This window comes from Mycobacterium sp. (assembly GCF_032162105.1).
Taxonomy (GTDB): Bacteria; Actinomycetota; Actinomycetes; order Mycobacteriales; family Mycobacteriaceae; genus Mycobacterium.
Map to the genome: position 1 here is coordinate 1 of NZ_JAVRPS010000253.1, position 42,805 is coordinate 42,805.

The window sequence follows — 42,805 nt, forward strand, 5'->3', positions numbered from 1 at the left end:
GCGCGTGCCCGGTTGCTCGTCAGTCGACGTCGCGGGCCAATAGGTCATCCCAGGTGTCGCGGCGCACGACGAGTCGGGCGGATCCGTCGAGCGCGAAGACGACCGGCACCCGGCGCGCGCCGTTGTACTGATTGGACATCGTGTAGCAGTACGCGCCGGTGACCGGGACGGCCAGCAGGTCGCCGACGGCAGGATCTCGCAGGGCGACGCCGTCGACCAGCTGATCGCCGGACTCGCAGTGCCTGCCGACGACGCTGACCATCTCCCCGCCACCGACCCGGTCGACGAGCGTCGCCTCGAACCGCTGCCCGGTGAGCGACACCTCGAGGTTGTCGCCCATGCCGCCGTCCACCGCCACGTGCGTGACGATTCCCCGCTTGACCGTGGTGACGCGATACACCGTGCACGCGCTGTTGGCGCCCATGCTGCGGCCCGGCTCGACGATGATGCGCGCACCGTCGGGCAACAGCGCTTTCGCCTGGGTCACCATCGCGTCGGCGTAGTCGTCGAGGCTGGGCGGATTCTCGTCGTAGGTATAGCGCGCCCCGAGCCCGCCGCCGAGGTCGTAGACGTCGAAGGTGCCGAGCTTTGCGATGGGTTCCACGGCCTGCGCGAGCTGTTCGACGTTGAGCAGCTGCGATCCGACGTGGGTGTGCACGCCGTCGAGCCGCAACTTGGCACTGCGTTCGATGCGGCCGATCGCGTCGCGGGCATCGTCGGGCATGAGCCCGAACTTGGAGCCGGCGTGGCCCGTCGCCTGGGACGCGTGCGTGGCGGCCTCGACGCCGGGAATCACCCGCACCAGACAGGGCTGTCGAGAACCCGCGGGCACGATGCGCTCGAGGCGGTCGATGTCGTCGAAGTTGTCGACGACGATCAGCCCGACGCCGTGCCGCACGGCCAGCTCGAGCTCCTCGTCGGTCTTGGCGTTACCGTGCAGCACCAGTCGGGCCGGATCGGCGCCTGCCTTCAGCGCGCTCAGGATCTCGCCGCCGCCCGCGACGTCGAGGTGCAGGCCTTCCTCGACCATGACGCGCTGAACCGCCGTGCAGGGGAACGACTTCGACGCGAACGCCACGTCCGCCCGCGGCCAGCGGCTGCGGAACGCGGTCAGGTAGTCGCGGGCCCGCTGCCGCAGCGCGTCCTCGGACACCACGATCGCGGGGGTGCCGAACTTCTCGGCCACCTCATCGAGGCGGCACCCACCGACGGCAAGCGTGCCGTCGCTCTCGATGGCCGTTCCTGGCGGGAAGAGACCGAGCAGTTCGTCGGCGGTCACGTCGGTGTGAATGCTCACCGCCTCAGCGTGCCACTGGTGCGTGCGCTGCGAAGAAGCTGACTGGCCTGTTAGTCTGTCTGTAATGATCCCTACAGATGCTCGGCCGACGAAGAAGCAGCAGCAGGGCGAACAGTCCCGCGAGCTGATCCTCGACGCCACCGAACGGCTGATGGCCACCCGCGGATACGCCGCGACGTCGATCAGCGACATCCGCAAGGCGTGCGGGTTGCCGCCGAGCTCCATCTACTGGCACTTCGGCTCGAAGGAGGGCGTGCTCGCGGCCGTGATGGAACGCGGGGCGCAGCGGTTCTTCGCCGCGATTCCGACATCGGAGGACGCCGACGGACAGTTGGCCGTGCTTTCGCGGTTGCAAGCCCAGCACCCGGGCTTCCTACGGCTGTTCTACATCCTGTCGCTGGAGCGCAGCGACGATCCGGCCGTCGCCGAGATGGTGCGCCGCGTCCGCGACACGGCATTGACCCGCTTTCGCGACGTGATCAGCCATCTCCTTCCGCGCGATGCTCCCGCTGGCAAGGCCGACCGTGTGGTCCACGAGTTGACCGCGTTCGCCGTCGCGCTGTCAGACGGCGTCTTCTTCGCCGATCACCTCGAACCCGAGGCGACGGACGTGGACCGGATGTACCGGCGACTGCTTCAGGGGTTGACCGCGCTCATCCCCGTGCTTCTGGAGGAGCAATGACCATGAAGACCGCCATCATCACGGGTGCAGGCGCCGGACTTGGCCTGGAGTGCGCACGCGCACTGTTGGACACCGATCCGTCCTGGCACGTCGTCCTCGCGGTACGCAATCCCCCGCGCGGTGCGGACGCGGTGACGCTTCTTGGCGCACCTGATCGGTGCACCGTGATCGAGGTGGACCTGGCCTCCTTGGCATCGGTGCGCACTTTCGTGCAGAACGTGCGGGCCGCGACGGAGCTTCCGCCGATTCAGGCGATCGTGTGCAACGCTGGCGTGCAGGTGATTTCGGGCACCCAGGCGACGGTCGACGGGTTCGAGATGACGTTCGGCGTGAACCACCTCGGCCACTTCGCGATGGTGCAGGGATTGCTCGACACCCCGTTGGCATCCCCGGCGCGAATCGTCGTCGTCAGCAGCGGCACGCACGACCCGAGCAAGTTCACCGGCATGCCGAACGCGCGCTACACCACTGCGGCCGACCTGGCCCAGCCCACGGCCGGGCCGGACGAATCCTCCGTCGATGCCGGTCGACGTCGCTACACGACGTCGAAGTTGTGCAACGTTCTGTTCGCCTACGAACTCGACCGCCGCCTCGACCACGGGCGGCATGGCATCACCGTGACGGCGTTCGACCCCGGCCTGATGCCCGGATCCGGACTGGCCCGCGACTATCCTCCGCTGCAGCAGCTGGCGTGGCGATATCTGCTGCCGGCCTTGCGATTTCTGCCAGGGGTGCGCAGCACGCGAACCTCCGGCCGTTACTTGGCCGCGCTGGCGGCGGATCCTCGATTCGACGGCGTGACGGGAACGTACTTCGCCGGCCCCAAGCCCATCCGCTCGTCGGCCGACTCCTACGACGGCGACAAGGCGCGCGACCTCTGGGAGACCAGCGAACGGCTGCTGACACCCGTCCCGTAGCGGCCGGTACCGTCGGTGCCCATGGCGCTCGGACGGCTCGGTGACGCTGCCAGCGCGACAAGAGACCGTCGGGCCCGCGTGGCGGCCGCCGCACTGTTTCTGACCAACGGGGCGATCTTCGCCAACATGCTGCCCCGATTCCCCGAGATCAAGACCGACCTGGGGCTGTCGAACGCGGCATACGGAGCGGCGATCGCCGCGTTCTCCGCAGGCGCGCTGGTCTCCGGGCTCACCGCAGGCGCATTGATCCGCCGATTCAACTCCTCCCGTGTCGGTGTGATCGCCACACTCGGCATCGCGTCGTTCGTCTTCGTCGCTGCGATCGCCCCGTCGCCGGTGCTGTTCGCCGGTGCGCTGTTCATCGCGGGAGCGGCGGACTCGGTCACCGACGTCGCACAGAACGCGCACGGTCTTCGCGTGCAGCGCAACTACGGCCGGTCCATCATCAACTCGCTGCACGCGGTCTGGTCGGTCGGCGCCATCGTCGGCGGGCTGATGGGCGCGGCCGCCATCGCGCTGCACGTCCCGCGCGGCGTGCACCTGGCGTTCTCGGGTGCCGTCTTCAGTGTGGTCGTCCTGATCGCGTACCCGTTTCTCCTCCGCGGCCCGGACCACGACGATCACCCCGCGGCGCGGACGGCGGGCGCAGGAAAGATCGGACTCGGCGTCTATGCAGTGTTGGCCGCGCTGGTGGGTATCGCGATCGCGGGCGCAGCCATCGAGGACGCAGGAAGCTCGTGGGCGACGGTGTATCTGCGGGACAGCCTGAGCGCGCCTGCCGCGATCGCCGCATTCGGCTACATCGCACTGGTCAGTTTTCAGTTCATCGGGCGGTTGTTCGGCGACCGCCTGGTGGACCGGTTCGGCGAACGTGCGGTGGCCCGAGCCGGCGGACTGATCGCCGCCGCGGGCATGGGCGCCGCGCTGGCGTTCCCGAGCGTCCCTGCGACCATCGCCGGATTCGCCGCGGCAGGATTCGGCAGCGCCACCCTGATCCCGGCGGCCATGCACGGGGCCGACCGGTTGCCCGGCATGCGGCCGGGTACGGGACTGACCATCGTGACGTGGTTGTGCCGGGTCGGATTCCTGATGTCCCCGATCATCGTCGGGGTCGTCGCCGACGCCACCAGCCTGCGCGTCGGGCTGCTCATCGTTTCCGTCGCCGGTCTGGCGGTGGTGGCCCTTGCCGGGGTGCTCAGTGCACCGCACCGGTCATTTCGATGGTCAGTACGCCGCCCACGATGAGGGCGATACCAGCCCCCATCACCCAGGTGAGCGGTTCGGAGAACAGGAATCGGGCGATGACGGCGACGAGCGCGACGCCGCACGCCGTCCAGACGCCGTACGCGACGCCGACGGGCATGCCCAACGACAGCGAGATCCACAGCAGATAGAAGGACGCCAGGTAGCCGAGGACGACCGGAACGATCCAGGCTCTCTTTCGGAAGCCGTCCGACGCACGCAGGGACAGGGTCGCGACGACCTCGATGAGGATCGCGCCCGCCAGCGCCAGCCACATCACGGCGTCGTCTTGTTCGCGGCAGCCCGCTGCGACCCGAACTCGATGAGCAGGACTCCCGCGATGATCAGGCCGATGCCCATCACGATCGGCCAGGTGAAGGGGTCGCCGAAGATCATCGCGGCCAGTACGGCGGTGCCTGCCGTGCCGAGCGCACCCCAGATGCCGTAGGTGACCCCGATCGGCACGCCAGCGCGAAGCACCACGGTCAGCAGCACCAATGCGCCGACGTATCCGGCGACGACCACGACCAGCCAGGCCCAATGGTCTTGCGACGCCCGCAGAGACAGCGTCGCCGCCACCTCGATGGTGATGGCTGCGCTGAGCAGCGCCCACTTTCGCACGGGTCCAAAACTAGCCGACGGTGTTTGGTGCACCATCGGAGTCGTCGGTCAGTAGACGAGACCCAGCCGCGGTGGCCGGGTGCCCCGCAGGGTGTGGTTGCCGAGGTGGACGTACTTCCAGCGGGCGGGGTCGTGCAGAGAGTGAGTCCGCACGTTGCGCCAGTGCCGGTCCAGGTTGACCGACGTGTCGGTGCCGGACGCACCGGTCAACTCGAAGATGCCGCTGGCGATCTCGACGGCGAACTCCTGCGCCAGCGCCTTGGCCGCGGCCACCGTCAGCGTCGCCTCGGCGGCGGTGTCGCGGGACAACTCGGGTTGGGCCAGCGCCTCGTCGATGATGGATGCGCCACGGCCCAGCAGTGCCTCCAGCGCGTACAGCCGCGCGGTCAGCTCGCCGAAGCGGCGCACCACGTGCGGTTCCTGATCGGCACGCTCGATCCCGGCGTCGACCGCTTCCTGCCATGGCCTGGTCCTAGTGCGGACGAACTCCGCGCCGTCCTCGAGTGCGGCACGGGCGATTCCGATGTCGATGGCCGCGTGCAGCGCCTGGTCGTAAGCGCCGAGAACGGTTGGTGGTCCGGTGACCGGATCAGGAGCGGTGCCCTCCTCGATGACCAGCTCGCCGTCGACGACGACGCCGTCGAGGCGCACCTCGCCGCTGGCGGTTCCGCGTTGGCCGAACGCCGACCACTTGTCGAGATCCAGTGTGACACCGGGCTGATCGGGCCGGACGAACACAGTCGCGGTCTCGCCGTCCCCGCCGGCGACGATGGCCGCCACGGCGATCCAGGCGGCGCCGAGCGCCCCGGTGGCGTAGTACTTGGTGCCGTCCAGTACCCATGTGCCGTCACCGCGTGGGGTCAGCGTGGTGTTCCGCTGCAGCGCGGTCTTGGTGCCGCGCTCTGTGGTCGCGTTGCCGAGTTGGGCGCCGGCCAGGACGTCGCGGTAGATCCGCGGCGCCGGTTCGACGTTTCCGAGACCCGAGATGGCCTGGGTGATGACGAAGTGCGACAACAGCAGCTGGCCGACGGCACCGTCGCCCCGCGACAGCCTGCGCAGCACGTCGATCCTGGTGGATGCGGGCAGCCCGGGTCCGCCGTGTTCGGTGGGCACCGTGATGCTCAGCAGGCCGGCGTCGGCGACCTGGCGTAGTTGGGGGAGCAGCGGCGTGCCCGTCCGCTCTCGTTCGGCGCTACCGACGGCGAGGTCGGCGGCCACGGCGTCCGCGGCGTCGAGCGCGGCCCGCGGAGTGGTCAGCGCATGCGCTGCGGTGCTGATGTCGACGGTCATGTCGCGGCACGCTACGGACTGCTGGAGGCGGCGCCCAGAATTGCGACCACCGAGAATGATTGTCGGCGAGCAGGAGCCACGGGTGAAATCGCAGCTCAGAGGTTGTCGGAGGCCGCGCGTAGCCTGGTTCGAAAGGCGTTCGACGCCCGCCGGACCGATTGAAGGAGCACCACATGACGGATTCCCAGCGCACTCTCATCGCCGTTCTGCTCGACCGTTCGGGGTCGATGGAATCCGTCAAGTCCGACACCGAGGGCGGGTTCAACGCGTTCATCGACAGCCAGCGCGCCCAACCGGGTGCCGCGCGGGTGACGCTGGCGCAGTTCGACACTCAGTACGAGGTGGTCTACGCCAACCGGCCGATCGGCGACGTACCGCGGCTCGAGTTGCAACCCCGCGGTGGGACGGCCCTGTATGACGCGCTGGGCCGGTTGATCACCGACGTGGGAGCGGAGTTGGCCGCGCTGCCCGAGGACGAGCGGCCAGGCACGGTGGTCGTCGTGGTGCTCACCGACGGCCACGAGAACTCCAGCCACGAATGGACTCACGACGCCGTCGGCGCAGCGATCCGCAGGCAGGAGACCGAGTACGCCTGGGACTTCCTGTTCCTCGGCGCCAACATGGACGCCGTGCAGATCGGCACGGCGCTCGGCATCCAGGCCGACCGGTCGATGACCTGGGACACCAAGGGCGGCGGCGTGGTGAATGCGATGGCCTCGGCCGGTGCCTTCGTCAGCCGCAAGCGGGCCGCCGCGCCCGCGGGCACCGCGGTGGAGGGCTTCTCGGAAGCCGACCGTACGGCAGCCGGGGGTCGCGCGAACAAGTGACGGCCGAACAGAACACCGAACAGTTGGGCGGGCACCCCGTCATCGACATCGTTGACACCGAGCATGGCCCCGTGCGCGGCGTCGACGACGGAACGGTCAAGGTGTGGAAGGGAATTCGCTACGCCGCGCCGCCTGCGGGTGAGCTGCGCTGGCGAGCGCCGCAACCGCCCGAACCGTGGACCGAACCCGCCGACGCCACCCGGGTGGGGCCGGTATGTCCGCAACCGACCGATCCGCGGATCCCGATCGACCTTGGCGCTGCTCAGGGCGACGATTGCCTGACGCTGAACGTGTGGGCGTCGTCGGACACCTCACCAGGAGACGGCAAGCCCGTGATGGTGTGGGTGCACGGCGGTGCCTACATCCTTGGGTCGTCGGCGCAACCGCTGTACCACGGGCGGGTGCTCGCCTCGAGCGGCGACGTCGTGGTCGTCACGGTGAACTACCGGCTGGGTGCGCTGGGCTTCCTTGACCTGTCCCCGTTCTCGTCCTCGAAGGCGACGTTCGAGACCAATCTGGGTCTGCGCGACGTGCTGTTCGCGCTGCAGTGGATCCGCCAGAACGTGGCCGCCTTCGGTGGCGATCCCGGGCGGGTCACCCTCTTCGGCGAGTCGGCGGGCGCCGGCATGGTGACGACGCTGCTCGCCAGTCCGGCTGCTGCGGGCCTGTTCTCGGCCGCCATCGCGCAGAGCTCACCCGCGACGTCCATCTACGACGCCGCCCGATCGCGCGTGGTCGCCGAGCAGTTTCTCGCTGCACTGGGCGTCGACGACGCCGCCGGACTGGTCGCCGCCCCGACCGCCGCGGTGCTGGCCGCATCCAAGCTGGTGTTCGACGAGGTGCCGGTGCGTACTCCCGGCACGCTGGCCTTCGCGCCGATCGTCGACGGCGACGTGGTGCCCGACTATCCCGTCACGGTGGCGCGGGCAGGCCGTACCCACGCCGTCCCCTTGCTGATCGGTACGAACAAGCACGAGGCGGCGCTCTTCCGGTTCATGAAGTCACCGCTGCTGCCGATCACACCGCAGGCGATCAAGGCGATGTTCGCCGAGATCGCCTCCGAACAACCCGGCCTGCAACTGCCAAGCGAGGAGGAGCTGGGCGCCACCTACCGCGGCCGCGGTAAGACACCGGGCATGGGCGTGGCCCGCGACCTCGGTTTCCGGATGCCGTCGATCTGGATGGCCGAGGGGCATGCCGCCGTCGCCCCGGTCTACGTCTACCGGTTCGACTGGGCCACGCCGATGCTGCGACTGCTGCGACTCGGGGCGGCACACGCCACCGAACTGCCCTATGTGTGGGGAAACCTCGTGGCGGGGCCCAAGGACCCGACGTTCAAGCTCGGCGGGCTGAAGACGGGCACAGCGGTCTCGGAGCGGATGCGGGCCCGATGGCGGAACTTCGCGGTGTCCCGCGAACCGTCCGGACTCGTCGGTGATCCGGTCTGGCGGCCGTACCGGCGGGACGACCGGGCCACCCTGGTGATCGACAAGCAGGACGCGGTGGTGGACGACCCGGACCGCACCTTGCGGGCGGCGTGGGGTGACGACGTGCTCAGTTTCCGCTGAGCAGTTCGCTACGCTGCCCTGGGAGGTGTCGACGTGGACTGGGCGAAAACGTTGTCGGGGCTTGTCTCGGACGTGCTGCCGCCGCTGATGCACGACCCGGTGATGTTCGCCGTGCCCTTCTTCCTGGTGCTGCTGATCATCGAGTGGGCAGCGGCGCGCAAACTCCAGCACACCGAGGCCGAGCAGGCGCCCGCGGGGGCCTACCTGAGGCCCGACGCGTGGGCCAGCATCTGGATGGGCGTGGTGTCGATCGGCACCAGCGGGTTGCTGAACGGCATCGCGCTGGTGGGCTACGCCGCGTTGTACGTCTACGTGGCGCCGTGGCACCTGCCCGCCGCCGAGTGGTACACCTGGGTCACCGCCATCCTGGGCGTGGACCTGCTCTACTACCTCTATCACCGGATGGCCCACCGGGTACGCATCTTCTGGGCCACCCATCAGGCCCACCACTCCAGCCAGTACTTCAACTTCGCCACCGCGCTGAGGCAGAAGTGGAACATCAGCGGTGACGTGTTCCTGCGGGCGTTGTTGCCGCTGTTCGGCGTCCCGCCATGGATGGTCTTCCTAAGCTTCTCGATCAACCTCGTCTACCAGTTCTGGATTCACACCGAGCGCATCGGAAAGCTCTGGCGGCCAATCGAATTCATCTTCAACACGCCGTCGCATCACCGGGTGCACCACGGCAGGGACCAGCAGTACCTCGACAAGAACTACGGCGGAATCCTGATCGTGTGGGACCGGCTGTTCGGCAGCTTCGCCGCCGAGACGTCCCGGCCGCACTACGGGCTCACCAAGCAGGTCGACACCTACAACGTCTGGAAACTGCAGACCCACGAGTACGTCGCCATCGCCCACGACGTCCGGCACGCGTGCCGCTGGCGCGACCGCCTCGGCTACACGTTCGGCCCGCCAGGGTGGGCACCGCCGCAGAGCGTGCAGCCCGACATTCCGGCGCCGATGACCGCCGCCCAGTAGGTCATTCGCCGGACCGGCGGAAGACCGGTGCCGACGGCGCCGCGAGTACTTCGCCGGGAGCCACCGGGTCGCCTGCCAGCAGCAGGTCCCGGCCATCGGCCTCGAGTCGCGCGGCGCGGGCGACGGCGCACTCCGCAACTTGATTTGTCGCCGTCGTACTCGGCGAGGCCGTAGTGTCACGCGGTGTGAAAACGGTGTTCGACGGTTACGTGGATCCGGCGGTCGTTGAACGGTCGCTCGCCACAAGCACCTTCGGTTCGATGTGGCTCGACATGGAGCGGCCTGAGTACCCGCGACTAGCAGGCTCGATCACCTGCGACCTGCTCGTCGTCGGCGGCGGCTACACCGGGCTGTGGACCGCACTACATGCCGCGCAGCGCAATCCGGACCAGCGCATCGTCCTCATCGAGGCCGATCGCATCGGGTGGGCCGCATCTGGCCGCAACGGTGGTTTCGTCGACGCCAGCCTGACGCACGGCCTGGCCAACGGAAAGACGCGCTGGCCCAACGAGATCGACCGGCTGACCGAGATGGGCATGGAGAATCTCGACGGCATGCAGGACGAGATCGGGCGGCTCGGCCTCGACGTGGAATGGCAGCGCAACGGAATGCTCGCGGTGGCGACGGAACCGCACCAGGTGGAATGGCTGGAGCAAGCCGCCGAATCGGGGGAGGGCAGCTTCCTCGGCCGCGAGGACGTGCAGGGCCAGGTCCATTCGCCGACCTACCTGGCCGGCCTGTTCGAGGCCGACACGTGCGCGATCGTGCATCCCGCCAAGCTGGTGTTCGAACTCGCCCGCGCATGCCGGGAAGCCGGCGTGCGGATCTACGAGCACACCAACGCCACCTCCCTGGACTCCGGTGGCGCCGCGCTGCGCGTCGACACCGGCGGCGCCATCGTGACGACGCGCCAGGTCGTGCTCGCGACGAACGTCTTCACCTCGCTGCTGCGGCGCAACCGACTGCACACCGTGCCCGTCTACGACTACGTGCTGGCCACCGAACCGCTCACCGATGCGCAACTCGACCGAATTGGGTGGCAGGGCAGACAGGGAATCGGCGACTGCGCCAACCAGTTTCACTACTATCGGCGCACGCAGGACAACCGCATCGTGTGGGGTGGCTACGACGCCGTCTACCACTTCGGCCGCAAGGTCGACGCCTCATATGAGAACCGTCCCGCGACGTACCACCGGCTCGCCGAACACTTCTTCATCACCTTCCCGCAACTCGACGACGTCCGCTTCAGCCACCGATGGGCGGGCGCCATCGACACCAACACCCGGTTCTGCGCGCACTGGGGCCTGGCCCGTGACGGCAGGGTCGCCTACGCGAACGGCTTCACCGGACTCGGCGTTGGCGCGGCGCGATTTGCCGCCGACGTGTGCCTCGACCTGCTCACGGGCACGGACACGCCGCGTACCGAGCTCGAGATGGTCCGCAAGCGCCCTCTGCCGTTTCCGCCCGAGCCGTTGGCCAGCATCGGAATCCAGGCCACCCGGTGGTCCCTCGATCGTGCCGACCACACCGAAGGTCGCCGCAATGCTTTGCTGCGCACGCTGGACGCGCTCGGCCTCGGTTTCGACTCGTAGCCAAACGTAACCGATTGTTCGCCAACCGTTTTGCTCGTGCCCAGCCGAACCCGCCCACGAACCTCGGAGAGGTCGGTGGGCTCGCCACCGTCATTGAGCGGAAAGGGTAGACATCGTGGGAGACCGACGCCAAAAGGGCGAGAAGCTCGAGGTTGGGCAGTCGTTGACGTCCGACAACGGGGCATACGAGGTGATCCTCCAGGACGACGGCAATCTGGTGCTGTACGCCGGTGAGCAATCGGTGTGGTCGACGGGCACGAACGGCCAGAGTGTGGTCCGCGCCGAAGTGCAGGAAGACGGGAACTTCGTGCTGTACACGGCGGACAAGCCGGTGTGGCACAGCGATACCAAGGGCGCCAAGGACGTCCGGCTGGTCCTGCAGGACGACCGGAACCTCGTGCCCTACGGTTTCGACGGACCGGCCTGGTCATCCGAGACCCACACGGACGAAGCGCCACCACCGCCACCCGCGGCGGCCGAACCCGAAGTGGAGCTCGCGGCGGCCGAGGAGCCCGCACCGGCTCCCGAGGCAGCGCCCGCACCGCCGCCGCCACCGCCACCACCTGCAGTGAAGACGTACACGGTGGTATCCGGTGACACGTTGTGGGCCATCTCCGAGCGGTTCTACGGCGACGGCAACAGGTACCAGCAGATCGCCGATGCCAGCGGCGTGTCCAACCCCGATCTGATCCATCCCGGTCAGGTGTTGACGATTCCGTAGTCCGGTAAAGCAAATGCGGTCCGGCCCTTTCGGTCCGGGCCGCATTTGCTTGCGGGTAGGCTGGCATGGCCATCTACCTTCACGGATCGGAGAAGCCATGCGGCGGTGGTGTTTGCGTGTGCTCGCGGTGGCGGTCGCTCCGATCGCAACCGTGCTGTGTGCGCCTGCCGTCGCACCGATGACCGCGCAAGCCACCCCCGGTGTCCCGGTCTATCCGGGCATGGAGGTCCGTCAGGACATCAACCTGTGCACGTTGGGCTTCGTCGACATGGACACGCGCACGGCCTTCACCGCCGGTCACTGCCGTGGCAGCGGGCCGGTGCGGGACCGCGACGGAAACGTCATCGGCCAACAGACGCTGTTCCGGGACAACACGCCAAACGGTGCCACGGTCCCGACCGACCATCTGATCGCCGACTGGGAAGCGATTCAGCTCGCGCCCGAGGTCGTATTGAACAACGTCCTGCCCGGCGGACGTGTCCTCGTCGTCGATCCGACGGTGTTACCGCAACCGGGTCAGCGGGTATGCCACTTCGGCGTGGTGACCGGCGAAAGCTGTGGCACCGTAGACGCCGTCAACAACGGGTGGTTCACGATGGCCAATGGCGTGGTGAGCCAGAAGGGTGATTCGGGTGGCCCGGTCTATGTGCTCACCGACGACGGGCGCGCTGTCATCGTCGGGATGTTCAACAGCACGTGGGGTCAATTCCCTGCGGCGGTCTCCTGGCAGGCCACCGACCAACAGATCCGCGAAGAGGTCTTCACCCCCGCCTCGGGCACCACGCCGAACATCACCGCCAAACCTCCAGTCCTGCCCAACCCGCCGGCCTAGGCCGGCGGGTTGCGCCGGCCAGAAGTAGTCATGCCTGCTGCATCGGGACGGTGGTCCCGCCGACGGATCACGATCGTCGTGCTGGGGTCACTCGGCATCCTCGCCATGGTGGGGACCACGCTCGGCACCGTGGTGATGCCCTTCGTACTCAAGGACTCTGGTGGGCCACCATCGCGCTCGGCCACGCGGCCGTCCCCGACGGCGCCCCCGATCGTGATGAAGCCGTTGGCGGTCCGGCCGGTGTTCCAGGCGCTGGTGGCCACGCCGGAGGAGTGTCAGCTGCCACCGCCGCCTGCACCGGACCAACCTTCGCAGGCCTGCGACCTGGAGAGCACCGCCCGCTATGACTTGGGCCCGGTCGCGTTGCAGCTGAACATGACCGGAGCCAAGAGTGTCAAGCTGCCGATGAGCGAGTTCTACAGCGTCCAGCTCGCCATGGATCCCGGCTCAGGGGCGGCGTTCGGCGGCTACACCGCCGCCAACGTCGGAAAGCAGCTCGCGTTCGTCAGGGACGGCGTGGTTCTGGCCGCTCCCGCCATCGACCAACCCATCCAAGGGCAGTCACTTCAACTGTCCGGCAACATGACTCAGGCCACGGCCGAGAGGATCGTGCGCATGCTTCTCGACGGGTCCTGACGGACCGCGCTACCGGGACGTCAGCTCGAACACCGGGATCGACGGCGCGGCGGCACGGAGTTCGGCATCCGTCGACTCCGGGGTCAGACCGCCGACGTGGCCCTTGACCTCCCAATACCACCGCTGCAGATAGCGCTTCAGCAGTTCGGGCTTGGCGTCGTCGGCGAGTTCGGTGATGGCGACCTCGCGGCCGCGCCACCGGGGACCCATCTCTACCTCGCCCGCGGTCCGGGCGTTGCGCGCCCACTGCGTGTTGCCGCGCGGTGACACCAGGTAGTCGCGCCCGTCGATGGTGAGCAGGTTGACCACCACGCCGCGGCGCTTGCCCGTCTTGCGGCCGCGTACCCGCAGCGCCCGGGTGCCTGCGATGCCGATGCCCGCCTCGGCGAGCCAGCGGAAGAACCCGTTGGCGGCCTTGGCGGCGAGGTTCGGTTCGTCGTAGCGAATGGTCATCACGGTCTCCTTCAGGTCTTTTGAAATTGGAGAGCACTGCTCTCATTATCCAGGGTGACACCACGAGGCGGATAAATCAAGAGCAGTGATCTCGTTCTGTGCCACACTCGGGCGATGGGCAAGCGGCAGGAATCGCGTGAGCGCATCGAACGCGAGATCATCGCGATCGGCAGGCGCCACCTCGTCACCGAGGGAGCGGCCGGTCTCTCGGTGCGGGCCATTGCACGCGATCTGGGCATGGTGTCCTCGGCGGTGTACCGATACGTCGCAAGTCGCGACGACCTGCTGACCCTCCTGCTGATCGACGCCTACACCGAACTGGCGGATGCGGTCGATCGCGCGCACCAGTCGACATCCGGGTCCTGGGCCGATCAGGTCCTCGCGATCGCACGGGCCGCACGCCAGTGGGCGGTCGACCAGCCGGCCTGCTGGGCCCTGTTGTACGGCAGCCCGGTGCCCGGCTATCACGCTCCGGCCGAGCTGACGGTCGGACCCGGCACCCGAGTGGTCGGCGCCGTGTTCGGCGCAGTCGCGGCGGGAATAGACGCCGGCGACGTGCCGGTGCCGAACATCCAAGCGGCCCAACCGATGTCGGCCGACTTCGACGTGATCCGGGGTGAGTTCGCGTTCGCCGGCGACGACGCCACCGTGCTCAAGTGCTTCCTTCTGTGGGCGGCGCTGGTCGGTGCGATCAGCCTGGAGGTGTTCGGCCAGTACGGCGCCGACACCCTGACCGACCCCGCCGCGGTGTTCGAAGGCCAGATCGAGTTGCTGCTCACCACGTTCACGGGGACCGAGTTGCATCACCGTTGACTTATATAAGGCAGAACTGTAGTTTGGTTTCGTGCACGCGTTCGACGTCCTCGGCGATCCGGTACGCCGGCGCATCCTGGAGCTGCTGGCCGACGGCGAGCGGTCGGCGGGGGTCATCGGGGCCACCATCCAGGACGAGTTCGCGATCACCCAGCCTGCGGTGTCACAGCACTTGAAAGTGCTGCGCGACAATGGATTCGCGTCGGTGCGGCCAGACGGCCAGCGTCGGCTCTACGCGGTCGACGCCACCGCGCTGCGGGACGTCGACCGCTGGCTCGACGGCTTCCGGCGATTCTGGACCCCGCACTTGGACGCGCTGGCCACGGAAGTCGCACGCGGGAAACGACAACGAAGAAGCGAAGGAAGCAAACATGATTGACATCGACGTCGACCATCAGATCAACGCGGTGCAGCGCACTGTCGGGGCTCGCACGATCGACACGGGGGAGGCACACGTCGTCACCGTCAGTCAGTCCTACGACACCGACGCGGCCGACCTCTGGGATGCGGTCACGAACATCGAGCGCATACCCCGGTGGTTCTTGCCGATTTTGGGCGATTTGACGGTCGGTGGCTCCTACCAGCTGGAGGGCCAAGCCAACGGAACCATCCTGACGTGCGACCCTCCGAAGAACTTCACCGCGACCTGGGAGTGGGGCGGCAACATCAGCTGGATCGACGTCAGCATCGGTAGCGACGGCCCCGACCGGGCGCGATTGGTGATCGAGCACATCACCCACGGGGACGACGAGACCTGGCGCGAGTTCGGGCCGGGTGCCGTCGGAATGGGCTGGGACTCGATGGTGCTCGGGCTGGCCATCCACCTGGGTACCGGCGAATCCATCGACCCGTCGTTCGGCGAGCAGTGGACGGGCACCGAGGAGGGCCGTCGCTTCCTGACGCTGTCCGGCGAAGAGTGGTATGTCGCGAGCGTCGCAGCCGATGCCGACCCCGCGGAGGCGCGCGCGATGACTGATCGATGCATCAAGGCGTACCTGGGCGACGCATAAAACTAGAACACGTTCTAGCCAGGCGCGGACCCCGGCGATATCCTCGAACCGATGCCCGACCAGACGCCTGTCCAGATTGCCTGGGTGACACGGGACCTTGATGCCACCGAAAAAGCCCTGACCTCCTTGTTGGGCGCCAGGAAGTGGATCAGGATGCCCGGTGTTCACTTCAGCCCCGACGCGTGCACGTTTCGCGGTCGGCCCGCCGATTTCCTCGCCGACATCTCGCTGAGCTATGCCGGTGACACGCAACTCGAAGTCATCGCACCGGTGCGGGGCGAGAGCATCTACACCGAGTTTCTGGACAGCGCGGGTGCGGGATTGCACCACATCTGCGTGGAGGCGGAAACCACCGACGCGTTCGACGCGGCACTACGCGACGCCGAACGCCAGGGCGCGCCCGTCGTCCAACAGGGCGTGATGCCGGGTGGCATGCGGTTCGCGTACGTCTCCGCCGAGCAGGCCGGAGTGCCATACATCGAGATCGCGCACATACCGGATGAGATCCGGGCGTTCTTCGACTACGTGAAACAGGAGCAACGATGACGCAGATCCCCGAAACCGTCGACGCCGCAGGCGTGACGGACTGGTCCGACGACGTGGACGTCGTCGTAATCGGATTCGGCATCGCGGGTGGCTGCGCTGCAGTCAGCGCCGCCGCCGCCGGTGCCCGGGTCCTGGTGCTGGAACGCGCGGCCGCGGCCGGCGGTACGACGGCGATGGCGGGTGGGCACTTCTATCTCGGCGGCGGGACCGCCGTGCAGCGGGCCACCGGTCACGAGGACAGCGCCGAGGAGATGTACAAGTACCTCGTCGCGGTGTCCCGCGACCCCGAGCTCGACAAGATCCGGGCTTACGCTGACGGCAGCGTCGAGCACTTCAACTGGTTGGAGGACTTGGGCTTTCAGTTCGAGCGCAGCTACTACCCCGAGAAGGCGGTCATCCAGCCCAACACCGAGGGCCTGATGTTCACCGGAAACGAAAAGGTGTGGCCGTACAAGAACGAGGCCATACCGGCACCGCGCGGGCACAAGGTGCCGGTCCCCGGCGACACCGGCGGTGCGGGCATGGTGGTCGGCCTACTGCTCAAGCGCGCCACCGACCTCGGCGTGCAGATCCGTTACGAGACGGGTGCCTCCGCGCTGGTCGTCGGGGACGGATCGGTCGTCGGCGTCGGTTGGAAGCACTTCACCGACACCGGCGCGATCCGCGCGAAGGCAGTCGTGATCGCCGCGGGCGGCTTCGTGATGAACCCCGACATGGTTGCCGAGCTGACCCCCAAGCTGGCCGAGAAGCCGTTCGTGCTTGGCAACACCTATGACGACGGGCTGGGCATCCGGCTCGGCGAATCCGCCGGCGGGGCGACCAAGCACATGGACCAGATCTTCATCACCGCCCCGGTGTACCCGCCGTCGATCCTGCTCACCGGCATCATCGTCAACAAGCTCGGTCAGCGTTTCGTCACCGAAGACTCCTACCATTCCCGCACATCGGGTTTCGTGATGGATCAACCGGACAGCGCGGCATACCTCATCGTCGACGAAGCGCACATGGAGCGCCCGATGTTCCCGCTGATCAAGTTCATCGACGGTTGGGAGACCGTGGAGGAGATGGAATCAGCACTCGGCATTCCGCAGGGCAACCTGGTCGCGACGCTCAATCGCTACAACGAGTTCGCTACGCGGGGCGAGGATTCCGACTTCCACAAGCAACCGGAATTCCTTGCGCCACAAGACACCGGGCCGTGGGCGGCGTTCGACCTCTCGCTGGGACACGCGATGTACTCGGGCTTCACCGTCGGTGGGCTGTCCACCACAGTCGACGGCCAGGTGCGCCGCGAGGACGGGTCGGTGATTCCCGGCCTGTACGCGGCGGGTGCCTGCGCGTCCAACATCGCCCAGGACGGCAAGGGCTACGCCAGCGGGACCCAGCTGGGCGAGGGGTCGTTCTTCGGGCGGCGGGCGGGCGCGCACGCCGCGGGCCTCATCTAGGCCGGCACCGGTGTCTCGGTGACCGGGCCGAGCCGCCAGCCGCCGCCGCCGAGCAGTTCCAGTCGCCTGCGGTGATGGTGCTCGACCGTGCTGCGGTGACTGACGCTGACCACCACGCAGTCGGGCACGGTGGCCCGCAGCACCCGGTACAGCGCGAACTCCTGACCCTCGTCGAGTGCGGAGGTCGACTCGTCGAGGAACACCGCGCGCGGCTTGGCGAGCAGCACCCGTGCAAACGCGATCCGCTGCTGCTCACCTGGCGAGAGCACCTTGGCCCAGTCGGCGACTTCGTCAAGACGGCTTGCGAGATGCCCCAGCGCCACCGCGTCGAGAGCGGTTTGGATTGCGGCGTCGTCGAAGTCGCCTGCGGGAACGGGATACGAGACGACCGAACGCAGGTCGCCCAGCGGAACGTAGGGCATCTGGGACAAGAACATGGTGTCGCCGTCCGGGCGTCGCAACGTGCCCGACGTGAACGGCCAGAGCTGGGCCAGGCTGCGCAGTAGCGTGGTCTTGCCGGTGCCCGATCCGCCGGTGATCACCATCGAGTCACCTCGGTCCAGCCGCACGTTCAGCGGGTCGACCAGCCGCGTCCCTGACGGTGACCGCACCTCGACGTCGTCGAGCTCGACCGAACCGTCGGTGCTCGGTAGGGCCGTCAATGCCGGTAGCGCTCTTGCTGTTTCGTTGGCAGTGATCAGCCCGTCTAGGCGGATGATGGCCGCCCGGTAGCTGGCGAACGAGTCGTAGACGGCTCGAAAGAACGACAGCGAGCCGTGTACCTGTAGGAACGCGCTCGACGACTGGGTGATGTCGCCGAGCTGAATTTGTACTGCGAACAACCGTGGGGCCTGAACGATCGTCGGCAGCGGGTCGACGATCTGGGACACCGACCTGTTCCAGCCGAGGAACGCCACCCCCGTCGCACGAAGGCTCGGTAGTTGGCGATGACGGCCGCGAATCTCGTCATCAGCTGGCCACGTTCGGCGCCCTCACCGCGGTAGAACCCGACGGCCTCACCCGCATCGCGCAGCCGCACCAGCGCGTAACGGAACGCGGCGTTGGTGAGCTCGTTGCGGAAGGACAGCCGGATCAGCGGGCGGCCGATCCAGAACGCGACGACCGTCGTGAAGAAGACATATACGAGTGCCATCCAGAACAGCGCCTTCGGCACGGTGATGCCGACGATCGTGAGCGGGCCGGCGAGACGCCACAGAATCGGGGTGAACGACACCACCGAGACGATCGACGTGACCGACCCGAACATCAGCGTTTGGGCGGTTCCGACTGTTGGGGTGTTCGTTTCCGGTCCCGTGCCCGTGGTGAAGATATCGATGTCCTGCTGGATGCGCTGATCCGCATTGTCGATCGGATCGTCGATGAACCGCCCTCGGTAGTAGGCATCACCGTCGAGCCAGTCCCCGGTGAGCCGGTGAGTGAGCCACACTCGCCACCGGATGATGAACCGCTGCATCAGGTAGAGGTCGAGCACGGTGCGGACGATGTCAACAGCTATCAGTGCAACCAAGATCAGGATCGACCACCAAAAGCTGCCTATGGCTGAGTCTTTCGCCGCACCCTCGCCCTCGAATGCGGCCTGGAGTGCCGAGAATTGGTCGTTGGACTGATAGCTGAAGAGCACGCTCAGGCGGACGTCGATCATCACCGACAGCAGCAGCACACCCAGCCACAGCCACACCGGAATGCTGTCGCGGCCCTTGAAGTAGTCACCGGTGACCCGCCAGAACTGCCTGCCCCACGCGGTGAACCGGGCGATGAGCATCAGAGCGAAGACCGTGCACGCCGCGCTGATCGCCCAGGCCTTGGCCACCCAGAACAGCGAACCGACGATCTCGGTGCCCCAGTCCAGCGACGGGGTGAACAGCTCCATCCCGGGGAAGTTACCCGGGCGGGGTTAGACCAGAGCCGGTTCCGGTTTGTCGTCGCCCCCAACCTGGCCAAGTCGCCATTCGCCGTCGCCGAACAACTCCAGTTCGTGGGTGTGATGCTGCTCGACGGTGGAGCGGTGGCTGACGCTGACCAAGATCGTTTCCGGCAGCTCCGTGCGCACCAGCTGGTAGAGCAGGAACTCCAGGCCCTCGTCGAGCGCGGACGTGGCCTCGTCGAGGAATGCCACCTTGGGTTTGGTCAGCAGGATGCGAGCGAACGCGATCCGCTGTTGCTCGCCGGGGGAGAGCACCTTGGCCCAGTCCAGCACCTCTTCGAGTCGCCCGATGAGGTGTGGAAGCGCCACCTTCTGTAGCATCCTGCGCAGAGTGTCGTCGTCGATCGAACCTTCCTCACCCGGGTACGTCACCACGGCGCGGAGATCGCCAAGCGGCACGTAGGGGAGCTGGGACAGGAACATCGTCTCGTTGGGCCCGCACGGGCGCGTCAGCGTGCCAGACGTGAACGGCCACAGCTCCGCGAGACTACGCAGCAGGGTGGTCTTGCCGCTGCCGGACGGGCCGGTGATCACCAGGGTGTCGCCGATCTCCAGGCGCATGTCGAGCGGCTTGATCAGCTGCTTTCCGTCGGGCGTGCGGACCTCGACGTCCTCGAGTTCCACCGTGCCGTCGACACATGCCGCGGTCGTCACGGTGGGCAGCGCCCTACCCTCTTCGTTGGCGATGACAAGGCCGTGCAGACGGATGATCGCGGCCCGATAGCCGGCGAACTGGTCGTAGGCGTTCCGGAAGAACGACAGCCCGGTCTGGATGTTGCCGAAGGCCGTTGCCGACTGACTCATGTCGCCGAGCTTGATCTCGCCTGCGAAGAATCGCGGAAACTGCAGGAGGTAGGGGAGCGGCACGATGATCTGACTGAGTGACAGGTTCCAGCCGTAGAAGCCGACCATCCGGTTCACGTACTTCTTGTAGTTGGCGACCACGGGCGCGAAACGTTGCCGCAGCCCGGTGCGTTCGGCGATCTCACCCCGGTAGAAGGCCACTGCCTCCGACGCGTCGCGCAGCCGCACCAGCGCGTAGCGGAACACGGCGTTGAACTTCTCGTTGTTGAATGCGAGCCAGATGATCGGCTTGCCGATCCAGAACGCGATGACGGTGGCGAACACGACGTAGGCCAGCCCGATCCAGAACAGCGCCTTGGGGATCGTGATGCCGAACATCGTCAGCGGTCCCGAAAGGTTCCACAGGATCATGGCGAAGGAGAAGATCGATGCGAGCGCGGATACCGCGCCGAACACGAGCGTGTTGCCCGCGGTGTTGTTCGGCGTGTTGGGGAGTGGTCCGATTCCCGCCGTGAAGATGTCGATGTCGGTCTGGATCCGCTGGTCCGGGTTGTCGATGGTGTCGTCGATGAAGCGGGCCCGGTAGTAGGCCTTGCCGTCGAGCCAGTCGCCGGTGAGCCGATCGGTCAGCCACGCCCGCCAAGCCAGCATGAACCGCTGCGTCAGGAACAGATCCAGCATCACCTCTGCGACGTAGACGGTCACCACGACGGCGAAGACGATCATCGAGAGCCAGAAGCCGGCCTTGCCGGACTCCTTCACCGCAGCATCGCCGCCGCCCACACCCGAGGCGATCACCTGGAAGCTGGTGAACAGGTCGCTGCCGTAATAGCTGAGCAGCACGTCGATCCGCACGCCGATCATCACCAACACCAACAGTCCCGCCAGCCAAAGCCAGACCCTGACGCTCTGCCGACCGGTGAAGTACGCGCCGGTGATCTGCCAGAACTGCCTGCCCCACGTGGTGAAGCGGCAGATGAGAACCAGGATCACCACGGTGACGACCGCGGCGATGGCCCACGCCACGGCGACCCAGATCAGCGACGCGAGCCACTCGTTGCCCCAGTCCCGCGTCGGGGTGAACATTTCCATGCGGGCAAGGTACCCCGACAAGCTGCTGCCAGCCTTGCGGAGGTATCAACTGGTAGGGGCGAGCCGATCGAGTCGCCATTCGCCATCGCCGAGCAGTTCGAGCTGTCGGTCGTGGTGCTGATCGACGGTGGCGCGGTGGCTGACGCTCACCACGATCGAGTCGGGAAGCTCTGCCCGGACGAGGCGGTAGAGCATCAACTCCAGCCCCTCGTCCATGGCGGAGGTGGACTCGTCGAGGAAGACCGCCTTGGGCTTGTTCAGCAGGATGCGTGCGAACGCGATGCGTTGCTGTTCGCCGACGGACAGCTCCTTGGCCCAGTCCTTGACTTCGTTGATGCGGATGACCAGATGCGGCAGTGCCACCTTGAGCAGCGCGCCCTGAACCAAGTCGTCGTCGACGGCGCCCTCCGAGGAAGGGTAGGACGCCACCGCCCTCAGATCGCCAAGCGGGAGGTATGGCAGCTGCGAGATGAACATCGTCTCCCGCGCGGTGATCGGGTAGCTGACGCCGCCGGACGTGTACGGCCACAGGCCCGCCACGCTCTGCAGCAGCAGGGTCTTTCCGCTGCCCGACGGACCCTTGATCACCAGGCCGTCACCGGGGTCGAGACGCAGGCAGAGCGCGTGGATGAGTCGCCTGCCGTCTGGTGTTCGCACGTCGACGTTCTCGACGTGCACCGTGTCGTCCGCCGAATCCTCGGCGAGCAGCCGAGGCATTGCTCGTCCACGTGTGTTGGCGTCGATCAACCCGTCGAGGCGGATGAGGGCCGCCCGGTAGCTTGCGAACGAGTCGTAGGCATTGCGAAAGAACGACAGCGCGTCGTGGATCGCATGGAAGGCGGTCGCGGACTGCATGACGTCCCCGAACGAGATCTGCTGCGCGAAGAGCCGCTGCGCTTGAACGATGTACGGCAGCGGATTGATCGCCTGACTCGCGGTGAGGTTCCAGCCAAGGAACATCACCATGCGGTTCAACCACATCCGGTAGTTCGCGATGACCGACGTCAGCCGGTGATCCAACAGCCGTCGTTCGACGTCCTCGCCGCGATAAAGGCCGATGGCACTGGCGCTGTCCTTCATCCGGATCATTGCGTAGCGGAAGCTGGCGTTGCGCAACTCATTCAGGTAGCTCAGTCGGATCAGCGGCCGGCCGATCCAGAATGCGATGATCGTCGCGGCCAGTACGTAGACGATCACTATCCAGAACAGCGCCTTGGGCAATGTCACGTCGAGGACCGTCAGCGGCCCGGACAGGTGCCAAAGGATCACGCCGAACGCGGCGACGCTCAACACGGACTCGACGGCGCCGAACAGCAAGGTGCTGCCCGAACCGTGGGCCGGCGTGTTCGGCTCGCCCATCACGGTGGTGACGATGTCGATGTCCTGCTGGATGCGCTGGTCGGGGTTGTCGATCGGTTCCTTGGCGAGTTGGCCTCGGTAGTACGCGTGTCCATCCATCCAGTCGCCGGTCAGCCTGCGGGTCAACCACACTCGCCAGCGGATGATGAATCGTTGCGTGATGTATAGGTCGAGCAGAAACCGAACGGCGGCCACCGTCGCAAGGATGGCGAAGATGCCCATCGACGTCCAAAACCCTTGGACGCCAGTCTGTTTCAGTTGGCTCTCCGGCGATCCGCTGCCCTCGAACGCGATCTGTAGCGCCGAGAACAGATCGTTGGCGTAGTAGCTTATCAAGACGCTGATCCGCACCGACAGCACCGCCGAGGCCAGCAGAACCGCCAACACCAGCCACACCGGCACACTCGCACGCCCGACGAAGTAACCCCCGCTGATGCGCCAGAACTGGCGTCCCCACCCGGTGAACCGGCGGAGCAGGACGAGCACCACCACCAGGCAGAGCGCTGCGATGCCGAATGCCTCGAGCACCCACAGCGTCGAGTTGCCGAGTTCGTTGTTCCAGTCGACTGACGGTTTGAATCTCTCCGAATCCATCCGACGAAACTCCTCTGCAGGCGTCGTCCGACGACACCGCTATGCGGCGAAGCTACCGCAGCGTCGTGCGGACGACGGAGAGGTTTGGTCACGCCGCGCGGGGCGGCACGGGCCGCGGTCGAAATGGGCGCCGATCAGGTCGTCTTGTTCACGGACCTGGCCAATCCGGTGCCGAATGCGATCTACCAGCGGATCGCGCTCTCGGCCGGTGTCCTCGGCCGCGTACCTTGAACAGGTGCCCAAGACTGCTCCCAAATCCAAGACCAGTGCGCCGAGCCGGCTGAGCAACCGGTTCTGGAAGCTGCTCGGCGCCAGCACCGACAAGGATCAAGCCCAGTCGATGGGGCAGGTCCGCGCCTCCGCCGAATTCGAGGAGAAGGCCGCAGGCCTCGACGATGAGCAGCTGCGCAAGGCCGCCAAACTACTCAACCTCGGCGAGCTGGCCGAGTCGTCCGACATCCCGCAATTCCTGGCGATCGCCCGAGAGGCGTCCGAACGCGCAACCACGCTGCGGCCGTTCGACGTTCAGCTGCTCGGCGCGCTGCGGATGCTGGCGGGTGACGTGGTCGAGATGGCGACCGGCGAGGGCAAGACGCTGGCCGGAGCGATCGCCGCGGCGGGCTATGCGTTGGCTGGCCGCAGCGTGCACGTCATCTCCGTCAACGACTACCTTGCCCGCCGCGACGCCGAATGGATGGGGCCGCTGCTGGAGGCCATGGGCCTGACCGTCGGCTGGATCACCGCCGACTCCACGCCCGGCGAGCGCCGCACCGCCTACGCCTGCGACGTCACCTACGCCTCGGTCAACGAGATCGGCTTCGACGTGCTGCGCGACCAGTTGGTCACCGACGTCGAGGACCTGGTGTCGCCGGATCCGGACGTCGCGTTGATCGACGAGGCCGACTCGGTGCTCGTCGACGAGGCACTGGTGCCGCTGGTGCTGGCGGGCACGACGCATCGTGAGCAGCCACGGGTGGAGGTCATCCGACTGGTCGGTGACCTGGTCGCGGTCAAGGACTACGACACCGACCCCGATCGCCGCAACGTACACCTCACCGAGGTGGGCGCCCGCAAGCTCGAGACCGCACTCGGTGGCATCGACCTGTACTCCGAGGAAAACGTCAGCACCACGCTGACCGAGGTCAACGTCGCCCTGCACGCTCACGTGCTGTTGCAGCGCGACGTGCACTACATCGTCAGGGACGACGCGGTGCAGCTGATCAACTCGTCCCGCGGCCGGATCGCGCAATTGCAGCGCTGGCCCGACGGGCTGCAGGCGGCCGTCGAGGCCAAGGAGGGCATCGAGACCACCGAGACCGGTGAAGTGCTCGACACCATCACCGTGCAGGCGTTGATCAACCGGTACCCCCGGGTGTGTGGGATGACCGGCACCGCGCTGGCCGCGGGTGAGCAGCTGCGCCAGTTCTACAAGCTGGGCGTCTCGCCGATCCCGCCGAACACGCCGAACGTTCGCGAGGACGAGACGGACCGCGTGTACATCACCGCCGCGGCCAAGAACGATGCCGTCATCGAGCACATCAAGTCGGTGCACGAGACCAACCAGCCCGTGCTGGTCGGCACCCGCGACGTCGCCGAATCCGAGGAACTCCACGAGCGACTCGTCAAGGCAGGCGTCCCCGCGGTCGTGCTGAACGCCAAGAACGACGCGGAGGAAGCTGCGGTGATCGCCGAGGCGGGCACCCTTGGCAAGGTCACGGTGTCCACCCAGATGGCAGGCCGTGGCACCGACATCCGGCTGGGCGGCTCCGACGAGACCGATCACGACGAGGTCGCCGAGCTGGGCGGCCTGCACGTCATCGGCACCGGAAGGCATTACACCGAGCGGCTGGACAACCAGCTGCGCGGCCGCGCCGGGCGACAGGGTGATCCAGGTTCGTCGGTGTTCTTCTCCAGCTGGGAGGACGACGTCGTCGTCGCTCACCTGGAACCGCAGAAGCTGCCGACGCAGATCGACGAGGACGGCCAGATCACCAACGACAAGGCGGCCCAACTGCTCGAACACGCGCAGCGCATCGCCGAGGGCAAGCTGCTCGACGTGCACGCCAACACCTGGCGCTACAACCAGTTGGTCGCCCAGCAGCGCGCGATCATCTCGGACCGCCGCGAAAAGCTGCTGCGCACCACGACGGCGCGCGAGGAGCTGGCCGAGCGTTCACCCAAGCGCTACGAGGAACTGGTCGAGGAGATCGGCGAGGAGCGGTTGGAGACGATCTGCCGGCTGATCATGCTGTACCACCTGGACCGCGGCTGGGCCGACCATCAGGCCTACCTGTCCGACATCCGGGAGAGCATCCACCTGCGCGCGCTGGGCAGGCAGAACCCGCTCGACGAGTTCCACCGGATGGCGGTGGACGCGTTCGGTTCGCTGGCGGCCGACGCCATCGAGGCGGCGCAGCAGACGTTCGAGACCGCCAACGTCGTCGATGAGGATCCCGGCCTGGACTTGTCCAAACTGGCGCGTCCGACCTCCACGTGGACCTACATGATTCACGACAATCCCCTGGCAGACGACACCATGTCGGCGCTGAGCCTGCCCGGGGTCTTCCGCTAAGGCGTTGGTGACCGTCGGCCGAAGGGGCGAACGGTGCTTGCCCTCGGATAGGAGGCACCCTGTGCCGACGAGAAGGTGCGAAAGCCACGCAACGCGGCGTCGACAGCCTCGTAGGTCGTCGCCAGGTAGACGTTTCGCGACGGGAGAAACAGCACGGGCCCGGTGCCGCGCAACTGTGCGTAGTACCGGTACGGATCAGCAAGGTTCGCCCTGGCGAACGGATCCAGGCTCTCGTCGATCTCGATCGCTGCTGAGGTCGTCAGGAGTGTCTCCTTTGCTGGCCAAATTACCGGACCCGGTCAGCGACATCAGGCACGACTCGCACTAGGTTTGGCCCATGACCGGCGCGCAGGATGATGTGCGTAATCGGGTGCTGACGGTGCCGAACGCATTGTCCGTGCTGCGCCTTCTCCTGGTACCCGTCTTTCTGTGGCTGCTGCTGGTGGCGCACGCCGACGCATGGGCGGTCGCCGTATTGATGTTCGGCGGCTTCTCCGACTGGGCCGACGGCAAGATCGCGCGGCTGGTCGAGAATCAGTCGTCGCGACTGGGTGAGCTGCTCGATCCGGCCGTCGACCGCATCTACATGCTCGTCGTCCCGGTGGCGTTGGCGATCGACGGCATCGTGCCCTGGTGGATCGTGCTGACCCTGATCGGGCGTGACGCCGTGTTGGCCGCGACGCTTCCGGTGCTGCGCAGCCGCGGACTGACGGCGCTGCCGGTGACCTACATCGGCAAGGCCGCAACGTTCGCATTGATGTCCGGCCTGCCGCTGATCCTGTTGGGCCAGTGGGACGCGCTGTGGAGCCGCGTCATCCTGGCCTGCGGCTGGGCCTTCCTGATCTGGGGCATCGCCATGTATCTGTGGTCGGCGGTGCTATACCTCATCCAGGTCACCCTCGTGGTGCGCCAGCTGCCGCGGCGGTCCGGAGGGCAGTCCACGCAAGTGCGGCTCCATCGAAGCGACCCGGGAAGTGGGTCCAGTGGCTGACGACGATCGCGCCCTTGGCGGGTACAGCGCGGAAGCCGGACGCAACGCCCACGAGGCGGATGCGCCGACGTTGATCCCCGTGCCCTCGCTGCTGCGTTCGTTGCTCTCCGAGCATCTCGACACCGGCTATGAAAGGGCTGCGGCGCGCCGCAAGGACGGCAGGATCCGCGGCCGGTGGTCGGAGCGCAGTTGGCAGCTGCTCGCGGGCCTTGCCGTCGCCGCCGTCTTCGCCACCGCAGCCGCGCAAGCCCGGTCGGTGGCCCCGGCGACGCGCGAGACCCAGGTGGTCTTGGCCGACGGGGTGCGGTCGGCCGAGGCCGTCACCGCCGACTCCACCGCCCGACGCAATGATCTGTCCGCCAAGGTCGAGGCCGAGCGACGCACCCGCCTGGAGGGCGACGAACAGGGCAGGCAACTGCTGGGCAGCCTCGACGTCGCGGAGTCCGCGGCGGCCGCCACGGCCGTGCGGGGGCCCGGACTGACCGTGACCGTGACCGAACCCGACGCGGCCCGCGACCTCACCGACGTGTCCAAGGAGCGGGTCGCGGGCAGTCGCCAGGTGATCCTCGACCGCGACCTGCAGTTGGTGGTCAACTCGCTGTGGGTCAGCGGCGCGGAGGCCGTCGCCGTTGGCGGAGTGCGGATCGGGCCCAACGTGACGATCCGGCAGGCCGGCGGCGGGATTCTGGTCGACAATCAACCCATCGCCAGCCCCTACGTCGTGCTGGCCGTCGGGCCACCGCACGGAATGCACGACGTGTTCGACAACAGTTCAGCGCTGCAGCGGCTTCGGCTCCTCGAGACCTCCTACGGGGTCGGGGTCAACGTCAGCGAAGGCGACGGGCTGACCGTCCCGGCCGGCTCGGTTCGAGACGTCAACTTCGCCAAGCAGATCGGGCAGTGATCGGAGCCAACATGATCGGACCCACGTGATCGGAATCGCTGCACTCGTCGTCGGAATCGTGCTGGGGCTGGTGTTCCATCCCAGCGTGCCGGAGGTGATCCAGCCGTATCTGCCGATCGCGGTGGTGGCCGCGCTCGACGCGGTGTTCGGCGGGCTGCGCGCCTACCTGGAGCGGATCTTCGATTCGAAGGTCTTCGTGGTGTCCTTCGTGTTCAACGTGCTGGTCGCGGCGATCATCGTGTTCGTCGGCGACCAGCTGGGCGTGGGCACGCAGCTGTCCACCGCGATCATCGTTGTGCTCGGCATCCGCATCTTCGGCAACGCCGCCGCGCTGCGGCGCAGGCTGTTCGGAGCGTGACGATGAGCGATCACGGAGGGCAAGACCCGGGAGAACATCACGGCCGCCACGAGCTGCCCCCCGACGAGCAGGCCCGGCCGATCGGCGACCTGCGGCCGGGCGGTGTGGCCGGCGTGGTCCGCCGGGGCCGGTCCCAGCTGATCTTCGGCGGGCTGGCGATCCTGCTGTGCGTGGTGCTCGGCGTCGCGATCGTCACGCAGGTCCGCCAGACCGAGTCCGGCGACTCGCTGGAGACCGCAAGGCCCGCCGACCTGCTGGTGTTGCTGGATTCGCTGCAACAGCGCGAAGCGGCCCTCAACACCGAGGTCGCCGACTTGCAACGCACCCTGACGGCGCTTCAGTCCTCCGGCAGCAACGACCAGGCGGCGATCGAGAACGCCAGGGCCAGGCTGGGCGCAATGTCGATCTTGATCGGCACCGTCGGCGCGACGGGGCCGGGGGTCACGCTCACGATCGGCGACACCGCGCCTGGCGTGTCGCCGGAGACGATGCTCGACGTCATCAACGAGTTGCGCGCCGCGGGCGCCGAGGCCATCGAGATCCGATCTCAAGATTCGGCGGTCCGCGTCGGCGTCGACACCTGGGTGGTCGGTACGGCCGGCGCGCTCAACGTGGACGGCACCGCGATGACCCCGCCGTATTCGGTTCTGGCGATTGGCGATCCACCCACACTGGCCGCCGCGATGAACATCCCCGGCGGGGCGATGGACAGCATCGAACGGGTCGGCGGCACAATGGCCGTGCAGCAATCCGCCGTGGTCGACGTGACCGCCTTGCGGCAACCCAAACCCCGCCAATACGCTCAGCCCGTCAAGTGACCCGACCCCGCGATGAGCCCGAGAACCAAGGAGCGCCGTGAGCGAGATCCCGTCCGACCTGTACTACACCTCGGACCACGAATGGGTGCGTCGCACCGGTGACGACACCGTCCGGGTCGGCATCACCGACTATGCGCAGTCCGCGCTGGGCGACGTGGTGTACACCGACCTGCCCGCGGTCGGCACGGACGTCGAGGCCGGTAGCGAGTTCGGGAACGTGGAGTCGACCAAGTCGACGTCCGAACTCTACGCACCGATCACGGCGAAAGTCGTTGCAGTGAACGAGGATCTCGCCGACGCCCCCGAGCAGATCAACGCGGACCCGTACGGTGCGGGCTGGCTCATCGACCTGCAGGTCGACGCGGCGAGTCTGGCCGATGCCCTTGCCACGCTGCTCGACGCCGACGGCTACCGCGCGACCCTCGATGAATGAGAAAACCGGCGGTGGTGGACACACCGGCAGGTACCGCGCGGTACGGTCGTCACAGACGCATGACGGACTGCCGCAAGGCGGGCCGGCCAGGCCAGACATCGCCACAGCAGCCAGTTAGGAGCAGCGGGTGACGGATAACGACACCAGTTCGGGAGCTGACCAGACGTCTGATGAAGTCACCGTGGAGACCACATCGGTCTTTCGCGCGGACTTCCTCAACGAGCTGGACGCTCCGGCCACGGCAGGAAGCGACAGCGGGGTCTCAGGGGTAGAGGGACTGCCAACGGGTTCGGCATTGCTCGTCGTCAAGCGGGGCCCCAACGCGGGCTCGCGATTCCTGCTCGACCAGGCCACCACGTCGGCCGGTCGACATCCCGACAGCGACATCTTCCTCGACGACGTCACCGTGAGTCGTCGCCACGCCGAGTTCCGCCTCGAGAGCGGCGAGTTCCAGGTGGTCGACGTCGGCAGCCTCAACGGCACCTACGTCAACCGTGAACCGGTCGACTCGGCGGTGCTGGCCAACGGCGACGAGGTGCAGATCGGCAAGTTCCGCCTGGTGTTCTTGACCGGGCCGAAGACCGACGACGGCAGCTCGCCCGGCTAATGGCTTGGGCGAAGAGCCGATGACCCAGCCCGACACCCCAGCGCTGGCCGGGATGTCGATCGGTGCGGTCCTCGACCTGCTGCGACCCGACTTCCCGGACGTGACCATCTCCAAGATCCGGTTCTTGGAAGCCGAGGGGCTTGTCACACCCGAACGCACTCCGTCGGGCTACCGGCGGTTCACCGCCTACGACTGTGCTCGCCTGAGGTTCGTCCTCACCGCGCAGCGCGACCAGTACCTGCCGCTGAAGGTGATCAAGTCCCAGCTGGACGCACAGCCCGACGGCGAGCTGCCCCAGATGGGGTCCGCGTACGGGGTGCCGCGCCTGGTGCAGGTGTCGAACGGCTCTGCCGACGGTGCCAACGACACTGCCGCGGTGGCGCCCCCGCAGGTACGGCTGAGCCGCGAGGATCTGCTGTCCCGGTCGGGCGTCGACGAGGAGATGCTCACCGCGCTGACGAGGGCCGGCGTGATCAAGCCGGGCCCCGCCGGGTTCTTCGACGAACACTCGGTGGTGGCCGCCCAGTGTGCGCGTGCGCTCGCCGAGTACGGCATCGAGCCGCGCCATCTGCGCGCCTTCCGGTCCGCAGCCGACCGGCAGTCCGACCTGATCGCACAGATCGCGGGTCCGGCGGTGAAGGCGGGCGCGCGTGACCGCGCCGACGACCTGGCTCGCGAGGTGGCGGCACTGGCGATCACGTTGCACACGTCGCTGATCAAGTCGGCCGTGCGCGACGTATTGGATCGCTGAGGACTAGACTCGGCTCGACGGTTTGAGGCGCGGAGGGCAGACGCAGATGGGCGAGGTTCGTGTGGTCGGCATTCGCGTGGAACAGCCACAAAACCAACCAGTCTTGCTATTGCGAGAGTCCAACGGTGACCGCTACCTGCCCATCTGGATAGGTCAGCCCGAGGCGGCGGCGATTGCACTCGAACAGCAGGGTGTCGAGCCATCGAGGCCCCTGACCCACGATCTGATCCGAGATCTGATTGCCGCGCTTGGCCATTCGCTCAAGGAGGTCAGGATCGTCGATCTGCAGGAGGGCACCTTCTACGCCGACCTGATCTTCGACCGCGACATCAAGGTGTCGGCGCGGCCGTCGGACTCCGTGGCGATCGCCCTGCGGGTCGGCGTCCCGATCTACGTCGAGGAGGCGGTGCTGGCGGAAGCCGGCCTGCTCATCCCCGACGAGGGCGACGAGGAATCCACCGGTACCGTGCGCGAGGACGAGGTGGAGAAGTTCAAGGAATTTCTTGATTCGGTCTCTCCCGATGACTTCAAGGCGACCTGAGGGCTCGTAGCGGGGGTTGCGATTTGTCACGGATGCGTCTCAACTGACCTGGGTCGCTCGACACGCGGAGCGGGTTTCACGGATCCGCGAATGGGGCAGCCATACTTTGAATGACGACGAGCAGTCACGACTCGGCGGGAAGCGTATGCTCGACACATTCGAGCTTGGAGCAAACGCTTTGCCCGCAGTTCAGACTGCGAAGCACGAAGCGAGTTCGACTCGGCGAAGGGATGGACAGTGGGCGACACGCCACGTCAAGAGCAGTTGGATCTGTCGTCCGGTGGCACACCCACGAAGGCGGCTCCGACCCCGGCCAGCGAACCCGTTCAGGGCGGTCTGTTCCCCGATGACTCCGTCCCCGACGAGCTCGTCGGCTACCGCGGGCCGAGCGCCTGCCAGATCGCGGGCATCACCTACCGCCAGCTGGATTACTGGGCGCGCACCTCACTCGTGGTCCCGTCCATTCGCGGTGCAGCGGGTTCGGGTAGCCAGCGGCTCTACTCCTTCAAGGACATCCTGGTCCTGAAGATCGTGAAAAGGCTTCTCGACACCGGTATCTCGCTGCACAACATCCGGGTCGCGGTCGATCACCTGCGCCAGCGCGGTGTGAAGGATCTGGCCAACATCACCCTGTTCTCCGACGGCACCACCGTCTACGAGTGCACGTCCGCCGAAGAGGTCGTCGACCTGCTGCAGGGCGGCCAGGGCGTGTTCGGCATCGCGGTGTCCGGCGCGATGCGGGAACTGACCGGTGCCATCGCGGACTTCCCCGGTGAGCGTGCCGACGGCGGCGAATCGATCGCCACGCCCGAGGACGAACTGGCCTCGCGCCGCAAGCACCGCGACCGCAAGATCGGCTGACCTCTCACCCTCGATCGTCTGCCGGTAGACTCGGCGGAGCATCGTCCCTGCGCGGGAGAGTTCCGTGGCCGCCAGCCACGGACGCCGAAGGAGCAACACCTCTCCGTCAACCTCTCAGGCACCCAGGACCGCGAAGGGCCCCGATGCCTCTGGAAAGCGGTGAGCCGTCGTAGTTCAGGCCGGCTCACCCGCCCATGGGGAAAGGCATCCGAGCCATCCGCCGGATCGCCGAATCTCTCAGGCGCCCGGTTCGGGTCGACGACAGAGGGGGAGGACCGCAGTCGTTCTGCGCGCCGAACCTGAGAGGTCATCCGTGTCCGGTACTCAATCCCATTCTTCCGGCGAACATCACCAGTTCCGTTTCGCCGACAGGCACATCGGCCCGGACGCCGACGCCGTCGCGACCATGCTCAAGGTCATCGGGGTGGAATCCCTGGCCGTACTCGCCGAGAAGGCGCTGCCCGCTGGGATTCTCGACGCGGTGACCATCGACGGGTTGGCGCCCGGCCTCGATCGGCTGCCCCCGCCTGCCACCGAGGAGCACGCGCTGGCCGAGCTGCGCGCGATGGCAGACGCGAACACCGTCGCGGTGTCCATGATCGGGCAGGGGTACTTCGACACGCTGACGCCACCGGTGTTGCGTCGCAACATCCTTGAGAACCCGGCGTGGTACACCGCTTACACCCCGTACCAGCCGGAGATCAGCCAGGGCCGGTTGGAGGCGCTGCTGAACTTCCAGACCATGGTCGAGGATCTGACCGGCCTCGAGGTGGCGAACGCCTCGATGCTCGACGAAGCCACCGCCGCGGCCGAGGCCATGACGCTGATGCACCGGGCGGTGAAGGGCTCGGTCAACCGCCTCGCGGTGGACACCGACCTCTACGCCCAGACCGCGGCGGTGCTCGCCACCCGCGCTGCGCCGCTCGGCATCGAGATCGTCACCGCCGATCTGCGCGACGGCCTGCCCGACGGCGACTTCTTCGGCGTGATCGTCCAGTCGCCTCGCGCCGGCGGCGCCGTCGTCGACTGGACCGACCTGGTCGCCAAGGCGCATGACCGCGGCGCGCTGGTGGCGGTCGGTGCCGACCTGCTGGCACTCACGCTGATCATCCCGCCCGGCGAGATCGGCGCCGACGTAGCGTTCGGAAGCACCCAACGCTTCGGTGTGCCAATGGGGTTCGGTGGGCCGCACGCCGGTTATCTGGCGGTGCACACCAAGCACGCGCGGCAGCTGCCAGGCCGACTGGTCGGAGTATCGGTGGACTCTGACGGATCGGTGGCGTATCGGCTGTCCCTGCAGACCCGCGAACAGCACATCCGCCGCGACAAGGCCACCAGCAACATCTGCACGGCACAGGTGCTGTTGGCCGTGATGGCCGCGATGTACGCGAGTTACCACGGCGCCGACGGCCTCACCGCGATCGCGCACCGCGTGCACGGCCATGCGCTCGGGGTGGCCATCGGCCTCGACGCGGCAGGCGTGGACGTAGTGCACGACGCGTTCTTCGACACCGTGCTGGCCAGGGTTCCCGGCCGCGCCGAGGAGATCCGGGCGGCGGCGAAGGCGCGCGGCATCAACGTGTGGCTCGTCGACGCCGACCACGTTTCGGTGTCGTGCGACGAGGCCACCACCGCCGAGCACGTCGAGCAGGTGCTCGAGGCGTTCGGCGCCACCCGCGGCGGACATCACTGGCCTGGCCCTGAAATCGCCACGCGCACATCACGGTTCCTGACTCACCCGGCGTTCACCCGGTATCGCACCGAGACCGAGATGATGCGGTACCTGCGGTCGCTCGCCGACAAGGACATCGCGCTGGACCGCAGCATGATCCCGCTCGGGTCGTGCACGATGAAGCTCAACGCGGCGGCCGAGATGGAGTCGATCACCTGGCCGGAGTTCGCCCGCCAGCACCCCTTCGCGCCAGCGTCGGACACGCCAGGCCTGCGCAAGCTGATCGCCGAGCTCGAGACGTGGCTCACCCAGCTCACCGGGTACGACGCGGTCTCCCTGCAGCCCAACGCGGGTTCGCAGGGCGAGTACGCGGGCCTGCTGGCGATCCACGCGTACCACGAGAGTCGCGGCGAGAGCAGTCGCGACGTCTGCCTGATTCCGTCCAGCGCGCACGGTACCAACGCGGCGTCGGCGGCCCTGGCCGGCATGCGCGTCGTGGTGGTGGCGTGCCGCGACAACGGCGACGTCGACCTCGACGACTTGCGCGCCAAGGTCGCCGAGCACGCCGACCGGCTGGCCGCGCTGATGATCACCTATCCGTCCACGCACGGCGTCTTCGAGCACGACATCGCCGACATCTGCGCGGCGGTGCACGACGTCGGCGGCCAGGTGTACGTCGACGGCGCCAATCTCAACGCGTTGGTGGGCCTGGCGCGGCCGGGCAAGTTCGGCGGCGACGTCAGCCATCTGAATCTGCACAAGACGTTCTGCATTCCGCACGGCGGTGGCGGGCCAGGGGTCGGCCCGGTCGCGGTGCGCGCGCACCTTGCGCCCTATCTGCCAGGGCACCCGCTGGCCGATGAGCTCTCCGACACCTACACCGTGTCGGCCGCCCCGTACGGGTCCGCGTCGATCCTTCCGATCACGTGGGCCTACATTCGGATGATGGGAGCGCCAGGGTTGCGCGCCGCGACGCTCACCGCGATCGCGTCGGCCAACTACATCGCGCGCCGTCTCGACGAGTACTACCCGGTGCTCTACACGGGGGAGAACGGCATGGTGGCCCACGAGTGCATCCTGGATCTGCGCGCGATCACCAAGAACACCGGCGTCACCGTGGACGACGTGGCGAAGCGGTTGGCGGACTACGGTTTCCACGCTCCTACGATGAGCTTCCCGGTGGCGGGCACGCTGATGGTCGAGCCGACGGAGAGCGAGAGCCTGACGGAGGTGGACGCGTTCTGCGAGGCGATGATCGCCATCCGCGCCGAGATCGACCAGGTCGGGTCGGGTTCGTGGCCCGCTGAGGACAACCCGTTGCGGAACGCCCCGCACACCGCCGAATGCCTTCTGGTCGCCGACTGGGATCACCCGTACAGCCGCGAGCAGGCGGCCTACCCGCTTGGCAAGGCGTTCCGGCCCAAGGTCTGGCCGCCCGTGCGTCGCATCGACGCCGCGTACGGCGACCGCAACCTGGTGTGCTCCTGCCCGCCGGTGGAGGCCTTCGCCTGACTGCCCGCGGAGTCGACCGACGTTAGTTCAACAGGTCGTTGATGTTGGCGACCATCTCGGGGGAGTCCGAGGCGGACACGTTTTGGTATTGCCCGCCGGTGATCTCGGTGATGGCCTGCCAGGTCGCCCGGTCCGGATCGTCACCCACGTCGATGACGTTGATGGCCACCTTCTTGGCTGGGTCGAACGCCGCGCGGATCACATCCTGCAGACCGGTTCCGTTCAGCGACTGGTCGGTATGCGGTCCCGAGGTGATGATCAGAACCGAATTCGGTTGCCCGGTGCGGAAGTTGGTGACCGCGTCGGTGTAGACGTTGCGCAGCGTCGTGAACGACACCCGGCCGCTGGTCGTCGATGCCAAGCCGTCGAGTCCGGCGACGAGCGCGGCACCGCGCGGCTGTCCCTGGACCGGGTCGCCGAGCGGGCCGACCGGAACCAGAGTGGACCCCTCGGATCCATTGAAGGCCGTCAATCCGACCACCGCGTTCGGCGGCAGTGCCTGCACCCTGGCCTTCAACGCCGCAAGCACCGGGTTGAGGTTAAGCGTCTGGTCGAGCATCACCGACACCGCGCCCGCACCGGCTGGCGTGTCCGGGGCCGCCGACGGGGGACCCGACACCGCGTTCGCCAGCGTCGCCCGCATGGAGTTGTCGCCAACGGACATCGGCGCCGCAAGCGAACCGAGGTCCGTGACGTCGTTCTTCGGGGGCGTGCCGCCGACGGTACGGAAGCCGGCCTTGGCCAGCTCGGTCATGGGTTCGGCGTTGCGCAGGTACCGGGCGAACTCGCTGGCGGCGCTCACCTGTTCCTGGGAAAGCCAAGTGCCTGCGAGCAATACGGTCGGGTAGTCGGCGATGGCGGTCGGCCCCGGCGGAAGCCAAGAGGCCAGCTCGCTCTTGGCGTCGGGCATCGACGCGCCGCGTTGGTAGAGCTGCTGTTCGGTGGTGACCATTGCGTGTACCGGTGCGGTCGCCGGGTCGGTGGCCTGCAGCATGGCGTCCATCGCGGTGGATGCCTTGGTGTCGGCGAGCTTTGGTTGGCCTGCCATCAGCCTGCTGACGGCCGGGGTGCCTGCGGTGGCAGGCGCTCCTGCTGGGGCCGACGTCGTGGCGACGGCCTCGGCGGCCAGGTAGCTGGCGTCGCTGTCCTCGGTCAGCGGCAGCGTCAGCCGCAACGAGCCCCAGCCTTGCAGGTTCAGTCCGTCCATCGACGTCGGGTTGGTCTGCAAAGCCGGCAGCGTCGACCAGTTCTGCTGTGCCAGCGCGTCCTTCAGTTGCGGGCGGACGGCCAGCACCACCGGCGAGGTGACCAGGGAGCGACTGTCGCTGACCGTCTGTTCGCCGGCGGCGGCCTCGAGCCGCGCCTCCGACACCGAGCTGCCGGGAATCCACAACGCCGGGCGCTCACCGAGTTCACCGGGCCACGCGCCGACGAAACCGTTCACCACCGCGTCGGAGTCCGCAGGCCGCACGGCGACCTTCACGCATCGGTCCCCGACCGGTGCAGCGGTCTGGTTGTACTGGTCAGCGAGTGCGCGGAGCGGGTCGGCGATGCTGGGGTCGGCGACCACGGCGACGGCGACTTCACCCTCAACGCAGCGCGCGGCGGCCAGTTCGGACCGGCTGGACAGCGCGTCACCGAAGAAGCGCCACAGGATGATTGCACCGACCACCACCACCACGGTGACGAGGGCCACGATGACGCCGACACTGACGCCGCGCCGCTTGGGATCGACGGCCCTGTGGCTGCCCGTCCACTCGCCGCCCTCCCAATCGCCGCCGTGTGCAGGTCCCGTGAGGGGCGGCCGCGGCGGCGGGGGGTTGGCTGCGAAGGAGTGCGTCGGGGCGTCGGGCTCGTCGTAGCGGTAGTCCGGCTCATCCTGCTGCCAGTAGTTTGCCTCGTACCCAGGTTGGCGGGGCGCCGGCTCGTCGTAATCCGCTTCGTCGTAATCGGCTTCGTCGTAATCGGCTTCGTCGTAATCGGAGGCGTCGAAGCCGGGTTGCTCATAACCTGTTTGGTCGTCGTGCTCGTCGCCTGCGAAATCACGATTGGCATAACCGGGTTCGCCGAAACCCGGTTCGCCATACCCGGGTTCGTAGCCCGGCTGGTCGTAGGAGAAGCCCTCCGCATCGTCACCCAACGGAGCCCGAGGGCCGTCGGGTGCCTCGTCGGGGTCGGGAATGCTGTGCCTACCCATCCCTAACCTCTGTCCTCGCGTCGAGTCGTCATCCGGCTCGGCCGAAGTCTAGTCACAGGCCGGAGTGTCGGGCTTTGAACTCGCGGCGGCGCCGGTGCAGGATCGGTTCGGTGTAGCCGTTGGGCTGCTCGCCGCCCGACAGGATCAACTCCTGGGCAGCCTCGAACGCGATGCTGGCCTCGGGATCGGGTGCCATCGGCAGGTAGGTCGGGTCCTTGGAGTTCTGCTCGTCGACCACCGCGGCCATCCGGCGCAGGCTTGCCTTCACGTCATCGGTGGTGATGACGCCGTGGCGGAGCCAGTTGGCCAGCAGCTGGCTGGAGATGCGCAGCGTGGCGCGGTCTTCCATCAGCGCAACGTCATGGATGTCGGGCACCTTGGAACAGCCGACGCCCGCGTCGATCCAGCGCACCACGTAGCCGAGGATCGATTGGCAGTTGTTGTCGACCTCTTCGCGGATCTCCTCTGGCGCCCACGCCAGTTCGCTGGCCAGCGGGATGGTGAGCAGCTCCTCGATCGTGGTCCGCTTCTTGCCCGCCAGCTCCTTCTGCACCTCGAACACGTCCACCTGGTGGTAGTGCATGGCGTGCAACGTCGCGGCGGTGGGCGACGGCACCCAGGCGGTGGTGGCACCGGCCTTGGGCTGCCCGATCTTCTGCTCGACCATGTCGGCCATCAGCTCGGTCATGGCCCACATGCCCTTGCCGATCTGGGCGCGCCCGGACAGGCCAGCGGCCAGCCCGGTGTCGACGTTGGCGTCCTCGTAGGCCTTGATCCAGGGCTGGCTCTTCATCGCCCCCTTGCGGATCATCGGCCCGGCCTCCATGGAGGTGTGGATCTCGTCGCCGGTGCGGTCCAAGAAGCCGGTGTTGATGAACACCACCCGGTCCGCGGCGGCCTTGATGCACGCCTTGAGGTTCAGCGTGGTGCGCCGCTCCTCGTCCATGATGCCGACCTTCAGGGTGGCTTGCGGCAGGCCAAGCACGTCCTCGACGCGGCTGAACAGCTCACACGTGAACGCGACCTCGTCGGGGCCGTGCATCTTCGGCTTGACGATGTAGACCGAGCCGGTGCGGCTGTTCACGAGTGGGCCGTTGCCATCCCCGGCCTTCAGACCGTGCACGGCGACGAGGCCGGTGAACAGCGCGTCCTGGATGCCTTCTGGCACCTCAGGGCCGTCCTCGCCGTCGGCGTTGAAGACGATCGCATCGTTGGTCATCAGGTGTCCGACGTTGCGCACGAACAGCAGGCTGCGGCCGGGAAGGGTCAGCTCACCGCCGTCCGGTGTGGCGAACGTGCGGTCCTCGTTGAGCACCCTGGTGAACGTCTTGTCACCCTTGCTGACCTCTTCGGTCAGGTCGCCGCGGTTCAGGCCGAGCCAGTTCCGGTACCCGAGCACCTTGTCGTCGGCGTCGACGGCGGCCACCGAGTCCTCGAAGTCCATGATCGTGGTGATCGCCGACTCCAGCACCACGTCCTTGATGCCTGCGGCGTCGCCTGCGCCGACGGGGGAGTCGGGGTCGATGAGGATTTCGATGTGCAGGCCGTGGTTCTTCAACAACACGGACCACTTGGGAGAGCCGAGGTCGCCGGTGTAGCCGACGAACTTCTCCGGTGCGGCCAATCCGGTCGAAAGTCCGTCGCCGAGATCGATCAGAAGCTGACCGTCGTCAATCCTGATGCCGGTCGCCTGGTCCCACGTGCCCGACGCCAGCGGCACGGCGTCGTCGAGGAAGGCGCGGGCGTAGGCGATCACCTTGTCGCCGCGGACCCGGTTGTAGCTGGTGCCCTTCTCGGCGCCGTCGGCCTCGGAAATGACGTCGGTGCCGTACAACGCGTCGTACAGCGATCCCCACCGGGCGTTGGACGCGTTGAGCGCGAACCGCGCGTTGAGGATGGGCACCACCAGCTGCGGTCCGGCGGTGGTGGTGATCTCGGCGTCGACGCCGGACGTGGTGATGGTGAAGTCGGGGGGCTCGGGCTGCAGGTAGCCGATCTCGGTGAGGAACGCCTGATACTCCGCGGGCTCGAACGGTCCGATGACGCGCTGACGGTGCCACTTGTCGATCTGAGCCTGCAGGTCGTCGCGACGGGCCAGCAGCTCCTGGTTCTTCGGCGCCAGGTCGGTGACCACCTTGTCCACGCCCGCCCAGAAGCTCTCCGGATCGAGCCCGGTGCCCGGCAGGGCCTCGTTGGTGACGAAGTCGTGTAGCACCTTGGCGACCCGCAGGTTGCCGACGGTCACGCGATCGTTCATTGGTTCCTCCCTAAAAAGCGTCGACCCAGCTTACCCGTGGGTAACCCCAGCTAATTGCCGCGCACCGCTCTGCCGGATTCGCGGTTCACCCGCTGTCTGATTCGCGGTGCACCGCGGTGAGCAGGTGGTCACACCGGTCTGCCAGGGCCGCCCGCAGGGGCGCCGCACGGTCGGCGACGTCCTGCTGGGCGCGGACGTACTCGGCGCGGCCCGCCGGTGTTTCGATGGCGATCGGGTCGAAACCATATCCGGTGAGGTCGTATGGGCTGGCACGCATGTCCAGCTCGCGGGCGTCGGCGGCGAGGTCGAGGCAGTCGACGAGCAAGCCGGACTCCACCAGCGGGCCCAGTTTCCCGCAGAACTTGTAGAGATCCATGTTCGCGTGAACGCACCCCGGCTGCTCGCTGGCGACCTGGGACGCCCGGCTCAGCCGCTCCGCGTTGCGCGGCGCTGCGGGCTCGGTGAAGAACCGGTAGGCGTCGAAGTGGCTGCAGCGCAACGGCATCGACTCGACCACGGCATCGGTGCCTGCGGCGCCCAGCCGCAGCGGCACCTGGCCGTGCCGAACGTCGGAGGTGCGGTAGACCATCGCCCACTCATGCAGGCCGAAGCAGTTCAACCGGGCGTTGCGACGGGCGGTGGCGCGCAGCAGATCGGCGATGAATTCGACGGTCTCGGCGCGGGCCAGCAAATGCTCGGGGGTGACGGTGACGGCCGATCCGAGCGTGCTGTAGCCGGTACGCCCGCGGAAGCGGTCGGCCGCCCCACCGCCAAGCGCCACCCCGTATCCGGGGTGCCAACGACGCAACTGGCGTGGCTTCAGGCTGTAGTAGCTGAACAGGAAATCCCACACCGGGTGAGCTTCGCCACGTCGGGCACGATGCAGGTGCGGTTCGACGAACTGGTCGACTCGTTCGGCGTGCAGACGTTCGCGCTCGGTCCATACCGATTCGTCGAGCAGGACGTGGTCGAGTACGCGCTCAGACACGGTGGGTTCCGTCGCGGACGGTACCCACCAGATCCTCGACCAGGTCCTCCAGCGTCACCATCGCGATGACCCGGTCATCGTCGGCGGGTGTCTCCTGGTCGTCGCCCACGCGCTCAGCAGTGACGAGCGCGAGGTGGCTGTTGTCCCGTCGCAGCCGCGACAACGCGTCGGGCAGCGGCAGCGTCGCGAGCAACCGCGGCAGTGGCCGCACCATGGACGGGTCGACTACCGCATCGGGATCGTCGACCAGCGGCAGCACGTCCTTGATGTGCACGTAACCGGTGAATCGGCCTGCGGAGTCGGCGACGGGGAACCGTGAGTAGCCGGTCTCGGCCAGTGCCTGTTGGATGGCTGCAACGGTCGGACCCGAGCCGTCGGAGGCTGCGGGAACCGCGTGAATCTCGTTGACCGGCACGGCAACGTCGGCCACGACGCGGTTGCGGATCTGCAGCGCCCGCGACAGGCGATTGTGTTCCTCGGGATCGAGCAGGCCTTCGGATACCGACTCGGCGATCATCTCGGACAACTCGATCATCGACACGGTGTTCTCGAGCTCGTTCTTGGCTTCCACGCCGAACATGCGCAGCGTCAACTTGGCGCACCAGTCGTAGAACGCGATGAACGGCCGCGCGATCCGGATCCACAGCAGGTACGGCGGGACCAGCAGCATCGCGGCAGATTCTGGCCCGGCGATGGCGATGTTCTTCGGCACCATCTCGCCGAGCAGAACGTGCAGCACCACGACGATCGTGATCGCGACGAAGAAGGACACCGTGTGTAGCACGGCGTCGGGCACACCCAGCAGATCGAACGGTGTCTCGAGCAGATGGGCCACCGCGGGCTCCCCGACACGGCCGAGCAGGATCGAGCACACCGTGATGCCGAGCTGCGCACCGGCGAGCATCAGCGACAGGTTCTGGCCGGCCCGGATGACGGCGATTGCGCTGCGTTTGCCCTGTTCGGCGAGGGCTTCGAGCCGGTCGCGCCGCGCCGAGATCAGCGCGAACTCCGCAGCGACGAAGAAGGCGTTGGCGGCCAGCAGCAACACCGTGAGCAGAACACCCAGGAGGTCACCCATCTGCTTCCTCCTCGTCGGGGCCGAGCCTGACCAGCTTGATCAGGTCGATGCGGCGCCCGTCCATCCGCTCGACGCTCGCCAGCCACCGCACCGGATGGTCGAGCGCGGCATCGGGGTCGAACTCGGTCAGCTTCACCGACTCACCCTCGTCCGGAATGTGTCCGAGCTCGTGGAGCACCAGACCGCCGATGGTTTCGTACTCGCCCTCGGGGGCACGGAATGGGGTCTCCGTGTCGACCTCGTCGATGCGCAGCAGCCCGGATACCTGCCAGCCATTGCGCATCTCGACGACGTCCGGGGTCGCGTCGTCGTGCTCGTCGCGGACGTCGCCGACGATCTCCTCGATCAGATCCTCGACGGTGTCCATTCCCGCGGTGCCGCCGTACTCGTCGACCACCAACGCGGTCTGCAGGCCGTTGGCCCGGATCTGTGTCATCACGGCATCACCGTCGAGAGTGGACGGCACGGTGGGCACCGGCAGCGCCAGGGAAGCCAGCGTGGTGTGCGGCCGGTCGGCTCGCGGTACCTCGAAGACCTGTTTGACGTGCACGATTCCGATGGTCTCGTCGAGGTCGCCTTCGACGATCGGGAAGCGCGAGTAGCCGGTTTCCATCGCCTTGGCGACCAAGTCGGCGACGGTGTCGTCGGCCTGCAGCGCCTCGATCGTCGAGCGGGGCGTCATCAGCTCCTCGGCGGTCCTGGTGCCGAACCGCAGTGAGCGGTCCACCAATGTGGCCGTCGAGAGGTCGAGCGAACCCTGGCGGGCGGAGTTGCGCACCAGCGACACGAGTTCCTGCGGCGAGCGCGCCGACCGCAACTCTTCGGCAGGCTCGATGCCCACTCGGCGCAGAATCCAGTTCGCGGTGCCGTTGGTCAGCTTGATCAGCGGGGTGGTGGCCATCGAGAACAGCAGCTGCGGTCCGGCTACGACGCGTGCGGTGGCCAATGGCTTCGCGACGGCGAGGTACTGAGCGACCAGTTCGCCGAACACCATCGACACCGAG

At 67.3% G+C, this 42,805-nt stretch carries 39 protein-coding genes, 1 pseudogene and 1 riboswitch; of the genes and pseudogenes, 27 read left to right on the forward strand and 13 right to left on the reverse strand.

What is annotated here, in order from left to right; all coding sequences use genetic code 11:
* Positions 1-19: 19 nt before the first annotated feature.
* On the reverse strand, positions 20-1,297 hold the full coding sequence (gene lysA / locus QOC69_RS12595; RefSeq protein WP_526439899.1) for a diaminopimelate decarboxylase: 1,278 nt from the start codon (positions 1,295-1,297) through the stop codon (positions 20-22).
* A 64-nt stretch (positions 1,298-1,361) separates the two neighbouring features.
* Between lysA and QOC69_RS12600 the strand changes: the two genes are divergently transcribed.
* From QOC69_RS12600 to QOC69_RS12610, 3 genes are read left to right on the forward strand one after another with little or no spacing between them, the layout of a single operon-like run.
* Positions 1,362-1,979, forward strand: a complete 618-nt coding sequence (locus QOC69_RS12600) for a TetR/AcrR family transcriptional regulator (RefSeq protein ID WP_526439901.1) — start codon at positions 1,362-1,364, stop codon at positions 1,977-1,979.
* Positions 1,976-2,896: an SDR family NAD(P)-dependent oxidoreductase gene (locus QOC69_RS12605; RefSeq protein WP_526439903.1), complete on the forward strand. Its 921-nt coding sequence runs from the start codon at positions 1,976-1,978 to the stop codon at positions 2,894-2,896. Before QOC69_RS12600 ends, QOC69_RS12605 begins: the two co-directional genes overlap by 4 nt.
* Positions 2,897-2,917: 21 nt before the next feature.
* Complete coding sequence (locus QOC69_RS12610) at positions 2,918-4,141, forward strand: MFS transporter (protein ID WP_526439905.1); 1,224 nt, start codon at positions 2,918-2,920, stop codon at positions 4,139-4,141.
* On the opposite strand, the gene QOC69_RS12615 is transcribed toward QOC69_RS12610, so the two are convergent.
* From QOC69_RS12615 to QOC69_RS12625, 3 genes are read right to left on the reverse strand one after another with little or no spacing between them, the layout of a single operon-like run.
* Positions 4,092-4,415, reverse strand: a complete 324-nt coding sequence (locus QOC69_RS12615) for a DMT family transporter (RefSeq protein ID WP_526439970.1) — start codon at positions 4,413-4,415, stop codon at positions 4,092-4,094. The two genes, QOC69_RS12610 and QOC69_RS12615, sit on opposite strands and share 50 nt — an antisense overlap.
* The gene (locus tag QOC69_RS12620; RefSeq protein WP_526439907.1) at positions 4,415-4,759 is read right to left on the reverse strand and encodes a DMT family transporter; all 345 of its coding nucleotides are present in this window, start codon (positions 4,757-4,759) and stop codon (positions 4,415-4,417) included. Before QOC69_RS12620 ends, QOC69_RS12615 begins: the two co-directional genes overlap by 1 nt.
* A 48-nt stretch (positions 4,760-4,807) precedes the next feature.
* Complete coding sequence (locus QOC69_RS12625; RefSeq protein ID WP_526439909.1) at positions 4,808-6,049, reverse strand: acyl-CoA dehydrogenase family protein; 1,242 nt, start codon at positions 6,047-6,049, stop codon at positions 4,808-4,810.
* A gap of 173 nt (positions 6,050-6,222) precedes the next feature.
* Here QOC69_RS12625 and QOC69_RS12630 point away from each other — a divergent pair, with 173 nt between their 5' ends.
* The 7 genes from QOC69_RS12630 (at position 6,223) to QOC69_RS12660 (ending at position 13,200) form a co-directional block, all read left to right on the forward strand.
* On the forward strand, positions 6,223-6,876 hold the full coding sequence (locus QOC69_RS12630; RefSeq protein ID WP_526439911.1) for a vWA domain-containing protein: 654 nt from the start codon (positions 6,223-6,225) through the stop codon (positions 6,874-6,876).
* Positions 6,873-8,444 (forward strand): carboxylesterase/lipase family protein, encoded by a 1,572-nt coding sequence (locus QOC69_RS12635; protein WP_526439913.1) that lies wholly within the window; start codon positions 6,873-6,875, stop codon positions 8,442-8,444. The genes QOC69_RS12630 and QOC69_RS12635 overlap by 4 nt, the downstream gene beginning before the upstream one ends.
* Positions 8,445-8,531: 87 nt before the next feature.
* Complete coding sequence (locus QOC69_RS12640; protein ID WP_526439972.1) at positions 8,532-9,419, forward strand: sterol desaturase family protein; 888 nt, start codon at positions 8,532-8,534, stop codon at positions 9,417-9,419.
* Between the two features lie 185 nt (positions 9,420-9,604).
* Positions 9,605-11,011, forward strand: coding sequence for an NAD(P)/FAD-dependent oxidoreductase (locus QOC69_RS12645; RefSeq protein ID WP_526439915.1), 1,407 nt, complete (start codon positions 9,605-9,607; stop codon positions 11,009-11,011).
* Between the two features lie 115 nt (positions 11,012-11,126).
* The gene (locus QOC69_RS12650) at positions 11,127-11,732 is read left to right on the forward strand and encodes a LysM peptidoglycan-binding domain-containing protein (protein ID WP_526439917.1); all 606 of its coding nucleotides are present in this window, start codon (positions 11,127-11,129) and stop codon (positions 11,730-11,732) included.
* Between the two features lie 97 nt (positions 11,733-11,829).
* The gene (locus QOC69_RS12655) at positions 11,830-12,564 is read left to right on the forward strand and encodes an Rv1815 family serine proteinase (protein ID WP_526439919.1); all 735 of its coding nucleotides are present in this window, start codon (positions 11,830-11,832) and stop codon (positions 12,562-12,564) included.
* Positions 12,565-12,594: 30 nt separating this feature from the next.
* Positions 12,595-13,200, forward strand: a complete 606-nt coding sequence (locus tag QOC69_RS12660; protein WP_526439921.1) for a SecDF P1 head subdomain-containing protein — start codon at positions 12,595-12,597, stop codon at positions 13,198-13,200.
* A 9-nt stretch (positions 13,201-13,209) separates the two neighbouring features.
* On the opposite strand, the gene QOC69_RS12665 is transcribed toward QOC69_RS12660, so the two are convergent.
* A complete protein-coding gene (locus QOC69_RS12665; RefSeq protein ID WP_526439923.1) occupies positions 13,210-13,653 on the reverse strand; it encodes a PNPOx family protein in 444 nt (147 codons plus the stop codon).
* Positions 13,654-13,767: 114 nt separating this feature from the next.
* Between QOC69_RS12665 and QOC69_RS12670 the strand changes: the two genes are divergently transcribed.
* From QOC69_RS12670 to QOC69_RS12690, 5 genes are read left to right on the forward strand one after another with little or no spacing between them, the layout of a single operon-like run.
* Positions 13,768-14,466, forward strand: a complete 699-nt coding sequence (locus tag QOC69_RS12670; RefSeq protein WP_526439925.1) for a TetR/AcrR family transcriptional regulator — start codon at positions 13,768-13,770, stop codon at positions 14,464-14,466.
* Between the two features lie 31 nt (positions 14,467-14,497).
* Positions 14,498-14,845, forward strand: a complete 348-nt coding sequence (locus QOC69_RS12675; RefSeq protein ID WP_526439927.1) for an ArsR/SmtB family transcription factor — start codon at positions 14,498-14,500, stop codon at positions 14,843-14,845.
* Entirely contained in the window at positions 14,838-15,476 is a 639-nt protein-coding gene (locus tag QOC69_RS12680; protein ID WP_526439929.1) for an SRPBCC domain-containing protein, read from the forward strand. Before QOC69_RS12675 ends, QOC69_RS12680 begins: the two co-directional genes overlap by 8 nt.
* Before the next feature lie 51 nt (positions 15,477-15,527).
* Complete coding sequence (locus QOC69_RS12685; protein WP_526439931.1) at positions 15,528-16,022, forward strand: VOC family protein; 495 nt, start codon at positions 15,528-15,530, stop codon at positions 16,020-16,022.
* Positions 16,019-17,467, forward strand: a complete 1,449-nt coding sequence (locus QOC69_RS12690; RefSeq protein WP_526439933.1) for an FAD-binding protein — start codon at positions 16,019-16,021, stop codon at positions 17,465-17,467. Before QOC69_RS12685 ends, QOC69_RS12690 begins: the two co-directional genes overlap by 4 nt.
* Here the strand turns inward: QOC69_RS12690 and QOC69_RS12695 are convergent.
* From QOC69_RS12695 to QOC69_RS12705, 3 genes and pseudogenes are all read right to left on the reverse strand, one after another.
* Positions 17,464-19,358, reverse strand: a pseudogene (locus QOC69_RS12695) (ABC transporter ATP-binding protein/permease). The gene QOC69_RS12690 and the pseudogene QOC69_RS12695 overlap by 4 nt on opposite strands.
* A 24-nt stretch (positions 19,359-19,382) precedes the next feature.
* Positions 19,383-21,308 (reverse strand): ABC transporter ATP-binding protein/permease, encoded by a 1,926-nt coding sequence (locus QOC69_RS12700; protein ID WP_526439935.1) that lies wholly within the window; start codon positions 21,306-21,308, stop codon positions 19,383-19,385.
* A 45-nt stretch (positions 21,309-21,353) separates the two neighbouring features.
* Positions 21,354-23,261, reverse strand: a complete 1,908-nt coding sequence (locus QOC69_RS12705; RefSeq protein WP_526439937.1) for an ABC transporter ATP-binding protein/permease — start codon at positions 23,259-23,261, stop codon at positions 21,354-21,356.
* Between the two features lie 84 nt (positions 23,262-23,345).
* On the opposite strand from QOC69_RS12705, the gene QOC69_RS12710 reads away from it, so the two are divergent.
* The 12 genes from QOC69_RS12710 (at position 23,346) to gcvP (ending at position 35,281) form a co-directional block, all read left to right on the forward strand.
* Positions 23,346-23,492, forward strand: coding sequence for a GNAT family N-acetyltransferase (locus tag QOC69_RS12710; protein ID WP_526439975.1), 147 nt, complete (start codon positions 23,346-23,348; stop codon positions 23,490-23,492).
* Positions 23,437-25,833 carry an accessory Sec system translocase SecA2 gene (secA2, locus tag QOC69_RS12715; RefSeq protein WP_526439939.1) on the forward strand — a complete coding sequence of 799 codons (2,397 nt, stop codon included), beginning with the start codon at positions 23,437-23,439 and terminating at the stop codon, positions 25,831-25,833. Before QOC69_RS12710 ends, secA2 begins: the two co-directional genes overlap by 56 nt.
* A 337-nt stretch (positions 25,834-26,170) precedes the next feature.
* A complete protein-coding gene (locus QOC69_RS12720) occupies positions 26,171-26,824 on the forward strand; it encodes a CDP-alcohol phosphatidyltransferase family protein (RefSeq protein WP_526439941.1) in 654 nt (217 codons plus the stop codon).
* Positions 26,817-27,728: a DUF881 domain-containing protein gene (locus tag QOC69_RS12725; RefSeq protein WP_526439943.1), complete on the forward strand. Its 912-nt coding sequence runs from the start codon at positions 26,817-26,819 to the stop codon at positions 27,726-27,728. The genes QOC69_RS12720 and QOC69_RS12725 overlap by 8 nt, the downstream gene beginning before the upstream one ends.
* A gap of 25 nt (positions 27,729-27,753) precedes the next feature.
* Positions 27,754-28,086 carry a small basic family protein gene (locus tag QOC69_RS12730; protein WP_184435367.1) on the forward strand — a complete coding sequence of 111 codons (333 nt, stop codon included), beginning with the start codon at positions 27,754-27,756 and terminating at the stop codon, positions 28,084-28,086.
* A 2-nt stretch (positions 28,087-28,088) separates the two neighbouring features.
* The gene (locus tag QOC69_RS12735; protein WP_526439946.1) at positions 28,089-28,904 is read left to right on the forward strand and encodes a DUF881 domain-containing protein; all 816 of its coding nucleotides are present in this window, start codon (positions 28,089-28,091) and stop codon (positions 28,902-28,904) included.
* 37 nt (positions 28,905-28,941) lie between these two features.
* Positions 28,942-29,337, forward strand: a complete 396-nt coding sequence (gene gcvH / locus QOC69_RS12740; protein WP_526439948.1) for a glycine cleavage system protein GcvH — start codon at positions 28,942-28,944, stop codon at positions 29,335-29,337.
* A 127-nt stretch (positions 29,338-29,464) separates the two neighbouring features.
* The gene (gene garA / locus QOC69_RS12745; RefSeq protein ID WP_526439950.1) at positions 29,465-29,944 is read left to right on the forward strand and encodes a glycogen accumulation regulator GarA; all 480 of its coding nucleotides are present in this window, start codon (positions 29,465-29,467) and stop codon (positions 29,942-29,944) included.
* A gap of 19 nt (positions 29,945-29,963) precedes the next feature.
* Positions 29,964-30,695 (forward strand): transcriptional regulator FtsR, encoded by a 732-nt coding sequence (gene ftsR, locus QOC69_RS12750; RefSeq protein ID WP_526439952.1) that lies wholly within the window; start codon positions 29,964-29,966, stop codon positions 30,693-30,695.
* Positions 30,696-30,741: 46 nt separating this feature from the next.
* Positions 30,742-31,236, forward strand: a complete 495-nt coding sequence (locus tag QOC69_RS12755; RefSeq protein ID WP_526439954.1) for a bifunctional nuclease family protein — start codon at positions 30,742-30,744, stop codon at positions 31,234-31,236.
* A 237-nt stretch (positions 31,237-31,473) separates the two neighbouring features.
* Complete coding sequence (locus QOC69_RS12760; protein WP_526439956.1) at positions 31,474-32,097, forward strand: MerR family transcriptional regulator; 624 nt, start codon at positions 31,474-31,476, stop codon at positions 32,095-32,097.
* Between the two features lie 42 nt (positions 32,098-32,139).
* A riboswitch (glycine riboswitch) is annotated at positions 32,140-32,238 on the forward strand.
* A 172-nt stretch (positions 32,239-32,410) separates the two neighbouring features.
* A complete protein-coding gene (gcvP, locus tag QOC69_RS12765; RefSeq protein WP_526439958.1) occupies positions 32,411-35,281 on the forward strand; it encodes an aminomethyl-transferring glycine dehydrogenase in 2,871 nt (956 codons plus the stop codon).
* Between the two features lie 22 nt (positions 35,282-35,303).
* Here the strand turns inward: gcvP and QOC69_RS12770 are convergent, their stop codons facing one another.
* The 5 genes from QOC69_RS12770 to QOC69_RS12790 form a co-directional block, all read right to left on the reverse strand.
* The gene (locus tag QOC69_RS12770) at positions 35,304-37,478 is read right to left on the reverse strand and encodes a hypothetical protein (RefSeq protein ID WP_526439960.1); all 2,175 of its coding nucleotides are present in this window, start codon (positions 37,476-37,478) and stop codon (positions 35,304-35,306) included.
* Between the two features lie 52 nt (positions 37,479-37,530).
* Positions 37,531-39,735 (reverse strand): malate synthase G, encoded by a 2,205-nt coding sequence (locus QOC69_RS12775; protein WP_526439962.1) that lies wholly within the window; start codon positions 39,733-39,735, stop codon positions 37,531-37,533.
* A gap of 85 nt (positions 39,736-39,820) precedes the next feature.
* Positions 39,821-40,723, reverse strand: coding sequence for a 3-methyladenine DNA glycosylase (locus QOC69_RS12780; RefSeq protein ID WP_526439964.1), 903 nt, complete (start codon positions 40,721-40,723; stop codon positions 39,821-39,823).
* Complete coding sequence (locus QOC69_RS12785) at positions 40,716-41,801, reverse strand: CBS domain-containing protein (protein WP_526439966.1); 1,086 nt, start codon at positions 41,799-41,801, stop codon at positions 40,716-40,718. Before QOC69_RS12785 ends, QOC69_RS12780 begins: the two co-directional genes overlap by 8 nt.
* Positions 41,794-42,805, reverse strand: a 1,012-nt coding sequence (locus tag QOC69_RS12790; RefSeq protein ID WP_526439968.1) for a transporter associated domain-containing protein, incomplete at its 5' end; no start/stop codon positions are given. The genes QOC69_RS12790 and QOC69_RS12785, both read right to left, overlap by 8 nt.

Coding starts and splice junctions, on each gene's coding strand:
- QOC69_RS12600 (WP_526439901.1), top strand. CDS start 1,362: ATGATCCCTACAGATGCTCGGCCGACGAAGAAGCAGCAGCAGGGCGAA.
- QOC69_RS12605 (WP_526439903.1), top strand. CDS start 1,976: ATGACCATGAAGACCGCCATCATCACGGGTGCAGGCGCCGGACTTGGC.
- QOC69_RS12610 (WP_526439905.1), top strand. CDS start 2,918: ATGGCGCTCGGACGGCTCGGTGACGCTGCCAGCGCGACAAGAGACCGT.
- QOC69_RS12615 (WP_526439970.1), bottom strand. CDS start 4,415: ATGTGGCTGGCGCTGGCGGGCGCGATCCTCATCGAGGTCGTCGCGACC.
- QOC69_RS12625 (WP_526439909.1), bottom strand. CDS start 6,049: ATGACCGTCGACATCAGCACCGCAGCGCATGCGCTGACCACTCCGCGG.
- QOC69_RS12630 (WP_526439911.1), top strand. CDS start 6,223: ATGACGGATTCCCAGCGCACTCTCATCGCCGTTCTGCTCGACCGTTCG.
- QOC69_RS12640 (WP_526439972.1), top strand. CDS start 8,532: ATGCACGACCCGGTGATGTTCGCCGTGCCCTTCTTCCTGGTGCTGCTG.
- QOC69_RS12655 (WP_526439919.1), top strand. CDS start 11,830: ATGCGGCGGTGGTGTTTGCGTGTGCTCGCGGTGGCGGTCGCTCCGATC.
- QOC69_RS12660 (WP_526439921.1), top strand. CDS start 12,595: ATGCCTGCTGCATCGGGACGGTGGTCCCGCCGACGGATCACGATCGTC.
- QOC69_RS12665 (WP_526439923.1), bottom strand. CDS start 13,653: ATGACCATTCGCTACGACGAACCGAACCTCGCCGCCAAGGCCGCCAAC.
- QOC69_RS12670 (WP_526439925.1), top strand. CDS start 13,768: ATGGGCAAGCGGCAGGAATCGCGTGAGCGCATCGAACGCGAGATCATC.
- QOC69_RS12680 (WP_526439929.1), top strand. CDS start 14,838: ATGATTGACATCGACGTCGACCATCAGATCAACGCGGTGCAGCGCACT.
- QOC69_RS12685 (WP_526439931.1), top strand. CDS start 15,528: ATGCCCGACCAGACGCCTGTCCAGATTGCCTGGGTGACACGGGACCTT.
- QOC69_RS12690 (WP_526439933.1), top strand. CDS start 16,019: ATGACGCAGATCCCCGAAACCGTCGACGCCGCAGGCGTGACGGACTGG.
- QOC69_RS12700 (WP_526439935.1), bottom strand. CDS start 21,308: ATGGAAATGTTCACCCCGACGCGGGACTGGGGCAACGAGTGGCTCGCG.
- QOC69_RS12705 (WP_526439937.1), bottom strand. CDS start 23,261: ATGGATTCGGAGAGATTCAAACCGTCAGTCGACTGGAACAACGAACTC.
- secA2 (WP_526439939.1), top strand. CDS start 23,437: ATGCGATCTACCAGCGGATCGCGCTCTCGGCCGGTGTCCTCGGCCGCG.
- QOC69_RS12720 (WP_526439941.1), top strand. CDS start 26,171: ATGACCGGCGCGCAGGATGATGTGCGTAATCGGGTGCTGACGGTGCCG.
- QOC69_RS12735 (WP_526439946.1), top strand. CDS start 28,089: ATGAGCGATCACGGAGGGCAAGACCCGGGAGAACATCACGGCCGCCAC.
- ftsR (WP_526439952.1), top strand. CDS start 29,964: ATGACCCAGCCCGACACCCCAGCGCTGGCCGGGATGTCGATCGGTGCG.
- QOC69_RS12755 (WP_526439954.1), top strand. CDS start 30,742: ATGGGCGAGGTTCGTGTGGTCGGCATTCGCGTGGAACAGCCACAAAAC.
- QOC69_RS12770 (WP_526439960.1), bottom strand. CDS start 37,478: ATGGGTAGGCACAGCATTCCCGACCCCGACGAGGCACCCGACGGCCCT.
- QOC69_RS12775 (WP_526439962.1), bottom strand. CDS start 39,735: ATGAACGATCGCGTGACCGTCGGCAACCTGCGGGTCGCCAAGGTGCTA.
- QOC69_RS12785 (WP_526439966.1), bottom strand. CDS start 41,801: ATGGGTGACCTCCTGGGTGTTCTGCTCACGGTGTTGCTGCTGGCCGCC.